Here is a 57,671-nt window from a genome sequence, read left to right as displayed (position 1 = left end):
CTGTTGCCCACCCAGGCGACGGCCATCGAGCGGCCGCGGTGGTAGACGACGTAGTAGTCGCCGCTGAGGACGTTCTCCGAGAGCTCGATGAAGCCGGTGAACCCCCCATCGGAGAGCGTGTCGTCGATTTCGGAGAGCGGCGTATCCTCCGAGTAGTACTTCCCCCGTACCTCCTCGTTCTGTTCCTGCATGAGCGCGAGCAGGGGGAGCGCAGGCGAGGGCGCCTCGTACGCCGCTGTCTCTTATACACATCTCTGATGNGTGTATAAGAGACAGCCCTCGAAGTCACCGATGTCCCCCTCGAGGATGCCGACGGCCGTCCCGTTGAGCATACAGAGCTTGGCGATGCCGGCCTCCACGATACCGGAAAAGCCCGAATCGGCCAGGTCGTGCAGGCCGCGATAGCCGTCGCGGAACGGCGACGACTCCCACTCGTCGAACTGCTCCACAGCGCGCGTAGTCATTGTGTTGGACAAGCCCCATGCGAACCAAATACTTTGCGCCCACGTCCGACCGGCCGACGCCCGGACCCGCGACGACCACGAGCCCGAATCGGCGACCGGCCGTCCGTGAGTTCCCCGGGGCCGTCGATCATCTTCGGGTCGTCGCGCGCGGGAGTTCGGTGTACCTATGACGGACCGGTTCCAATGCGGGGACATGGAAGAGCAACCGGGACTGTCGGACCAGTATCGGACGGCCAGCCCGTGGCCGCTCCTCGTGGCGGTGGGGTTCGCCCTGGCGGAGATCGGCGTCTTCCTCGGAGTGTTCCCGCTCGCCGTCGGCGGGGTCCTCCTGCTCGGCGGAAGCGTCGCGGGCATCCTCGGCGAGTCGGGGTACGCCAGCCGCCCCTGGCGGGCGCTCGCCCTGCTCGGGGCCGGGTTCGCCGCGCTCGGCGGCCTCCTCGTGGCGACCCAGGTCCCCGGCTCCTCGGTGGGCCTCCTCGAGATCGTCACGGACCCCAACGGCGTCGTCGGCCGCGGCCTCGCCGTCGCCGTCGCCGGCGTGATGCTCGTCGCCGCCGCCGTCGCCAGCCAGGCCGCCGGGCGGACCCAGCAGGGGATCTGAACGGGTCGTCGGGCGGACGCGATGTCTCACCGCCCGTCGGTCCGAACGGATTCGCCGTCCAGTCGCGCGCTCGCCGGTCCGAACCGACAGTATATTTAGCCGCCTGACCGAACTCCGTGGTATGTCAGAGAAGATCTTCGACCGCGAGACGATGCTTGACCTGACGGTCAACTTCATCCCCCTCGGCATTCTGGTCTTCTTCATCGGCGCGTTCGTGCTGTTCCCGACGTGGGGCGTCGACCCGCTCGTCACCGGCCTGCAGTTCGCCATCGTCGGCGTCACGGCGATCCTGCTGACGATCCTCACGTACTACGCCGGCAAGGCCATCTCGACGGCGGAGAAAGAGATGGAACGCGAACACGAGTGAGGCTGTCGTAGACCGCGGTCGACGCGTCAGACCTGCACGACCGCCGTCGGATCGCCACCGAACGACCGACCGTTCTCGCGTCGGACGCTCGCCCCGAGCGGTCCCGCCCGCCCGACCCCACCCCTCCCCCTCCGGTCGATCCCGACGCCCCGGTTCCCCTGTAACACCCGGACACGCGAACGGGTTCCGCGGGAAGGTTTCCTAACCATTCATATGGTACCAGTCCCGAGGTTCCCTCATGGTATCAGCGCAGCTCACGCTGACGGTGCTGATGGGGGTTTTCCTCGTCGGCGTCGCAGCGTTTCTCTCACGGGTCGAGGACTGGCGCTCGTATACACCGCTCGTGAGCGGTGGGGGCGGCGGCTACGGTGACGCCGGGGCCGTCGTCAATCGCGAGAAGCCGGCCGGCATCACTCGCTGGCTGACGACGGTCGACCACAAGGACATCGGCATCCTCTACGGGACGTACGCCGTCATCGCGTTCGCGGTCGGCGGCCTGATGGCCTTCGGCATCCGGATGCAACTGATCGCGCCGACGGGCGCGCTCTTCGAGAACGGCTTCTACAACGCCATCCTGACGAGCCACGGGATCACCATGCTGTTCCTGTTCGGGACGCCCATTATCGCGGCGTTCGCGAACTACTTCGTCCCGCTGCTCATCGGGGCCGACGACATGGCGTTCCCGCGGATCAACGCCATCGCCTTCTGGCTGCTCCCGCCGGGCGCCCTCCTCATCTGGGCCGGCTTTTTCCTCCCCGGGATGACCGGCGCCCAGACGGCCTGGACGATGTACACGCCGCTGTCGGCCGAACAGGCCAACGCCGGCGTCGACCTCATGCTGCTCGGGTTGCACCTCACGGGGGTCTCGGCGACGATGGGCGCGATCAACTTCATCGCGACCATCTTCACCGAACGCGACGACGACGTCAACTGGGCGAACCTCGACATCTTCTCGTGGACCATCCTCACCCAGTCGGCGCTCATCCTCTTCGCGTTCCCGCTGCTGGGCAGCGCGCTGATCATGCTGCTGCTCGACCGCAACCTCGCGACGACGTTCTTCGCCGTCGAGGGCGGCGGCCCCATCCTCTGGCAACACCTCTTCTGGTTCTTCGGCCATCCGGAGGTGTACATCCTCGTCCTCCCGCCGATGGGGATCGTCAGCTACGTCATCCCGAAGTTCTCCGGCCGGAAGCTGTTCGGCTTCAAGTTCGTCGTCTACTCCACGCTCGCGATCGGCGTGCTGAGCTTCGGCGTCTGGGCCCACCACATGTTCACGACGGGCATCGACCCGCGGCTGCGGGCCTCGTTCATGGCCGTCTCGCTGGCTATCGCGATACCCTCCGCGGTCAAGACGTTCAACTGGATCACGACGATGTGGAACGGCCGCATCCGGCTGACGACGCCGATGCTGTTCTGTATCGGCTTCGTCTCGAACTTCATCATCGGCGGCGTGACCGGCGTCTTCCTCGCGTCGGTCCCCGTCGACCAGATCCTCCACGACACCTACTACGTGGTCGGTCACTTCCACTACGTCGTGATGGGCGCCATCGCGTTCGCCGGGTTCGCCGGTATCTACTACTGGTTCCCCATCTTCACCGGGCGGATGTACCAGCGCACGCTCGGCAAGGCCCACTTCTGGCTGTCGATGATCGGGACCAACATCACGTTCTTCGCGATGCTGTTCCTGGGGTACCTCGGCATGCCCCGCCGCTACGCGACCTACGACTTCAACAGCGCCATCGCGCCGTTGAACATGGTGACGCTGATGCACCAGGCCGCCTCGGTCGGCGCGGTCATCCTGCTGCTGGGCCAGATCATCTTCGTCTGGAACCTGCTGCAGTCCTGGCTGGAGGGTCCGAAGCTCGAGGACCCCGACCCGTGGGACCTCAAGGAGACCGACCAGCACGGCCGCGAGTTCCAGTGGCACGAGCGCCGCATCACCACGGCTCTCGCCGACGGCGGTGAGGAGGAGAAGGCCGTGACCGACGGCGGTGTCGTGAGTGACGCGAACGACACCTCGTCGGAGCCTGGCTCCGACGGCGGCGAGACCGTCGACGGCGGCGACTCCGACCCGGACGACGCGACCGACGACTGACGACCCCGTCCTCGGCTCGTTTTTCCGAAGCGCTCTCGACGTGTTGCCCGGTTCCACGCCACTCCGAGTTACGCCACCGCGAGCGGTCGGAGCCGCCGCTGTCGGTCGGTGTGCGATCCGAGGTCGCGCGTGGCGGGCCGATGGGCCGCGTTACCCGCCGATGACGAGGACGAACGTGGAGGCGCCCATCAGCAGTGCGATGGCGGTGAGGACGAACAGCAGGAGTTCTTTCTCCGAGAACCCGGAGTCGTCGTCGAGGTCGCTCATACCCCAGCTAGCGGCCGCGATGTGAAAAGGCTAACCACCCGCAGTCCCAACCGCCGGTCGTGACAGCCAACACCGATCGACTGGCGCTCGGCGGGCGGGTCGCGGGCTCGCGCGTCGTCCTGGCGGTGTACCTGGCCGTGCTGGGCGTCGCGGGCACCATGGGCGCTCTGCTGGGCTACGTCAACCCCGAGGGCATGGACCCGACCCTGTTCTTCCTCGTCGACCTGCCGGCGTCGCCGCTCGGGATGGCGACGTTCGGGGTCGTCACCGTGGGGTCGGGCCTGGGCGTGCTCCTGCTGGCGGTCCGATACGTCTCCCGATACGACGAGAGCCGGATCGAGTAAGCAGACGCGGGCCGGCGTCGCACGTCGCCCGAACCGGGGTCCGAGCGCGCGCGAGCGGCGCGGCGCGCGGCTCGGGCGGGCGACGGGGTCGAGAGCGACGCGTCCCGAACACGTCAGGCGTCGATACGGGTGTCGACGCCGGGTCGACCGGTGGTTTGCGTCGAATCGTTAACGGTTTCGGGCGCGTGAGCGGCCACGCGCGGGACGATACAGAAATCTTCAAAGGGCGTCCGGTAGGAGGTTCGAGACAACGATGGCATTGCTCGAGTCAATCGCGTTTGCGCTGTTCGCCATAGTCACACTGGGGAGCAGCCTCGGCGTCGTGTTAGCGCGCGACGTCTGGCACTCGGCGCTGATGCTCGGCGTGGCGCTGCTGTCGGTGGCAGTGTACTACGTCATGCTCCGTGCCGAGTTCATCGCCGCGATGCAGATACTGGTGTACGTCGGTGGGGTCCTCATCCTCATCACGTTCGCCATCATGCTCACGGAGAAAGACACCCAGTCCGACGAGGTGGCGACATGACCTCCCGTCCGCGGCTGGCGACCGACGTGAACTACGTCAACGGGCTGGCCGCCCTGGCCCTGTTCGCCGTCATGGCCTACGTGTTCTTCATGTCGGAGCTGGGACAGCCCACCGGCTTCCCCGACGGCAGCATCGTCGCGAGTATCGGCTACGCGATGTTCAACATGGCCGACCAGGCCGCGATCCCGGCCGAGAGCTTCCTGGTCGCCTTTATCATCATCGCGCTGGTCCTCGACGCGGCGCTGGACGGCGCCGTCACGCTCGCGCGTCGCGAAGGCGACGAGAGCGTCGTCACCGCGTTGACCGACGGCGGTCGTCGGCTCGCGGGCCGCGGGGACGACACCGACCGAACCGACGGGGCGACCGGCTCCGACGGGGGTGAGGACTGATGGCTATCGCGACCCAGTACTACCTGCTGCTGTCGGCGGCGGTGTTCTGCATCGGCGTCTACGGCATTCTCACGCGGAGCAACGCCCTGATCTTCCTGATGTCCGTCGAGCTGATGCTCAACGCGGCGAACATCAACCTCGTCGCGTTCTCGTTCCACTACGGGAACCTCACGGGGCAGGTGTTCTCGCTGTTCGTGATGGCGCTGGCCGCCGCGGAAGTGGCGGTCGGTATCGGTATCATCCTCGTCCTGTATCGCAACTTCGAGGGCGTGGACGTGACTAAAGCGGCTACGATGAGGTGGTAAGCATGGCAGGTGCATTCGACTTCGTTCCCGCGATCGCAGCGCTCCCGTTCCTGGCGTTCGTCGTCTCGTTGTTCGCCGGGCAGTACATGCCGAAGCGCGGCGCCGAGGCCGGCATCATCGCGACCGCCGGCTCGCTCGTCCTCTCGATCTGGACGGCGCTGACCGTCGCCGGGATCACCGGCACGGCGACCTACTACAACGAGAACCTCTACACGTGGGTCGCCGGCGTCGCCGACGGCGCGCTCACGCTCCGGTTCGGTATCCTGGTCGACCCGCTGACGGCGCTGATGCTCGTCATCGTCTCGCTCATCGCCCTGCTGGTCCACGTCTTCTCGCTGGGCTACATGAACGACGAGGGCGAGACGGGCCTGCCCCGGTACTACGCCGGACTCGGCCTGTTCACGGCGAGCATGCTCGCGTTCGTCTTCTCGAACAACATCCTGATGGCGTTCATGTTCTTCGAGCTGGTCGGGCTCTGTTCGTATCTCCTGATCGGCTTCTGGTTCCGCGAGGACGGCCCGCCGTCGGCCGCGAAGAAGGCGTTCCTGGTCACCCGCTTCGGTGACTACTTCTTCCTCGTCGGCGTGGTCGGCATCTTCGCCACCTTCGGAACCGGCCTGTTCGCGCCCGTCGAGACCGCCTCGGGCACGATGGCGAGCTTCCCGCAGCTGGCCGAACAGGCGCTCGCAGAGGGCGCCGAGGGGATCTACACCGCCGGCTACAGCGCCCAGACCTGGTTCACGGTCCTCGGGCTGCTCGTGCTCGGCGGCGTCGTCGGCAAGTCCGCCCAGTTCCCGCTGCACACCTGGCTCCCCGACGCGATGGAGGGCCCGACGCCGGTCTCGGCGCTCATCCACGCGGCGACGATGGTCGCGGCCGGCGTCTTCCTCGTCGCCCGGATGTACGGCTTCTACGCGATCTCGCCGACGGCGCTGGCGGTCATCGCGCTGATCGGCGGCTTCACGGCGCTGTTCGCGGCGACGATGGGCATCGTCAAGCAGGAACTCAAGCAGGTGCTCGCCTACTCGACCATCAGCCAGTACGGCTACATGATGCTCGCGCTGGGCTCCGGTGGGTACGTCGCCGCCGTCTTCCACCTGACCACTCACGCGATCTTCAAGGCGCTCCTGTTCCTCGGCGCCGGGTCGGTCATCATCGCCATGCACCACAACGAGAACATGTGGGACATGGGCGGGCTGAAAGAGAAGATGCCCGTCACCTACTGGACGTTCCTCTCGGGATCGCTCGCGCTCGCGGGCATCGTCCCGTTCGCGGGCTTCTGGTCGAAAGACGAGGTGCTGTTCGAGGCGCTCATCCACGGATTCGGGACCGACGGGATGCTCGGGACGATGTATCTCCTCGCGTACGCGATGGGGCTGATCGCCGTGTTCTTCACGGGCGTCTACACGTTCCGGATGGTCTACCTGACCTTCCACGGCGACGCGCGCTCCGAGACGGCTCGGGACCCCGAACCGGTGCGCTGGAACGTCAAAGGGCCGCTGGCGGTTCTGGGTATCGGCGCCGCGACGGTCGGATTCATCAACATGGCGCCGGTCAAAAAGCTGGCCGGCCTGGAAATCGACTTCCTCCACAAGTGGGTCAACGGACCCGAAGAGGGCGGCTGGCCCGAGGCGCTGTCGACGGACCTGCACCACTACGAGGAACTGCTGCACAACGTGCCCCACGTCGACCCGGCCTACCCCATCGGCGGAGAGTCGACGACGCTGATCGTGTCGGCGGCGCTGTCGCTGGGGCTGGCCGTCGCGGGCGTGCTCGTCGCCCGGAGCCTCTACGGCGCGGCCGAGCCGGCCGAGCACACGGACAAGCTGGGAGGTGCGAAGACGCTGCTCATGCACAACTACTACCAGGACGAATATCAGGTGTGGCTGGCACAGGGCGTGACGGTCCCGATCGCGCGGGCCGCGGACAAGTTCGACCAGGGCGTCGTCGACGGCGTCGTCAACGGCGTCAGTAGCGTGAGCCTCTTTACCGGTTCGCGCTTCCGTCGCATCCAGTCGGGCGTCGTCTCGAACTACGCGGCGCTGATGACCCTGTCGCTCGCACTGTTGCTGGTCGTCTTCGTCGTCCTCGGGGGTGGTGCCTGATGCCGATCGCCGGGCCCGTCGAGGCCCTGCTGGGCGCCACGCTGCTGGGTGCGCTGGCCGTCTTCCTCGCGCCCGACGAGTGGGCGGGCAAGCTCGCCGCCGCGGTGAGCCTCGTCCCCGTCGGTATCTCGCTGTGGATGTACACCGCCTTCGACGGCGTCGGTAACGCGCTGATGGCCGACGGCGACATCGCCTTCGAGTCGACGATCGGCTGGCTGAGCCTCGGCCGCTACGATCTGGCCTGGCACGTCGGCCTCGACGGTATCAGCCTACCGCTGCTCGTGCTTGCGACCGTGCTGACGACGCTCGCGCTGGTCAGCTCGTGGACGCCGATCGACGAGCGCCAGTCGCAGTTCTACGGCCTCATGCTGCTGATGGAGGCCAGCCTCATCGGCGTGTTCACCGCGCTGGACTTCATGCTGTGGCTGGTGTTCTGGGAGGCCGTGCTCGTCCCGATGTACTTCCTCATCGGCGTCTGGGGCGGCCCGCGCCGGAAGTACGCCGCCATCAAGTTCTTCGTCTACACGAACGTGGCGACGCTGGTCATGTTCGTCGGCTTCATGGCGCTCGTGTTCGGGCTGGGCGACTCCATCTCCACCTTCGACCTGCCCGCCATCGCGCAGGCGCTCGGTGAAGACGGCGCCCTCGGGAGCGTCGCGGGCATCGCCCCCGACACGCTCCGCGTGGTCGCGTTCGCGCTGATGTTCGCCGGGTTCGCGGTGAAGGTGCCCGTCTTCCCGGTCCACACGTGGCTGCCGGACGCCCACGTCGAGGCCCCGACGCCCGTCTCCGTGATGCTGGCGGGCGTCCTCCTGAAGATGGGGACCTACGCGCTGTTGCGGTTCAACTTCACGATGCTCCAGGGGGTCGCCCAGGACTACGCGGCGATCATCGTCGCCTTCGGCGTCCTCAGCATCATCTACGGTGCGATGCTCGCGCTGGCCCAGCAGGACCTCAAACGCATCGTCGCCTACTCGTCGATCTCGTCGATGGGGTACGTCATCCTGGGCCTGGTCGCGTTCACGCCGTACGGCTTCGGCGGCGCGACGTTCCAGATGGTCGCCCACGGCCTCATCTCGGGGCTGATGTTCATGACCGTCGGCGTCATCTACAACGAGACCCACACGCGCATGGTGGGCGACATCTCCGGGATCGCCGACCGGATGCCCTGGACCGTCGGCATCTTCGTCGCCGCGGCGTTCGGGTACATGGGCCTGCCGCTGATGGCCGGCTTCGCCGCCGAGTACCTCATCTTCCAGGGCGCCTTTGCCTCGCCGTACATCCCCGCGGCGCCGCTGGTGACCGCCGCCGGCATGTTCGGCATCGTCATCGTGGCGGGCTACCTGCTGTGGGCGATGCAGCGGACGCTGTTCGGCGAGTACAGTCTCGCCACGGATTACGACGTGTCGCGTGCGCCCGTCCACGACGTGGCGCCGCTGGTCGTACTCCTGGTGCTGGTCATCGCCCTGGGCGTCGACCCCGGGCTGGTGTATCAGGACATCCAGAACGCGGTCAACCCGCTGCTCCCGCCAGGAGCGGTCTCTCTCGCGGTTCCGTACGAGGCGATCGCTGACGCTGCCGGCGCGCTGTTCCAGGGAGGTGTCGCGCCGTGGTAGTCGACATCGCGGGCTTCCAGGTGGCCGACTGGGTCGCGCTGGCGCCGGCGATCGCGCTGGGCGTGACGGCCATGTTGCTGTTCGTCTTGGACAGCATCGAGCCACAGCCGGGGACGAGTTCCAACGCCGTCCTCGCGGGAGTCTCGACGGTCGGCGCGCTCGTGTCGTTCCTCGTCGCCGGCTACTTCCTCGTGCTCGGCGTCGGTCAACCGCGCGGGACGGGCGCGATCGACCTGTACGGCGGTGCGCTGATCGTCGACGGGATGAGCCTGTTCTTCATCGTCATCGTCGGCAGCGTGACCGCGCTGGTGACGCTCGCGAGCTACGACTACCTCCAAGGACAGGAGTACCAGGCCGAGTACTACGGCCTGGTCATCATGGCCGCGACGGGCATGTCGCTGATGGCCTCGGCTAACAGCCTCGCGACCGTGTTCGTCAGCCTCGAACTCGCCAGCCTGCCGTCGTTCGCGCTGGTCGCGTTCCTCAAGAAGAACCGCGGCAGCGTCGAGGGCGGCCTGAAGTACTTCCTCGTCGGCGCGCTGTCGTCGTCCGTGCTCGCCTACGGGATCAGCCTCGTCTACGCCGCGACGGGCAGCCTCCAGCTGGAGGCCGTCGCCGAGGCACTGACCACCGGGTCCGCGATCCCGGCCGGCGTCCTCGGCGTCGGCGTCATCATGATGCTGCTCGGGTTCGCCTACAAGACCGCGAGCGTCCCGTTCCACTTCTGGGCGCCCGAGGCGTACGAGGGCGCGCCCGCGCCGGTGTCGGCGTTCCTCTCGTCGGCCTCGAAGGCCGCCGGGTTCGTCGTCGCCTTCCGCGTGTTCCTCACGGCGTTCCCGGAGGTCGGCGGCCTGGCGGGCGGCGACCCGATGGTCGACTGGGTCACCGCCGTCACCGTCCTCGCGGTCGTCACGATGACCGTCGGCAACTTCGCCGCCGCCACCCAGGAGAAAGTCAAGCGGATGCTCGCCTACTCCTCGGTCGGCCACGCCGGCTACGTCCTCATTGGCCTCGCGGCGCTGTCGGGTCCCGACCAGGGGCTCGTCCTCGGCGCGAGCATGATGCACCTGCTCGTCTACGGCTTCATGAACACCGGCGCGTTCCTGTTCCTCGCGCTCACCGAGTACTGGGGGGTCGGCCGCACCTTCCAGGACTTCAACGGCCTCTCGAAGCAGGCGCCGCTGGCCTGCGCCGCGATGACCATCTTCCTGTTCAGTCTCGCCGGCCTCCCGGTCGGCGGTGGCTTCATCTCGAAGCTCTACCTGCTGCTGGGGACCGTCAACGCCGGCGCGTGGCTGCTGGCCGCCTCGCTCATCGTCAACAGCGCCCTGTCGCTGTTCTACTACAGCCGGGTCGTCAAGGCGATGTGGATCGAGGAGCCCGAGGGCGACTTCGACCTCGGCGGCTACCCGAGTTCGCTGTACGCCGCCGTCGTCATCGCCGCGTTCGTCACGTTCGCCCTGCTGCCCGCGTTCGGCCTCCTCTCGCCGAGCGCCTTCGACGCCGCGAGCGTCCTGTTCGGCTGACCGCCGACACGACGCTCGACCCGTTTCCGCCGGTCGTCGACCGCCGACACGTGAATTTTTCTCCCGCCCGATCCAACGAACGGACAGTGACCCACCGACACAGTTGCGAGGTGCCGACCGATGGGTGAGCCGGCCGGCCGCCGGCTGTGGAACAGGCGGACGCTGGCGGCGCTGTCGTATCTCGCGATGCCGGTGAGCGGGCTCGTGATCCGGTACGTCACCGAACCGGCCGAGCGCGACGCGTTCCACACGCTCCAGAGTGTCTACCTCGGGGCGGCGCTGGTCGCCCTGTTCCCGACGGCGGCGTTTCTGCCGTTCCTGTATTTCAACGTGGTGCCCGTCGTCTGGGTCGTCGCGATGCTCACGGCGTACAACGGGATGGCGTTCGAGTTTCCGGTGGTCGGTCCGTTGGCTCGCGAGCGGCTCTGAGGGTGGAACAGCGTCCTCGGAAACGACGGCGGTGAAAACGGGTGTCGCCCTCAGGCCGATTCGACGGCGTCGAGCAGTTCGTCGTAGTCGGGCTCGTTGCCCGGGTCGTCGGCCACCCAGTCGTAGACGACGGTGCCCTCGTCGTCGACGACGAAGACGGCGCGGTTAGCGTTGCCGTAGAGGCCCAGGTCGGGGATATCCATCGTCAGGCCGTAGGCCTCGATGGTGTCGCCGTCCATGTCGCTGAGCAGATCGAACTCGATGCCGTGTTCCTCGCGGAAGGCGCCCTGTGAGAACGGCGAGTCGGCGCTGATGCCGAAGATGGTGGCGCCGGCGTCCTCGAAGTCGCCGAGCCGCTCCTGGAAGGCGACCATCTCGTTGGTACACGGCGGTGTGAACGCGCCGGGGAAGAAGGCGAGGACGATCGGCCCGTCGCCGATGTGGTCGGCCAGGTCGAAGTCCTCGTGGTCGCTCGTGCCGAGCGTCGCGGTGAACGTCGGTGCGGAATCGCCTGTGGATACCATCGCTCGACGGTTGGGACGCCCGGCAGATAAAACACGTACCGAACGGGGTAGCGGCGGCTCGCTGTGGGCCGCGGCGACCGCGTAGTCGCGCGGTCGACCCCGTGGAACTTTGTGGCGGGGCCGCGAGCGGACTGGCAGATGCGACGGGTCGGGTACGTCTCGCTGGGCGTGGCGGCGGTCGCGGCGGTAGCGAGTCGGTTCGTGGCGGCCGCGACGTTCGGGTTCGGCAGCGTCTGGGGCGTGTCGGTCGAACGGGCCGCGGTGACTGCGCTTCTGGTGGCCGCGGTCGTCCTCGCGACGTACGGTGCCTACCGCGTGGTCGGCGGCTGGCTCACCGAGCGAGCGGCCAGCAAGCGCCGGCGCCACGACCTGCGCAACGTCCTCCGGCTCGCCTTCGGACTGGTCGGGACCGTCGGGCTGGCCGGCGTCGTCACCGAGCAGTGGCTCGGCGTCCTGTTCTCGCTGGGCGTCGTCGGCTTCGGGATCACGTTCGCGCTCCAGCAACCCCTCTTCTCGCTCATCGGCTGGGTGTACATCATGGTCAACCGACCGTACCAGGTGGGCGACCGGGTCGCCATCGACGACTCCAAGGGCGACGTGGTGGAGGTGAACTTCCTCGTGACGACGCTGTGGGAGATCAACGGCGAGTTGGTCTCCTCGAACCAGCCCTCGGGGCGGACGATCACCGTCCCGAACTCCGTGGTGCTGTCCTCCCACGTCAAGAACTTCACCCAGGAGGACTTCCCGTACGTCTGGAACGAGATAGACGTCGAGGTGGCCTACGAGACGGACCTGGCGTTCGCCCGGGAGACGATGATCCGGGTCGCGAACGACGTCGTCGGGGAGGAGATGGAACGCAACGTCGAGCGCTACCGGAGACGCCTCGCCGAGACGCCCGTCGAACTCGAAGTGCAGTCCCGGCCGACGGTCAACGTCGAACAGGAGACCTCGTGGGTCAAACTGAAGGTCAGATACATCGTCCACCCGCGGCGCGGCCAGCGGACGAAGAACGAACTCTACGAGAAGATTCTCGCCGAGTTCAACGAGTACCCCGACCGCGTGAAGTTCCCGGTGAGCCGCAACCGGTGACACCCGAAGCCGCCGCGAGCGCACCGTAGAGTTAGGTGGTCGGCCCGCGCACGCGACGGTATGCCGAACACGCCGCCCGACTACTGTCCGGACTGCGGCGGCCCGCTCGAAGCCGTCGACCCGCCGGCGGTCCAGCGCTGTGGCGACTGCGGCGAGTACGAGTTCTTCAACCCGATCCCGACGGCGCGGCTGGCGGTCCTCGACAGCGGGGGACGGAGTCCCCCGGGCAGTGCGGCGAAGCCCCAGGACGGCGAGGGCGTCCTGCTCGTGAACGTCGACGCGTCGGACCGAGACCTGTGGGGAACGCCCGGCGGGATGGTCGAGGCGGGCGAGGACCCCGACGAAGCGGGCGCGCGGGAACTCCAAGAGGAGACGACGCTGACCGTCGACCCCGACGACCTGGCGCTGTTCGACGCGCGGACGTTCGCGAAGTTCGGCGACGTGCAGAAGACGTATCTCTGCTACGCCGCCGACTACGCGGACGTGTCGGGAACTCCCGAGGCCGACGACGAGGTGGTCGACGTGCGGTTCTGGACGGCCGAGGAACTGGCGAGCGCGGACGGACATCGGCTGTTGACCAGCTGGCCCGAAGCCTACAGCGATCTGGAGTGGTGGATCGACGAGGGGCGGGCGGCGCTGGATGCTCGCTGATCAGGAAACGTCGATGATGTCGAGTTCCAGAAGCTCGTGTAGCGGTGCTTTGTCGAAATCACGTTTGTCTGCAGTGACGAACGTCGCACCTGCTTCTCTGGCAGTCGCTGCGCTCAAGAGGTCCGCAGTCCCGAGAGAGCGATTTTGCTTCTGGAGACTTCCCTCCAGTACAGCAGCCTCGACTGCGACGTCGTCGGTGAACGGACGTATCTCGTCGATAGCTTCGCGAAGAAGCAACTGCAGTCGCTGCACGGCGGTTCGGTCGGACTCCACGCTGTAGAATTCATAGGCGATGATAGCGGGGACGATCCAAACTTCGGAAGCGTGACTGTCGAGATACGTGACGACCTGTGGGTCGGGATCTGGGTCCGCGAATTTTCGGAGGACGCTGTTGTCGAGACAGATCATTCCTCGTCGGACCGGTCCCGCGGTTCACCGGGGCTCTCCCGACCCTCGAAGGATTCGTTCAGTTCCGCCCGTTTCGATCGCATGTGCTCGTCGGTACCGTCCGGACCGAACCCGGCCATCTCCGCCACGTCGCGGTCCGACCGCGCCAGTCGGTCGAGCAAGTCGTCGTAGGACTCCCCCTCACGCTTGAGCGCTTCGAGTTTCCGCTTCGTCGCGTCCGAGATCCGAATCGAGGTGCTCATATCTAATACGTCGTATTCGATCCAAAGTAGAAGTTTCGGCGACGGGAACGGTGCCGTCCGTCTACCGCTCCTCGACTCGGAACTCCATCGTCTGACGGGGGTGCATCGTCAGCGACGGCATGAGTTCCAGTGGCCCCTCGCCCTGGAAGTCGAGTTCGTACTCGGAGACGACGGTGGCGACGATGAGTTTCGCCTCCAGCAGGGAGAGGTGCTTGCCGATGCAGTGGCGCGGCCCGCCGCCGAACGGGAAGAAGGCGAACCGCGGCCGGTCGTCGCGGCGGTCGGGGCTGAACCGCTCGGGGTCGAACGTCTCGGGGTCGTCCCAGTAGCGGGCCGACCGGTGGACGCCCCATTGGGGGAGCATGAGCGTCGAGCCCGCGTCCACGCGATAGCCGCCCAGTTCGACGGGCTCGGTGGGTTCGCGGAAGATGGTGAACACCGGCGGGTACAGCCGCATCGCCTCGTTGATCACCCAGTCGAGGTACTCGAACTCCCGGACGTGGTCCATGTTCGGGCGCTCGTCCCCGACCACGTCGTCGACCTCTTCCTGGACACGCCGCTCGGCTTCCGGGTGTTCCGAGAGCAGGTACCACGTGTAGGTGAGCGTCAGCGCGGTGGTGTCGTGGCCGGCCAACAGCATCGTCATCATCTCGTCGCGGAGCATCTCCGCGGACTGTTCACCGCGGTCTTGCGCCCGCAGGAGCAGCGACAGGAAGTCCATCGGCGGACCGTCGCCCTCGGTGGGGGAGTCGAGCACCGTCGAGACGCCGCGGACCCCTTCGCGCCCGCGGCGGGCCGCGACGATGTCGTCCAGTACGTCGTCGAGAGTGGCGACGGCGGATTCGAACTCCTCGTCGCCGGGCATCGGCACCCAGTCCGGCATCGCGAAGCGCAACGGGTCGGGCTCGAAGCGGCGGCCGAGCGGGTCGAGTTGGTCCTGCACCGTCCGGACTCGTGAGTCGGAGAGCTCGACGCCCATCATCAAATCGAGGATGACGTGTAGCGTGACCCGTGCCATCGCCCCCTCGGAGTCGACCGTCTGTCCCGCGGTCCACCCGCCGACCATCGACTCGGCGTGGCCGGTGACCCGGTCGGCCATCCCCATCAGCCGCGACATGCGGAAGGCGGGATTGGCCAGTTCGCGCTGTCGTTCCCACGTCTCGCCCTCGCTCAGTAGCAGGCCGTCGCCGAGCAGGTCGCCCAGCGCGTCGTTCTGGAACTCCGGTTTGCGGTAGGAGTCGGCCTCCGAGACGAGGATCCGCTCGATGTCCGTGGGGCCGGTGACCATGTACGTCTCCATGGGCCCCATGTCGAAGTTGGCCACGTCGTCGTAGGTCTCTTCGAGCGCCGAGATGAACGAGAAGGGGTCCCGCGCGTAGCGCCGACTGCTCCCGAACAGCGGCTCGCCTTTGGGCCCCGGAGGGGTCTCTGACATGTTCGAAGTTACGGTCGGATCGGTATGAATCTCTCGACGGCTCGGAGTTCGAGTTGCTGGTGAGTCGGGTGATGGAACGAGTGCGAGGGACTCCGGAGCGACTATCGCGACCACTAACATCACCGCGGACAGCGTGAAAGCCCCCGACCGTTCCGGTCGAGGGTCTCGCTGCGCGCTTCGCTCACTGCGTTCGCTGCAGTGCTTGCGTCGCCCGTCTTCCCGGAACGGTCGGCCCCTTTCATTCCCACCCACGTAGACTGTTCAGCAGCCGACACGGGTGGGAATGAAAGGGTTCTACGCTCGGTGTTTGTCCCCTCCCCAGATCCCGGAACGCCTGGCCGGGGCGGGGGCGCTTATCCGGGCGGCGGTCGAACCCCGGGTATGGCCGACTACGAGATCGCCGAGTTCCTCGAATCGTACGCGACCGCGCTGGGTCCCGAAGCCGACGGAGTTATCGCGGAGATGGGAGAGCAGGCGCGCGACGAAGGGTTTCCGTACGTCGGACCGGCGGTCGGCGGGTGGCTGGCGATGCTGGCCCGCTTTGCCGACGCCGAGCGCGTCTTCGAGTTCGGGTCGGGCTTTGGCTACTCGGCGTACTGGTTCGCGCGGGAGCTTCCCGCGGACGGGCAGGTCGTCCTCACCGAGATCGACGCGGACGAACTCGACCAGGCCCGCGAGTACCTCGCTCGTGGAGATCTCGCCGACCGCGCCGCGTTCGAACACGGCGACGCCATCGAGACGGTCGACGACTACGAGGGGCCGTTCGACGTGGTCCTGATCGACTGCCAGAAGGAGCGCTACGCCGAGGCGTTCGAGGCCGTCCGGGAGAAGGTCGCGCCCGGTGGGATCGTCGCCGCCGACAACACCGTCGCCGGCGGGTCCATCGACGCCGGTGACCTCCGGGCGTACTTCGAGGACGGCGGCGCCGCGGGCGGTGCGGACCGCTCGGGGATGAACGGGATGACCGAGGGGATCGCCGACTACCTCGACGCGGTCGGGGCCGCCGACGGCTTCGAGACGACGCTGTTGCCGCTCGGCGAGGGCGTGTCGGTCAGTCAGCGGGAGTGGTAGGCGGCCTGCGAGAGAGTGGGGACGGCCGGACCGCCGGCCGCTCGTCCGACGCCGAGTCTCGCTCGCGAAAATCGGGGGGGACCGCTTATGTGGGTCGGGTCGAAACGCCTGCCCACCTCGCAGGGTCGCCAATGAGTCTGAAGATAGATATCCGGAAACTCGGGTTGTTCAACAAGATGGCCAAGGAGGGCGGGAACACGGTCGCGGACCACCTCAGCCAGATGACGGGGATGGAGACGGAGATGGAGATCACCAAGATCAATTTCATCGACATCCCCGACATCAAAACTCACGTCGGCCACGCCGAGCAGATCGGCATCAGCATCGAGATGGTCGAGCCGCCCCACGGCCACATCCTCTTTCTGCTCGAAGCCGGGAGCGCGAAGGAACTCTCCCACGGGATGATCGGTGACATGGGCGAGACGGACCCGAACGCGAGCGGGTTCACCGACATGGAACGGTCGGCGATCCAGGAGATCGGCAACATCATGACGAGCGGCTTTATCGACGGGTGGGCGAACGTCCTCGACACCACCATCGACATCGGCCCGCCGTCCTTTATCTTCGGCCCGGGAAGCGGGATGGTCGACGACCTCGTCGGCGACCGCGAGAGCGACATGGCCCTGATGTTCGACTCGCACGTCCAGGCGCCCGACTCCAACGTCGACGTGAAGGTCTACACGTTCCCACAACTCGACGAACTCGTCGCGCTGATGCAGCAGATCGAAGTCTAGCGGCGGGACCGTCCGGCGGACCGACCGTGCCGAACGCGGATCTGACCCGATCGTTCATGCACGTTTCTTGTACCAGCGGTGCGTGTGCTAAGGCATGCCAGGCGGAACCGACCAGACATTGGCGCCGTTCCTGTGGCGAGCCGAACAGCTGTATCCGGAGACGGAGGTTGTCTCGCGGACGCACGAGGGGGTCGTCCGGTACGACTACGACGAGTACGGCGACCGGACGGCGCAGTTGGCCGGCGCGCTCGACGACGCCGGCTACGGGGAGGGCGACCGTATCGGGACGTTCTGCTGGAACCACCACCGGCACTTCGAGACGTACTTCGGTGTGCCCGGGATGGGTGCGCAACTGCACACCATCAACCCGCTTCTACCCGACAAACACGTCCAGTACATCGTCGAGAACGCGGAGGACCGGACGCTGTTCGTCGACCGGTCGTTCCTCCCCAAGCTGGAGGGCGCGTACGCCGACGACCCCTCGTCGTTCGAGTCGGTCGAGCGCTACGTCGTGATGGGCGAGTCGGTCCCCGACACGGACCTGGAGGCGGTGGCCTACGAGTCGTTCATCGACGGCCACCCCACCGAGTACGACTGGCCCGACAACGACGCCGACCAGCCCGCCGGGATGTGTTACACGTCGGGGACGACGGGCCGTCCGAAGGGCGTCGAGTACACCCAGTCGATGCTGTGGAGTCACACGATGGCGCTCCAGCAGCCACAGGGGATCCCGTTGGACGACGACGACGTGGTGATGCCCGTCGTCCCGATGTTCCACGTCAACGCGTGGGGGCTGCCGTTCTCGGCGACGGCGGGCGCGGCCAAACACGTCTACCCTGGCCCCCAGCCCGAGCCGGCGGACCTCGCGCGACTCATCGAAGAAGAGGGCGTGACCGTCACCGCTGGCGTCCCGACGGTGTGGCTCGGACTGATGGAGTACGTGAAGGACAACGACGTGGACCTCTCGGCGCTGGACCGGCTGGTCGTCGGCGGCAGCGCCGCGCCCGAGGCGATGATCCGCTTTTTCGACGACCGCGACGTGGAACTGCTCCACGCCTGGGGCATGACCGAGACCTCGCCGGTCGGCGCGGCCGCCCACGTCAAGCGCGACCTCCGGGACGCCGACTACGAGACGCGACTCGAAAAGCGGTCCAAGCAGGGCCTGATCACGCCCGGGCTGGCGTTCCGGGTCGTCGACGACGACGGCGGCGAGGTGCCGTGGAACGGCGAAGACTTCGGCGAGCTGTGGGTGAAAGGGCCGTGGGTCACGACGGAGTACTTCGGGCGGCCGGACGCGAACCAGGCGGAGTTCGAGGACGGCTACCTCAAGACCGGCGACGTGGTCTCGGTCGACGAAGACGGCTACCTCAAGATCGTCGACCGCGCGAAAGACGTGATCAAGAGCGGCGGCGAGTGGATCTCCTCGCAGGAACTGGAGAACGAACTGATGGCCCACGAGGACGTGAGCGAGGCCGCGGTCGTCGGCGTCCCCCACGACCGCTGGCAGGAGCGCCCGCTCGCGCTCGTCGTGCCCGTCGAGGGCGCCGACACCGGCGCGCTGGAGTCGTCGCTGCGCGACCACGTTCTCGAATCGTATCCGAAGTGGTGGGTGCCGGACACCGTCGTCTTCATCGACGAGGTCCCCAAGACCGCGACGGGGAAGTTCAACAAACAGGCCCTGCGCGAGGAGTACGGCGACGAGTCGCTCGTCGAGGGACGCGTTCCCGACGACGCCGCGCCCGGGTCCTGACGGCGCACCCTCGGAGACGCCACACTCGCCGGACACGAATAAATTATAAACCCTTCACGAGTTTGCTACCGTGCCGAGATTTATTTGGTACTGCCGGCCTTTGAGAGGGTATGGAACTACTGGACGAGCGGCCGGTCCCGGAGGAAGCACACGACGTAAAGCGACAGGCCCGTGAGTTCGCGGCCGAACATATCGCCCCGAACGCCCAGGCGTACTTCGAGTCCGGCGAGTACCCGACGGAGGTGCTGGAGGCGGGGATGGACGCGGGACTGGTCGCCCAGGACATCGGCGAGGAGTACGGCGGCAAGGGCTTCTCGCTGGAGCAGGTGCTGGCCATCGCCGAGGAGTTCTACCGCGCGGACGCCGGCATCGCGCTGACCCTGCAACTGGCGAGTTTCGGCGCGGAGATCCTGGAGGAACACGGCGACGAGGAGCTGAAAGAGGAGTTCCTCCGTCCGGTCGCCGAGAACGAGCAGATCACCGGGCTCGCCGTCTCCGAGCCCGAGACCGGGAGCGACCTCGCCGGGATGGCCACCACGGCCGAGAAGGACGGCGACGAGTACGTCCTGAACGGCGAGAAGTACTGGATCGGCAACGGCGTCGAGGCCGACTGGGTGACGGTGTACGCCAAGACCGGCGACGACGAGAACAACCGCTACGGCAACTACTCGCTGTTCGTCGTGCCGACGGACACTGACGGCTACAACGCCGAGCACATCCCGGAGAAGATGGCCTTCCGGGCGTCGAAGCAGGCCCATCTCACCCTGGAGGACTGCCGCGTGCCCGAGGACCACCTGATCGGTGTCGAGGGCGCTGGCTTCTACATGCTCGCCGACTTCTTCAACCACGGCCGCGTCATCGTCGGCGGTCACGGCATCGGGATGGCGGCGGCGGCCATCGAGGAGGCGTGGGAGTTCGTCCACGACCGCGAGGCCTTCGGCCGCTCGGTCGACGAGTTCCAGGCGGTCCAGCACAAGCTGGCCGACATGCGGACGGAGTTCGAGGCCGCCCGCGCGCTGACCTGGCGCGCGGCCGACCAGGTCGCGGGGAGCGACGACGCCGGTTTCTGGGCGGCGATGGCGAAGCTCAAGGCGACGGAGACGGCTAACGACTGCGCGCAGAAGGCGATGCAACTGCACGGCGGCCGGTCCGTGCTGACCGAACGACGGGTGGCGCGGGTCTACCGCGACGTGCGCGTCCCGGTCATCTACGAGGGGGCCAACGACATCCAGCGCAACCTCGTGTACAACCAGGCGCCGAAGTAGCGGCCGCGACGGCGGCGGGGTCCGTCACTCGGACGGCTCCGGGCGGTCGCCCCCGCTACCCAGGTCGGACAGCAGCGTCAGACCGGCCAGCAGCGCGACCGCGCCGCCGGCGACACCGCCGACCGCGAACACGAGTTCGTCCTGATAGTTAGACACGATGTACCCGGCGTCGGCGATAGCGACCACACCGACTCCGATCGCGAACGTCGCGAGGATCAGCCAGCGTCGTATCGAGCGAAGCAACGCGTCCGTTTCGGAGGGCATCGTCGCGTCCAAGAACGGCCCCGTGTTAGTTCGTTCCGATCCGCGGCCCGTACGCCGACGTGGGCAGGCAGACACCCTCGCCTTCAGGCCGCAGGGACGCCGACCGACACCGTGGCGCCGTCCTCGTCGTTCTCGACGGCCAGGTCGCCGCCGTAGCGTTCGGCGACGGTCTTGACGACCCACAGACCGAGCCCGCTCCCGTGTTCGAGCTGGCTGATCTCGCGTCGCTCGGTGAGCACCGCGACCTCGTCGTCGGGCACGCCGGGGCCGCGGTCGGTCACGTCGACGGTGACCAGGCCCCCGTCGGTCTCGGCCGAGACGCGGACGTACGGGTCACCGCTGCTGCCGTGTTCGACGGCGTCGTCGGCCCCTGGCCGACTGCTCGTGGAACCGTGTTCCACGGCGTTCTCGACGAGGTGGTCGAGCGCGGTGACCAGCTGGTCGTCGCCGTGAACCGCGAGCCCCTCGGGGACGTCGACCGCGAACTCGCCGTCCGGGTAGCGGTCGCGGTACGGGGCGATCACGTCCTCGGTTAGGTCGGCGAGGTCGACCGTGTCGGTCGGGGCGTCTCCGTTGAGCGCCGTCTGGATGGCGGCGAGTTCGCCGTCCACGTCGGCGAGTTCCCCGGCCGTGGCGCGGATAGTCTCGGCGGCGGCCCGCTGGTCGTCGTCCAGTTCCTCGGCGAGCATCGCGGCGTGACCGGTGAGGATCTGAGTGCGGTTGCGGAGGTTGTGCCGGGTGAGCCGGTTGACGACGGCGAGGGTCCGGCGCTGGCGAGCGAGTTCCTCCGCGCGGATGCGGCGCACGTCGTTGTACCCGATGAGCAGGTGGGCGACGGAGCTGACTCCCAGCACGTCGACGACGACGTAGGCGGGGATCTCGACGCCGGGCGCCAGCCGAGCGAGCGCGAGGATCACTCCCAGCAGCGCGACCCCGAGGAGGTTCCAGCCGGCGATCCGCCCCGTGTGGGCGGTGGCCACGTCGCTACGGTAGAGGTACGCCGCCCCGGCGACGATGGCGGTGCCCAGCACCGCTCCGAGCGCCACGAGCGCGAGCGCGACGCCGTCGCCTTCCGCCCCGGCGACGTTCGACGCGGCCCCGACGACCAGTGCCACGCCGGTCAGCGCGACGCTCCCGACCGCGAGCGTTCGTCGAATCATACGTCCCGATTCGTCGACTCCCGGAAAAACCTGGTCGCCCGAGAATCGACGCTGAAAGTGCCACCAAAGTAACGGAGATTCGACAACTTTGCCCGATTGGGACATAGAGAACGTACTTCACTCTGAAACAACGAACTCCGAGAGATACGGAAGACACTCGATGTGCATGCTGTTGTCACCCTCTGCCGAGTTCAGGCGCGAGACGGCCCGTACCCAACCTTCACGATTATTCGGCGGTGACGGAGTGAAAACGCTTTAGTCGGGTCCAGTCCTCGTTTCGTTCACGGCACCCGAATCGGGGCCGATCGATGTATCCATGACAGATCAGGAACTAATATGGCGGATTGCGGGTGGTTCCGGCGACGGTATCGACAGCAACAGTCGATACTTCGCCAAGGCCCTCATGCGCTCGGGGCTCGACGTATTCACACACCGACACTACCCGTCCCGGATTCGGGGCGGCCACACGTACGTGGAGGTACGGGCGACCCCCGACGGGGCGGCCTCGCGCGGGGACGGCTACAACTTCCTCCTCGCGCTCGGTGACAGTTTCGCGCGGAACCCCTCGGAAGACGCCTACTACGGCAACGAGGAACTGAAACCGCTCTCGGAGAACCTCGACGACCTCCGCGAGGGCGGCATCATCGTCTACGACTCGGGGCTCATCGACGACGAGCAGGTCGAGGAGATCGATCTCCACGAGCGCGCCGAGGAGAACGGCTGGCACGTCTACCCGGTCGACCTGCGCGGCATCGCGAAGGAACACGGCCGCGAGATCATGCGGAACAACGCCGGTATCGGCGTGACCGCGGCGCTGCTCGACATGGACACCTCCGAGTACGAGGGGATCATGGACGAGATGTGGAACGACGACATCCTCGAGGCCAACCTCGCCGTCATTCAGGACGGCTTCGAGCGGGCCCAGGAGTTCGAGCAGACCCACGACCTGGAGATGCCCGACCACGACGAACCCGAGGAGGAGCAGGCGCTCGTCTCCGGGTCGGACGCCATCGCGTACGGAGCGCTCGACGCCGGCTGTCGGTTCATCGCCGGCTACCCGATGACGCCGTGGACCGACGTGTTCACGATCATGTCCCAGAACCTCCCGCAGTTCGGGGGGATCTCCGAGCAGGTCGAAGACGAGATCGCCGCGGCGGCGCTGGCGCTCGGTGCCAGCCACGCCGGCGTCAAGTCGATGTCCGGGTCGTCCGGTGGCGGGTTCGCACTGATGAGCGAACCGCTCGGCCTCGCGGAGATGTCCGAGACGCCGGTCGTGCTCGTCGAGGCGATGCGCGCCGGCCCCTCGACCGGGATGCCGACCAAGCCCGAGCAGGCCGACCTCGAACACGTCCTCTACACCAGCCAGGGCGACTCCGCGCGAGTCGTCCTCGCGCCGGGCGACCAGCAGGAGTGTTACGAGCAGATCCGCACGGCCTTCGAGCTGGCCTACGACTACCAGATCCCGTCGATCCTCATCTACGACCAGAAGCTCCAGGGCGAGCTGCGCAACGTCGACGCGAGCTTCTTCGACCGCGAGCCCGACGGGGACGCCGGCTCGGTCGTCACCGAGGAGCAGATCGCCGAGGCCGCCGAACACCACGCTGGCAAGTTCAAACGCTTCCAGTACGACGCCGACGAGGGCAAGGAGGGCGTCAGCCCGCGCTCGGTGCCCGGCCAGAAGGGCGGGCGCTTCCTCGCGACCGGCAACGAGCACAACGAGGCCGGCCACATCAGCGAGGACCCGACCAACCGCGTCCTGCAGATGGACCGCCGCCTGGGCAAGCTCGAGAGCATCCGAGAGGAGCTCGACGAGAAGGGCAACCAGACCCATCACGGTCCCGACGAAGCGGAGTACGGGATCATGTGCTGGGGGAGCCACCAGGGGACGGTCTTCGAGGCCGTCGACCGGCTCAACGACGCGGGCCACTCGGTCAAGGCCATCGGCGTCAGCGACATGATGCCCTACCCCGAGGCGGAGGTCAGCGAGTTCCTCGAATCGGTCGAGGAGTGTCTCGTCGTCGAGATGAACGCGACCGCGCAGTTCCGCGGGCTCACCCAGAAGGAACTCGGTCGCTTCGGGCCGAAGCTCTCCAGCCTGCTGAAGTACAACGGGAACCCGTTCGAGCCGGCCGAGATCGTCGAGGGCTTCGAGTCCAGCATCGACGGCGAGGAACTGGCCGTGAACAACATGAAGTACGTCCCAGCGGCAGGTGACTAACCAATGAGTGCATTCAGCGCGATCGGCGATCCGGAAGAAGCGGAGGAAGACGAGTTCACACCCGGGATCGAGCCCCAGCCGACGTGGTGTCCGGGCTGTGGCGACTTCGCGGTGAACAACGCCCTGAAGAAGGCGATGGCCAACCTCGGGAAGAACCCCGACGAGGTCCTGCTCTGTACGGGGATCGGCTGTTCGGGCAAGCTGAACAGCTACTTCGAGAGCTACGGCTTCCACACCATCCACGGGCGCTCGCTGCCCGTGGCGCGGGCTGCGAAGCTGGCCAACCCCGGCGTCGAGGTCGTCGCAGCGGGCGGCGACGGCGACGGCTACGGGATCGGCGGGAACCACTTCATGCACACCGCCCGCGAGAACCACGACATGACCTACATCGTGTTCAACAACGAGATCTTCGGCCTCACGAAGGGCCAGACCTCGCCGACGAGCCCGAAGGGTCACAAGTCCAAGACCCAGCCCAGCGGGTCGGCCAAGGACCCCGTCCGACCGCTCTCGCTGTCGCTGGCGTCGGGTGCCTCCTACGTCGCCCGCACGGCGGCGGTCAACCCCAACCAGGCCGCCGAGATCATCGCCGAGGCCGTCGAACACGACGGGTTCGCCCACGTCGACTTCCTCACGCAGTGTCCGACCTGGAACAAGGACGCTCGCCAGTACGTCCCGTACACGGACGTGCAGGACTCCGAGGACTACGACTTCGACGTGACGAACCGCCAGGAAGCCGGCGAGATGATGTACGAGGTCGAGTCGAAGCTCTACGAGGGCGAGGTGCTGACCGGTCGCTTCTACAAGGACGACCGCCCCTCCTACGGGCAGGAGAAGCGTTCGACCGGCGAGATGCCCGAGGAGCCGCTGGCCGAGCGCTACTACGACGAGGACGCCGAGTGGGAGCGCTGCGCCGAGCAGCTCATCGACAAGCACACGTAAACCACTCAGAGGGACCTGTGGTCCTTCTCGACTCGAGGCCGGCAGCACCACCGCGAAAATGCTGATCCGGGCACCCGGCCCGCTTCGACCGCTCACTCCGCCGCGAGGGGCCGCTCTTGGCGCCGACGACTCCCCGAAGACCCGCTCGACGACGGGCGGGACTGTTCTCGCCCGTCGGGCCGTCGCGCTCACGTTCGACCCCTCGACGTCGACGGCAGTGCCGGAGACGAGTAGAGACCCAGACGCACTCGTGACCACACCGTTCACAGGCCCGTGCGAAACGGTGGCGGGTCGCGTGACGAAACGGACACGGACGGGACCGCTCGAATCCGTTCACGCGTCGACGGAGCGAGCGGTCGAGGCGGTGACGACGCCGGGCGCCGACGGCGAATGCCCCCAGTGCGGCCTGGAAGTCCCCGAGCAGGGGCCGCCGATGTGCCCGCGCTGTGGCGCGCCGCGGTGAACTCCGGGGGCCTGGCCAGCCGAAAAATCAGAAGTGATTTATACTTTTTAGGCTAGCCTAAAACATGGGGAAAGACGTGAACGACGAGGACGCACAGCTGTTCGACTATCAACAATCCTCTAACAGCATCAACGGGGAGATCTGAGCCATGGCGGCTCCGATGGACGTAGTCGTCGTCGGCGGCGGCGTCGCCGGCCGCTCCGCGGCCGTGTTCACCGCCCGTCACGGATTCGACACGCTCGTCGTCGACTCGGGGGAGTCGATCCTCCGGCGCAACGCCCACCTGGAGAACTTCCCGGGCTTTCCGGCGGGCGTCAACGGCCGGCAGTTGCTCGACCTGCTCGAAGAACAGGCGTCGGACGCCGGCTGCGAGCAGGTGACCGCGACCGTCACGCGGGTCGAACGGACCGACGAGGGGTTCGCCGTCGAGACCGGGGACGGCGACCGCTATCACACGACGTACGTGGTCGCGGCGACGAAGAACGCGGTCGGCTATCTCGACGGGATCGACGGCGTCGGGATCATCGACCGCGGGAAGGCGTTCGTCGACACCGACGAGCGCGGTCGCACCGGCGTCGACGGCCTGTACGCGGCCGGCAGACTCGCCGAGAAGCCCCACCAGGCTATCGTCTGCGCCGGCCACGGCGCCGAGGTCGGTGTGACGATCCTCGAAGACGACGACCGGCCGTTCTACCACGACTGGGTCGCGCCCGATGGCTACTTCACCGAGCGTGGCCGTGACCTGCCGCCCGGCTGTGAGGAGATCGACGAGGCCGAGCGAACGGACCGCGAAGCGCGGTCGCTCGACGTGATGGGCGAGCGCTTCGCCGAGCCCCACCCGGACGAACAGGTCACGCACCCGAGTCTGGCGGACGAGTAGCGACCGAGATATCGACGACAGACCACACGTGCTCGGAACGGGCTCGAAGAGAGACGGTCACACATCGAGGAACTGGCGAGTAATTGTCCCGAACTGGTTCGACGACCGCGCGACGAAGCGGCCCCAGAGAGGGTGGGCCCTCGAGGCGATGACGACGCCGGACGCCGACGGCGAATACCCTCGCTGCGGACAGACACTCCCGAACAGGGCCCGCCGGTGTGCCCGTGTAGCGGCGTACCCGCGGTGACCTCTCAGATTTTTCGGCCAGCCAAAAAATCAGAAGTAATTTATACCTTTTAGGCTAGCCTAAAAACATGGCAGACGAGGCGAACGAGGAGCGTGGACCGACGCGGCGGAAATACCTGACCTATGGCGGCGCGGTCATCGGCGGCGGTCTGCTCGGGGGCTGTTCGAGCGACGGTGCGACGGGCGATGGGTCCGGCTCGACGGACGCGGACACGCCGCCGCCGACGGCGGAACCGACCGGGACGGCGACTCCGACGGCGACCGCGTCGGCGACCGAGACGCCGACAGAAGCGCCCACGCAACCGGAGTCCTACGCGGCGACCATGCCACCGGTGGGCGAGCTCACGCTCGAGGAACCGCCGTCCTCGTGGGTGGGCGGCCTCGGGTTCACCGCGGACGTGTTGACAGCGCTCGGACAGGCCGACGGCGCCGTCGGGATGGCCGACCCGGGGTTCTGGTACACCGGGTTCTACGACTTCCTCGACGGTGTCTCGGCGCCCGCGACCGACGAGCTCACCCAGTTCACGACCGAGGAGCGCGACACCGACCTCGAGGTGTTGTACGAACTCGACCCGGACCTGCTGGCGGTCGACCCGAACCCTCTCATCGCGATCTACGGGCTCGACCGGTCGGAAGCCCGAGAGATCCGGGAGAACGTCGCCCCCTGGTTCGGCAACGAGAGCCGGCGCAAGCGCTTCGAGGGATGGACCCACTGGCCCGTCGGCGAGCCCTATCCCTACCTCTCGCTTCCCGAGTACATCCCGAGATACGCCGCCCTGTTCGGCGAGGAAGCACGCGGCGAGGCACTGCTGGACCTCTACGAACCGTTCGTCGACGACGTTCGCTCGCGGGTGCCCCCCGAGAGCCAGCGCCGGTCGCTGGCGCTGGTGAACGGCCGGTACAACCCGGAGAACCGCGACGGGTGGGTCGTGTACAACCCGAAATCGGCGGTCGGGAAGACCTGGGGGAAGAAACAGTACCGCGACCTGAACGTCGTCGACGCGTTCGACGGCGCCTACGACGGCCAGTCGTCCGTGATCGTGGATTACGAGGGGCTCCTGGAGTACGACCCGGACGTCATCATCTTCAACTTCGGCGTCACGTACCGCGATTTCCAGGGTGAGAACTACATTCGACAGCAGCGGGAGGTGCTGTCGGACCACCCCGTCGGGAGCAAGGTGACCGCCGTCGAGAACGACGACCTGTACGTCGGCGGCACTCCCTACCAGGGCCCGATCATCAACATGTTCCAGACGGAGATGGCTGCCAAGCAGCTCTACCCCGACGAGTTCGGCGGCTATCCTGGATACGGGCAGCTCTCGGAGGACGAACAGCTGTTCGACCGCGGACGGCTCGCTGACATCGTCAACGGAGATTTCTGAGCATGAGCGACGACGAGACCGACACGACCGAGGCACGGACCCGACGCGACTACCTGAAGTACGGCGCTGCCCTCGCGGCGGCCGGCTTGGTCGCCGGCTGTGCCGGTGGAGGGTCGGAGCCGACCGACGGGGCGAGCGACGACGCCGGGACTGCGACGGACGCGCCGGGAGACACACCGCCCGACGGCGAATCCACCGCGACCGCGGCGGCGACGGAGTCCTATTCGGTGAGGATGGCGCCGGTCGGCGAGGTCACCTTCGACGCGGTGCCCGAGCGGTGGATCGCCTACTGCGGGGAGTACGCCGACATGGGCGTCGCGCTCGGACAGGCCGACGGGATGGCCGGGATCGGCGGCGCGGACCGGTACTATACGGCCGTCTACGACGAGCTACCCGGGGTGAGTGTCGATTCGACTCCGCTGGAGCAGTACCCGACTGTGCGAACCAGGGAGGCCTTCTACGAACTGGACTGCGACGTGCACCTCTACGACCCGGGGATGCTGAAAAACTGGTTCGACTGGGACCAGGGAGACGTCGAGGAAGTCGCCGACAACGTCGCGCCGTTCGTCGGCAACCTGATCTTCCGCCGCTCGGACGGCTGGCACGACTACCGCTACTACTCGCTGTACGAGGCCTTCGAGACGGTCGCGGCCGTCTTCCAGGAACGCGAACGCTTCGAGGCGTTCCAGTCGCTCCACGACGACTTCCTCGCCCGGATCCAGACCCGCCTTCCCCCCGCGGGCGAGCGCCCGAGTGTGATGCTCACCTTCGAGGGCACGAGCGAACCGGAGACGTTCTCGCCCTACCGGCTGACGGACAAGGGGACGAGCAAGAAGCAGTGGCGCGACCTGGGCGTCGGCGACGCCCTCGCCGGCACCGGCATCGAGAACCTCAGCACGGAGAACCGGGGGGAACTCGACTACGAGAACCTGCTGTCGGTCGACCCGGACGTGCTCCTGGTCCGCGGCCACGAGCGCAAGTCCGCCGCGGAGTTCCGCGACACCGTCCTGGCGTACATGGAGGACCACCCCGTCGGGAGCGAACTGACCGCCGTCCAGAGCGGTCGCGTCTACCGCGGCGGCTACCTCCACCAGGGACCGATCCACAACCTGTTCCTGACCGAACGGGCCGCGAAACAGCTGTTTCCCGAGGAGTTCGGCGACGTGACCGGTGGTGAGGAGCTGTTCGACCGCCAGCGCGTCGCGGACATCGTGAACGGAGACCTCTGAGTATGAGTGACGACATCAGCAACACGACCGAGGCGCCCACGCGGAGAGACTACCTGCGGTACAGCGCCGTCCTCGGCGGTGGCCTCCTCGCGGGCTGTTCGGGCGGCGGTGAGGAAACGGAGACGCCGGACAGCGACGGTACCGGCCCGAGCGAACCGCCCGAGACTGCCACGGCGACACCGACGGCGACGGCCACGGTGGCATCGGGGACGGCAACGCCGACCGGAGAACCGACGGCGACGCCCGGCTCGTACTCGGTGACGATGGCGCCGGTCGGCGAGGTGACCTTCGAGTCGCCGCCCGAGACCTGGGTCGCCGAGAACGCCAGCTGGGCGGACATGGGCGTCGCGCTCGGGTTGGACAAGCCCGCTGCCGTCGTCCTCACGGGCGAGTATCGGACGTGGCACTACGATGATATTCCGGGCCTGTCGCCGAGCAAGACGGAGATGACCTCGCTCTGGCAGGACGGCATCTCGAAGGAGTTACTCTACGACATCGACGCCGGGGTCCACTTCGTCGACCCGAATTACATGATCAACCTCATCCCGAACTGGGAGCGAAGTGACGTGGAGGGGATCGCCGAGAGCGTGGGCCCGTTCTGCGGCAACACGAGCTTCTCGACGTACCCCTGGCATGAGGGGTATCCGTACTTCGACCTCTACGAGGCCACCGAGAAGGTCGCTCAGGTGTTCCGGCGCACCGACCGCTTCGAGGCCCTGCAGTCGCTCCACGACGAGACGATTTCCGGGATTCAGGACCGACTACCGCCCGAGAGCGAACGGCCGGCGATCGGGCTCCTGTCCCCGGGGTCGACCGAGCCCGAAAAGTTCTATCCCTACCGGCTGGGCGACACCACCGCCTACAAGCACTGGCACGACCTCGGCGTCGAGGATGCTTTCGAGGGAAGCGACGTTCAGAGCTTTACGTCAGACCGCGGGTCGATCGACTTCGAACCGTTGCTGGAGATCAACCCCGAAGTCCTGCTGTTCTACACGGACACGCACCGAACGCGCGAGGCGTTCCGGGAGACGTACCTCTCGTTCCTACGGGACCACGATACCGCGAGCCAGCTGACGGCGGTCCAGAACGGCGACGTGTATCCCGCGGGCGGGATGTATCAGGGACCGATCAGCAACCTCTCGAAGACCGAACGGGCCGCGAAACAGCTGTTTCCCGACGAGTTCGACGCGGACGAACGGCTGTTCGACCGGCAGCGGATCGCCGATATCAGACACGGAGAGCTCTGACCATGAGCGACGACACCACCGATCCGACCGAGGCGCCGACGCGGAGAGACTACCTGCGGTACAGCGCCGTCCTCGGCGGTGGCCTCCTCGCGGGCTGTTCGGGCGGTGACGCGACGCTGACAGACGGCCAGGAGAGCGACCCCACCGCGACGGCGACCGACACGCTGACGGTCACGCCGAGCGCGGCACCGACCGGTGAGCGGACCGCGACGCCGAGGTCGGGGCCGAGAGACCGTCGGCCGCGCCCGGAGTCGCGGTCTCCGGTGGCCCACAGCTGGTCGGCGGCGCCGCGACGCCGGACCGCTGTCGCCGGCCCGCCTTCGCGGAGACGGTCCGACCCCACAGCGTCGCGGACGTCGACGACCCGGAACCGCTGACGGAGACACTCCGCGCCGAACTGCCCGAGACGGTCGCGGCGGCGCTCGCGCCGGCGACGGAGACGACCTTCTCGCCGGCGGTCAAACGAGGTGTCCTCGGTGCGGTCGAGACGCGGACGGCGGAGGCCGAGACCGTGCTGGCGGCGCTCGACCGTGAAGCCGACGGCCTCTCGTCGGCGGTCGCGCTCGTCGAGGAGACGACCGCGTGGATCGCCGAGGCCGACGAGACGCCGCTGAGCGAGGTCGGGTTCGACCCGCTGGCCCGGCGCCACCGTCGGCTGGCGCGGTTCGAGGAGCAGTGTGACCAACTCGTCCGGGAGCGCCAGTCGCTGCTGGGTGCGACGACGAACCAGACGCCTGACGCCGGCGTGCGCCACCGCGACCTCGTCGCGTTCTGATACGACGGACTGCCGGTCGGCTCCCCGGTCCCGTCGACGGTCGCTCGGCTGGTCGAGACGTGTCGGACCTGTCGGCGGGCGGTCCGGAACCAGCTCGTTCGGAGAGCGTGACGGGCGATCCCCGGTCTCGCGCGCTTCGAGGGGCCGAGGCCACACCGCTGGTCGTCGATCCTCGTCCCGCGAGCCGACCCTGTCGCGTCGCGACGGGGGAGCGTCGGCGTCGCGTCGGCCCCACCTCGGTGACGGTTCGGCGCTCGGGCCCCCGGATCTATCTATCTAGCCCGGGTCGAGCGCGGTGTCGACGAACGTAGTGACACCGTTTCTGTGGGTATGGGGTGTTGTATCGGGTATGAGCCACCTACTGCCGCGAACGCCGCGGGTCGAACGGCCGGACGCCGAGCCCGAAGTCGTCGGGCTCGACGGCGTCGAATCCGGTGCCGTCTTTTCGGTCCTCTCGTCGGAGCGCGCCCGGTCGATCCTCTCGGAGCTGTACCGCGAACCGGCGACCCAGTCGGAACTGGCCGACCGGGTCGACACCTCGCTCCAGAACGCCGACTACCACCTCGACAACCTCGTCGAGGCCGGCCTCGTCACCGTCGTCGACCAGTGGTACTCCGAGAAGGGCACGGAGATGGACGTGTACGCTCCCGCGAGCGGCCCGCTAGTGGTGGTCGCCGGCGGAGGCGGGCTGCTCGACGACGCGCGCCGGGCCGTCGCGGACGCCGACGCCGTCGAGGCGGCTAGCGACCGGGCGGAGTGACGGTCGACGGGGGCGCGCGAGGATCGTAACGACGGAACCGGCGTTCCGAACTCGGACACTCGGGTCACCGACCCTTCGCGTCTCCCCTCCGGTCGGCGGGCACCGGAGCCCGTCGGCTCGGAGTCGAGTCGGTGGCGGCAGAAGACCGTACTGCGTCGTGGGGCCGAAGCGAGCGGGGACCTGTCTCGAAGCGGCCGCGGGGGGCCGGGCGACGGCGGACGTAGCCCGACAGGGTGGGTGGTGGAGTGGGAACCGGTGGTGGTGTGGGGCGGCCCGGGTGGAGGGGGATGGGCCGCCCCCGGTGGTGGGTGCGTCCGGCGGAAGGGAACCGGACGGTTCGGCGGGTGGGACCGGGTACGTTCGGCGTCACTGGGGCGCGACAGCGGCCGGATACTGCGCCCGCCTCCGACCGGGGCGGGTGATCGATCGTACCACCCGGGACATAATCAAACGGCGTCCAGTGTTTCAGCCCCTGAAACACGCGGGTCGGGACGGAGCCATCCCGGGAGCGGGGCGTCGACGAGGAACGGTGTGCGTCCGCCGGCGAGGGCGGTCCGGACCGGAACGACCCCTCATACCGGGGATCAATGCGAGCGGGCCGACGGCGGCTCGCGGTCCTCGGTGGCGGGTTCGAGGCCCGCATCGGACCCTGTGGCCGTCACCGAGAGGCCGGCGTCGGTGAACCCGATGGTCAGCGACTCGAACGCGGCCTCGAACACCGTTCGGTGGTGCCCGTCGGTGTCGCATGCGAGGTCGGTGTCGACGAGGCCGGCCTCCTGCAGTCGGTTCAGTCGCCGGTACACCGTCGGTCGGGACGCCCCACAGGTGTCCGCGATCGCCCGGGCGGGTTTCGGCTCCGTCCGGATCGCTTCGAGGATCGATCGCGTGTACGCCGCGTCCAGCAGTTCTAGGAGTTCGTCGGTCGAGAGGGCCCCCGACGCGTCGTCAGGCGTCTGGGCGGACCCCGACCGCACGGATTCGGTGAGTGACATCGGTCCGTCTCGTCCGTACTGTCCCACCGGACCCCCCTCGGTGTACTGGCAACTGGCGTTGTCCCGACCCGTTCGCGGAGGCTACACACGTTGTGTTGAGAGTCAGTCGCACGGCGACCGCGTCGACCGCGCGGCTACGGCGACAGCGACGGCTTCCCGGGTTCCCCGCGCTGTTTCCCGGTCTGAAACACGGTTCGACCCCTTAGGTACGCCGGCCGCGAACGGCCACCGAATGCAGGACCGTCGACCGTCGCAGCCGAGTGGCCGTTTCGCGTCGGAGAGACGGCGTTCGACCGACCGTCCGCTCGAACGCTGGCGGACCGACCCCGGTCGCGCCGCCGGGGCGCCTCCCGACGTCCCGATCGACGGGGGGCCGTCGGCCGGTTCGGATCGGCCGACCGATGGTGACCCGCAGTCCGAGGGGGATTCGGGGGCCGACGACGGCCCCGCCGAGCCGACCGTTCGGATCGGGCGAGCGGGCGGCGCCGGCCGGTCCAGTGACCGGGCGCTCCGGGTGCCGACCGACGACGCCATCGGCGGCCACCCCGACAGACAGGTCCTGGTCGTCGGGACCACCGTGGTCGGCGCCGCGCTCGCGCTGTTGCTCCGGCGGGCGGGCTACGACCCGCTGGTCGTAGCGGGCGGCGACACGCCCAGCGGGTCGCGGGTGACACCCCTGTCACCGTGGGCACTGGCGGCGCTCGACGCCGTCGATGTCGGCGCGACGGTGCGAAGCCGCGCTGTCGCCGTCCGTGGCGTCTCCGTTCAGGGGACCGACTCGACTGCCCCGACCGACGCCGCGGCCGTCGGGGACCTGCCGGCGGGCGAGGCGTCGCCGGCCCTCGTCCGGACTCGCGGGCTCCGTCGCGCGCTCGAAGCGCGCCTCGACGGCCGACGGTGTCGACGCGACACGCCCGTCGCCGAGCTCTCCGCCCGCGAAGACGGTGTCGCCGTCGAGTTCACCGACGGCGTCCGCGAGTGGTTCGACGTGGTCGTCGACGCCGGTGGACTGAGTCCCCCGCTTCACCCGGGCGGCCGACGTCGAGCCGAGCCGGCGACGCTGGTCCAGTACGAGACCGGAACCGACGACGGCCGGGGCGGGGACCGGATACGCGAGCGGTGGCACGACGCGGCGCTCGTGCAGCGGCTCCCCGACCCCGGCGACGCCCGCGAGTGGGTCCGGGTAACGGCGCCGGCCCCGGACCGCGACTCGGCGGCGGACGACCCGCTCCCCGAAACGGTGGTGCCTGACGACGTCGCGGTCCCGACGGGACTCGACGGCGCCGAGTCGACGACCGTCCGACAGGTTCGAGTGTTCGACCGGTCGCCCTCGCCCGGGTCGTGGGGACGCGGGCGCGTGGCTGCCTGCGGGCCCGCCGCCTGTCCGGTCGCGCCGGCGACGGGGTTCCGGACCGCGCTCGGGTTCGAGGACGCCCTCGCGTTCGTCAGGGCGCTCACGCGCTCGGACCGGTCGGCGTCGGCGGTCGTCGACGCCTACGCGTCGGGTCGCGCTCGCCGGCTCGCGACGCTCTCCCGGAGGGCCGGGGCCGCTCGGTCCGACCACGACTACCCGGTCCCCGACGCTGCCGCGTCGCCGCTGGCGGCGGTCGGCCTCCTGCGGACGGTCGCGCTCGGCCCCGCGCTCTGCGAGCGGCTGGCCGCGCTCGGACGCGACGGCGTCCGTTGAGGCCGAGCGACTGTCCGCCGTCGCCCCTCTGGGCACCCCCGTTCTTTCGGCCGCCCGCCCGGCCACGCGGCGACCGCCGGTCAGCTATCGGCGCCGAACAGCAGCCCGAAGACCTCCCGCTCGGCGATCCGGAGGTGTTTGTTGAACGTCGGCTGCGTGATGTCGAGGCGGTCGGCGACCTCGCTGCCGTCGTTCTCGCGGGGCCACTGGAAGTACCCCGCCGAGAGGGCGGTCCGCAGCACTTCGAACTGCCGGTCGGTGAGGTCCTCGCGGGCCCGATCGGCCAGCTCCGCCGGGGTCCGGTCACGCTGACGGTGCTGGCGCCTGGCGGTCAGTTCGAGCGACGGCGCGATCTCGGCCAGCCGCTCGACGAACGACCGCACGTCGGCCTGGCGGGGCACCTCGACGACGACCGTCGCCTCGTCGGGGTCGGCCGTCGCCGCCCGCAGGACGCCGCCGTACTCCGCCAGCGGCGCGCCGAACCACTCCTCGGCCCGCGTCTCGACCAGCGTCGACGAGGCCTCCTCGGCCACCACGTCGACGGACCCGGGTAACGTCCGGCGTGCGATGGCCGGGGCGTCGTCGGGCACGTCGCCCTCGAACCCGTAGTAGACGCTGACCGAGCCGTCCCCGCGGGAGACGGTCCGTTCGAGGGACACCGGACAGTCGGCCGCTCCGGCCGCCCGGGCAAACGGGAGCGCGTCGCCCGGGCCGGCGAACTCCAGTTCGACCGTCTCGTCGGACTCCAGGGCCCGCCGGCGCTCGATGGCCGCGAGCGCGTTCGCGATCGAGGTGCCGAGCTGCGCGAGCACCTCGCGCTCGCGCTCGCCGAAGGCGTTCGGCGAGTCCGTGCCGACGGTCAACACGCCGTGGGTGATGCCGTCGTAGGTCAGCGGGACGGCACACAACGACTGGAACCCCTCCGAGAGCCCGTGGCGCCGCCAGTCGTCGGTCGGCCCGTCGCCGACGAGCGAGTCGGCGACCCGAACCTCGTCGCGCCGCCAGGCCGTGACCGCCGGGTGGGGGTCGGCCGTGTCGGCGGTCGTCGTCAGATCGAGTCTCTCGACGTATCCCTCCGGAGCGCCGACGACCGCCCGGGCGGCCAGCCGGTCCGCGCCCACCTCGACGCCGCCGACCCACGCCAGGTCGTAGGGGCCGGAACTGGCGAGGCGCTCGCAGACCGCCCGCTCGACCTCGCCGGGGTCGGTCGCGTTCGTGATGGCCGCCTCGACGCGCTGGGTGAGCCGCGCGATCCGGTCGAGGCGCTCGGCCCGTTCGGTCTGGGTGCGGAGCTGTTCCTCGCGGGCTTCGAGCCGCTTGCGCCCTTCGAGGTGGTTGAGCGCGGCCTCCAGCGTCGCGGCCAGCACGTGCGCCCCCTGTATCGCCTCCGACCCGAGTTCCTCGTCGGGCGCGCCGACCAGCAGGACCCCGTGGTTGCCGAGCGCGAGCGCCCGCCAGGTCGATAGCGCCGCCAGCACGGCGGGGTCGTCTCCGCCGCCGTCGGCCCCGTCGCCGCCGACGAAGCCGGTTTCCTCGCGGCCGCCGTCCGGGGCGACGACCGTTCCGGTGGCGAACCCCTCCCAGAGGCGACCGCCACCCGGGCCGACCGGGTCGACCCCCTCGGCGTCGGGGAGCGGGCCGGTCAGGACCTCCGGGCGGAGTACGCCGTCGTCGGCGTCGTAGAGGAACGCGCCGACCGCGGAGAGATCGAGCGTCTCGGCGGCCGCCTCGACGGCCGACCGGGTCGCCTCCTCGGGGGTGTCGGCGGTCGCGAGGTCGTCGGTCGCGTCCTCGAACGACGCCATGCGGCGCTCGCGAGCCTTCCGGTCGGTTACGTCGCGGCTCACGATCACGATCCGGTCGTCGCCGGTGTCCCAGTCGGCCGGGTAGAAGTCCGACTGCACCCACCGCCGGTCCCCGTCGGGCCGCTCGATGCGGTACTCGTGGGAGTAGCTGTCGGCCGCCGTTCCGTCCTCGACGTCGTCGACGATCCCCGCCACGAACGAGCGATACTCCCCCTCGTCGTCGGGGTGGAGCGTCCCGAAGAAACCGTCCTCGTGCGTCTCGCGGAGCGTCTCCAGCGACTGGCCCCAGATACGCTCGTAGCCCGCACTCACGTAGTCGGGCGCCTGCGAGGCGGCGGTTATCTCCCGGGCGCGGGTCATGAAGATGGCCTCGTCGATGCGGTCGAGGATCGCGCCGAGGCGCCGCTCGGTGCGGCGGCGCTCGGTGATGTCGCGCATGATCGCCAGGTACCGGCGCTGGCCGTTGATCGTCGCCGGCGTGTTGTTCACCTCGATCCGCCGGCGCTCCCCGTCCGCGCGTTCTATCAGCCACTCGTGGCTCTCCGGTTCGTCGGCGTCCATCACGTCCCGGATGATCCCCCGGGCGCGCTCGCTGGAGTACCCCTCCTCGGGGACGTTGATCGCGTCCATCCCACCTGCGAGCAGTGCCTCGCGGTCGTACCCGGTCAGCTCGCACATCCGTTCGTTGCAGTCGAGTATCTCACCGGTCTCGGGGTCGTGGACCGTGATCGCGTCGGTGACGCCGTCGAAGATCTGCTCGTACTCCCGCTGGCGGCGCTTGCGCTCGGTCACGTCCCGCTGTATCGAGAGGACCCGCAACTCGCCGCCGATCTCCGCGGGCGCCAGCGTGGCTTCGAGCCAGACCCGCTCGCCCGAGCGGGTCAGACCGCACCACTCGACGGTCTCGGGCTCGCCCGTCTCGGCGACCTCGCGGATGAGGTCCCACCCCCGCTCGCCGGTGTAGCCCTCGTCGGTGGCGCTGAGCCCCTCGATCCCCAGCTCCCGGATCGCTTCGAGGTCGTAGCCCAGCATCTCCCGGTAGGTTTCGTTCACGTCGGTTACCTCGCCGGCCGCGGGGTCGAACACCGTGATCGCGTCGGTGACGCCGTCGAAGATCTGCTCGTACTCCCGCTGGCGGCGCTTGCGCTCGGTCACGTCCTGGACGCGGCCGACGATCCGGTCGACGGTCCCGTCGTCGCCCTCGACCGGGAACCGGGTGACCGACACCCAGCGGGTCTCCCCGTCGCGCTCGATGCGGTACTGCCCCTCGTAGGCGTCCTCGGGGTCGCCAGCCTCGACGTCCGCGATCACCCGCTCGACGTCGGCCTCGTAGCGCCCCCGGTCGTCGGGGTGGGCCGCCTCGACGAACGCGGTCGGGTCCTCGTCGAGTTCCGCGACCGGACGGCCGTAGATATCCTCGTACGCGTCGTTGATGTACCGTATCTCGGAGAAGTCGGCCGTCGCCAGGTAGACGATATCGTCGATGTGATCGGCGATGAGCCGGAACCGACGCTCGCTCTCGCGGAGTCTGCGGGCGCGCTCGACGCGGTCCAGCGCGGTGGTGACGTGCCGGGCGAGGATCCCCGCGGCGTCGAGCGTGACGTCGTCGAACCCGTCGCCGTCCCGGTCGACCGCGCCCAGCAGGCCGTGCTCGCCCAGCGGGACCAACAGCGCGTCGCCGGGCGGCGTTCCGCCGTCGAGGTCCGCCGGGTCGTAGACGCCGCCCTCGCCGGTCTCGTAGGCCTCGTACTCCAGGTCGTCGGGGTCGAGCGCCCGCGGGCGCTGGTCCGGGGGGAGCCGATCGGCCGCGTCGCCGGCCGCGACCGGCACGAGCGCGTCCGAGTCACCGCCTCCGGCCTCCGCGTCGACGCCGTCGCGGAGCCAGCAGGTCGGCAGCCACAGGTCCAGCACCTCGGTCGCGGCCTCGACGGCCGCTTCGCAGACCGCCCGCGGGGTCTCCGTGTCCTGCAGGTCGTCGGTCGACTCGTGAAGCGCGCGGACCATCCGCTCGCGGCGCTTGCGCTCGGTGACGTCGCGCACGCTGCCGAGCACGCGCTCCTCGCCGCGGACGTCGACGACGCTGAGGTGGACCTCGACGGGGAACGTCTCGCCGTCCTCGCGTCGGTTGCGCCACTCGAACAGCTGGGGCCCCTCTTCGCGGGCCGCCCTGATCCGTTCGCGAGCGTCCTCGTAGCCGTGGTCCCCCGCCGCCACCACGTCGATCGTCTCCCCGACCAGTTCCTCGCGCTCGTAGCCGTTCATCGCGCAAAAGCGGTCGTTGGCGTCGGTGATTTCGCCCGTGTCGGGGTCGTGGAGTAACAGCCCGTCCGAGACGCTCTCGAACACGTTGCGGTAGGTCCGCTCGAGTTCCCGCCGTTCGGTGACGTCGGTGTACCAGACGTAGGCGTCGCTCGCCGCGTCGAGGTCGGCGACCCCGTCGGCGTCGGTCGCCGGGTCCGCATCGAAGTGGATGACTCTGACGAGAAACTCCCGGGTCCCGTCGGCCGTCTGGCGGGTGATCTCGCGTTCGACGGGCTCGCCGCGCGCGACCTTCGCCCGGAGGCGCTCGAACTCCGCGCGCTCGCTCGCCGGGACGACCGCCTCGCCGACGCCCGAGCCGACGACCTCGGCGGCCGAATAGCCGAACACCGTCTCGAAGGCGGGGTTTATCTCCCGGATGATCGGGGTTTCGTCCTCGAAGCGGACCCTGAGCATCGGGTCCGGGTTGTTCTCGAACAGGGCCGACCGCCGGTCGCGCTCCCGTTCGAGCCGCCGCTGGGACTCGCGGCGCTCGGTCACGTCCCGCGCCAGCGCGAGGACCCGGTCCTCCCCGGCGATGGTCGCCGGCGCGAGGTTCGCTTCCAGCAGGCGCCGCTCGCCCGCGGCCGTCTCGACCACCCACTCGACGGTCTCGGCCTCGCCCGTCGCGGCGACCCGCTGTTGGGTCTCGTAGACGGCGTCGCTCCCCTCGGCGTCGTCGTCAGTGAAGCCCTCGACGTCCATCTCGACGAGCGCCTCCCGGCTGTATCCGGTCAGGTCGGCCATCGTCTCGTTGACTTCGACGAGTCGCTCGGCCCACGGGTCGTGGACCGTGATCACGTCGTTGACGTTGTCGAACACCTGTTCGTAGGCGCGCTCCCGGCGACGGCGCTCGGTGACGTCGACCGACGCGCCGAGGACGACCGTCCGCCCGCCCAGCGCGACCGGTCGCAGCCGGGACTCGACCCACCGAACCGACCCGTCGGCCGTCTCGACCGGCCACTCCAGTTCGATCGGGTCTGCCCCCTCGGGCCCCCCCTCCGTCCGGTCGGCCACGCTGGTGACCGCGTTGGCCAACCGCTCGCGGTCGTACCCCGGGACCTCGGCCGTGAGTTCGGCCAGCGCCATCGACCGCACCGTCTCGCGGTCGGCTCCCACCAGCTCACAGAACGCCCGGTTGGCGTCGATCAGGGCGCCGGTCTCGGGGTCGTGGACCGCGGCCACGCCGGCGACGGTCTCGTACAGCGCGCGGACCGCGTCGCTCGCGTGCTCGCGGTCGACCGCCGAACGGACCCGCTCGCCGAGTAGCGCCGGGTTGGTCTCGGCGAGCCGCCGGGGCAGCGTCTCGGTCGCCCCCGCCGACAGCGCCGCCGCTTCCCGGGTGTCGTCCCACTCCTCTGTCAGTACGACGACCGGACTGTCGGGCCGCTCGGCCCGCCAGCGTTCGAGGACCGCCTCCGCGTCGACGCCGGCCGCGCCGCCGTCGACGACCAGACAGTCCGCTTCACGTTCGGTGACCCGCCCGTCCGCGGCCGCTCCCGGGTCGACGGTCTCGACCGAGAGCGACCGCTCGCCGCCCACCGTCGCACCCGAGAGCGCCGCCGCGACCGCATCGGTAGCGACGACCGCACACCGCAGGGAGTCGGTCCCCACCGGAAACATGGCTATCATGTTCGTCTGCATACCCGTAAATCGTTCGCGGGAGGGCGAAACCGATCGGGTCAGGCCGACGAGACCCGGAACAGCTGTGCCCATCCATCGTCGACGAGAACCGTATCCTGCAGTGTGTAGAGCGAACGGAATCCGTTGGCTGCGTCCACGGCGTTTGAGACGGTGCTATCGTGGCGTATCGACCCGTCGTCCGCGCGCACCGCCTGGAGCGTGCCGCTTTCCCCGAGGATCCACACGAGTCCGGCGCCGTACCCAAGCTCCAACACCGGCTCGGAGGCGGTGACTCGCCACGCCGCTCGCCCGTCGTCCGTTCGCAGTCCGGCGACAGTCCCGTCCTCCGTCGCGACGAACAGATGCCGCGTTCCGACCTGCATCGCGCCCGTTGGCATCGCCGAACGGTCCGTTTCCCAGCGAACCGATCCGGTGACCATATTGTACGCCTGGACGGTCTCCCCGGTGAGATACAGGAGTTCACCGTGACGGACACCGCCGCTGAAATCCCGACTGCCCGGGGCTACGACGTGCCGGCTCCTGCCCGCTTCGGCGTCGATCTTGTAGAGGTGATTGTAGAGCACGTACGGTTCGTTCCGGAAGGCGAAGATTCCGCCGAACGTCGCTTTTCCGGCGAAGTCCGTCATCGTCCACAGCCCGTCACCGGTCTCGGCATCGATGGCGTAGAGCCGCTCGGGGCGGTCGTCCTCGGTGGACTCGTCGCCGCCGTCGGACTCGTAGCCACCGTCGGTTCCCGCGAATATCAGCTCAGGGGAGACCTGTCCGACGGCGTCCAGTCGGCTCTCCCCGTGCTGCGTCTGCGTCCGGAACTCCCAGCGCTTCGCGCCGGTTTCCCGGTCCAATGCGACGAGGCGTGCGTGGGTGGCCTCGTCGCCGTAGGTTTCGACGGCACAGAGGACGAGGGAGTCCCCGACCGTCACCGTCGCCACGTGGTCGTTGTCGTCGACGTCGAGGTCCGTCGCCCAGACCAGCCCTCCGTCCGGCGTGAGCCGGCGAACGGCGTCCGGACCGCCCAGGTAGTACGTCGTGTCGCCCGCGGCGACCGTGTTGATCCGGCCGAACTCGCCGACCAGCGACCGGGTGACCTCGCCGGTGAACGGGGTCACAGTACGGGTGTCGCCCCGGGGCGGCGTGACGGTCTCGGGGTTCGAGTCCGCCTCCGGCGTCGATCGGGAACCCACACCGGTACACCCGCTGCTCGCGAGCACACCGGCCGTGGCGAGACTCGCAAGCACCGCTCGGCGTGTGTGAGCGACCGGGCGAGCGGGTTCCGCGTCTCGGCTGTCGTCACCGTCGCTACCGGTCGAGGGGTCCGGCGTCATCGTTCGAACTCCAAGGAGAGGTCCCTGATGGTCTGGTGATCCTCGTGATACGTGAGCGCGTTCTGGATATTCTCGTCCGGGGAGCTGATCGTTCCCTCGCCGTCCGGTTCGAATCGGTCGTTGGTGGGGACGTGCGAGTTCAGGACTGGCTCCGAGACGTAGCCCGAGATCTCGATCCTGGGCGTGTCGTACTTCCAGCCGATCGAGGCTGCCGTGCTGAGCGGCTCGATAACCTGGAGATCCCCGAACCGGGTGTCGTACGCGCCGCGTTCGGTGGCGTACGACGCCGCGGGGTCGACCTCCGCGAGCGATGCCGGCGTCGTCAGATCGTACACGCCGGCGATGGCGTGTGCCGGCTCCTCCATCGTCACGCTGGCGAACGGTTTGTCGAGGAGATGGGACGCGACGCTGACGTACAGTGTCGTAGCAGTCTGACAGTCGCCGGCGCCGGTCCCGTCCGAGGACAGGCCGGCCTCGACCCAGTCGTTGATCGTCTCCTCGGGCGTCCGGATGTACGACCCGACCTCGAAGGTGTACGGCATACACCCCGTGAACGCTTTCAGCGCGGTCAGCGCGTAGTACGGTCGCAGTTGCTGGTACACGCGGTCGAAGCTCGGATTGTCCAGCGCGGTCTCGATACGCCGGGCCATCCGCTTCGCGAACGGGCGCCCCGTCCCGATCTTGAACGCGTGCGTCGGCCGCCGTATGCTCCCCGGCGCTCTGTTGTGTCGCCATTGCTCGTACGGCGTTCGCACGTCGGCGATGTCGGTGCGACCCGATGTACCCAGTGCTCCGAGACTGCCCTGGTTCCGCAACGAGGTCGGGGGGTTCTCCATCCTGTCACGTTTGTCCGGGTGGACCTCCAGTTCCGCGAGCGCGTGGGAGTTCCACCGCGCCGCCTCCAGCAGTTCCCACTCGCTGAGGTGGACGTTCAGGACCAGCCACTCGTAGCGGATGTCGTGGGGGCCCTGCCACGCGTGGTCGTAGGAGGCGAACTGGACCAGCGCGGTGACGGTGAGGTCCCGATAGGGGTAGACGTCCGGGTCGTACTCGGATTCCGGGACCGGCGACACGTCGAAGGGGCTCTCCGCTCGCTCGTCGTACCAGAACTCCGAGAGGATCTCGATGGCGTCGCCCGAATCGGGATACGGACTCTCGACGACGCGAAGCATCTCCGTGTCCCGGGCCGCGTTGTAGAACGGGATCGCGATGCGCGACCCGATCCCGGTCTCGGGGAGGCGAACGTCCCCGGTGATCTCGAGGGTGTAGTGGACTTCCTGTGCGTACCCCGACTCCAGCGAGAGCGGGAGTTCGACGCGCATCGGGCGGTCCGGGTCGCGGTCCCCCAGCGTGACGACCGTCTCACCGGTCTTGGTCCGCGACTCCAGTTCGAGGTTCGGGCTCGTGTAGACGCGGAACGTGCACTCCGACCCAGAGAGCGACGTCTCTCCCCCGAGGAACGTGGGCCGAGCGTCGAATTCGAACGCCGTCGCAGTCCGGGAGAGCGACGAGACACGGAACGAGTAGGTTTCGCTGTCGGAGATGCGACGGGCGCGCTGTCGTTCGGTTGCCCCTGCCTCGCTGTCACCCGTGTCGGCACAGCCAGCGAGCGAAGCCGCGGCGCCACCCAGACACATCGAGAGGACCTCTCGCCGACCGAGTTCGACGCTTCGAACGTGATCCGGCCCGTCAGCAGTCACACTGTGCCGATCGGAGAAGGCCGTAATAAATCGACGGGTTGGAACGGCGGTCGTGTTTAGTTAGTGGCATTGTGCCAGCATGTGACGGTTTGATGCTATAATTCGGCTGTTTCGGGTTCAGCGTGACTGACGCAATTCGAGAGCGACGAGGTTTGGCGCTTCAGCCCTCGAGAGATCCGTTCGACAGCGTTGTGATTTCCGTGGCGACACATCCGAAATCGGAGTCCAGCTCGTTGCAGTGCGGTTTGAAGGTGTTGAGCGCCTTCGACGAGAAAGACGGTGTTTTCGACATCGTGTTTTTGCCATAGTTCGCGGCGGAAGACCCCGGTGAGAGCGGTCGTAGTCGTTGAAAAAAGCTGGACGTGAAGCAGGTCGTTCGTTTCGGGGTCTACAGCGGCGTACAGCCATAATCACTGATCGTTGATCCGAATCACTGTTTCGTCGAGAGCGACTCGATCCGGTGCTCGGCCAGATTCAGGCTGTAGATCGACTTTCTGGACCCAATCGTGGACCGCTTTGAGACTCCGTTCGACACCCAGATCTTCGAGTAGACCGGTGGTATTCGACAGCGAGAGCCCCGAAACGTGCGATTGAATACCTTGCGCCATCGCGGGCCCGGGTGTCCGCTCCACAAAATCCGAATCGATTCAGTCTCTATGACCACTGAAGCGGGCAATTTGTGCCATAGACCAGCAAGAAATTCGCCTGCCTCACTTTTCACGCGTAACTAAACACGACCCTCTCCGGATCCACCAGAGTATAATACGGCCGAATCAGTACGCTAGAGCACTCATGAGTGGAATTTCGGTACGGAGGAGAACATCTGGGATGAAAACGCATACGGCCGTGAAAGGAATGGATCGATGATAAACACTGACGGACGTATCGACCGTATCGAGTCCATCGCCAACGAGGGTGCCGAGATAGCGTTCGAAGGATTTCGATCCGACATCGACCCGGAAACGAAAGGTGGGGCCGACCGCGTCGTCAATGCCGGTGACGTCGTGACCGAGTTAGACAGAGACGCTCAGAGAGCGATGCGAACCGCGATACGGGACCGCTACCCGGAAGACGCGTTCGTCGGCGAAGAGGGAGATGTCAGGAAATCCGTCCCGGAAGATGGGTTCGCGTGGGTCGTGGATCCGATCGACGGAACCTACAACTTCGTCCGCGGGCTCCCGACGTGGTCGACTGCCGTCGCACTCGTCTCGGACGGAGAACCGATCGCTGCGGCAACAGTTGCCCCCGCGATGGAGAACACGTACGTGGCCGAGACCGGTTCTGTCACTCGAAACGGACGCCCGATAACCGTAAGCGACCGAACTGACCCCGAGACGTTTGCAGTCGCGTACACTGTCGTCCCCGGTCTGGGTGAGAGAGAGGCGTACAGTGACGGCGTCGCGGCGATGCTCAGACGCTTCGGTGAAGTCCGACGGATCGGAAGCCTCCAGATCGTTCTCGGTCTGGTGGCGTCAGGCGCTCTCGACGGAGTCGTGACGCCGGCAGTGGTCTCCCCGTGGGACTCCGTCGGCGGTGTCCACCTCGTCAGAGAAGCCGGCGGCGTCGTGACGGACGTGTACGGCGAACCGTGGACGGAGGGGAGCACCGGCCTCGTCGCTTCGAACGGGGCCGCTCACGATCGGCTCCGAACGATCGGGCGGCGGATGGCCGAACCGAGCTGAGGGGACGGACGTTCCCGGCAGGCCGGGACGCGTGTCAGTTCGAACCGTTGGTGTCAGTCTCGACCTGCGTCCCCGAATAGAGCATGTCGTTCACGGACGACTCGATGGTCATATTGACGATGTTGAGGCCCAGTTGCGCTGTCCGGCGTGCGCTTTCGACCACCGTTGCGTACCAGTAAGCGTCCGGGTCGGAGCAGTCCGCGAGTTCGTCTTCCACCACGTCGAGACTGCGCATGAGGTCGTCGTACGCGTTCGAAGCACCGGACGAATCGTTCTTCAACGCCCGCTCCACGACAGTACACGCCTCCGAGACGAGTTGCTTGAACTCGGCACCGAGCTCTTCGTCGGGCGCAGCCGATTGCGTCTCCGTGACGCCGGCGATGCGTTCGGCCTTGTCGGCGATCTGCTCGAGTTCCCTCGCGATTTTGTAGTAGTAGAGAGCGGCCTTGCCGTCGACGTCGAACTCCGTAAGCTCGTTCATGTCGTTCAAGCCACAGTGGAGGCCTCGGGCGACGAACGCGAACAGCCGGTCGACGTGGTCGTCACGTTCGGAGACCCGTTGTGCGAGCATCTCGTCGTTCATCCGGACGGACTCCGCTGCGTCGCTTTGCATCCCCAATGCGAGTTGTCGGATCTGAACGATGGACTGTTCGAGCGAGACTGCACTGGCGTCGAGATGGTCGCGGATCACGATCTCGTCGGTCGCTTCGCTGACTTCCATGCCGATCAACGATCCCGCAGTTCGAACCACGTTCCGACGGATTTCGTCACCGACTGCACCGTCGTTACGGACTCTGATCTCGTTGTACCCCTCGATATACGCACTTTTGATGTGCCGCTGGACGATGTCTTCGGGCTTGTCGACCGTCTCGATCCGGGCGGCCCGTACTCCTTCCTCGAGCGTTGACGGGGCCACGATGAGGCGGTCTCGCTCCCGATACAGATAGAGCGAATCCCCTTTCGCGAGGTTCTGTGAAACCCCCCATTCTCTCGGCAAGGAGAGCGTGAACGTGGAACCGCCCGCGATCTGGACTTTGCGTTCGATCGGACCCGAATCGTCCCCCCTCATGAGTAGTTCGAGGGTCGCGACTTTCGGCACCGACACAACCGGGGGAACGGTCCGACCGACCCGCTACCGGGGCCCTCCGGCTGGCGGGAAGTTCGGTCGGTCGCGAGGTGCGGAAACTCGACCGGAGAGAACGACCGGGCTTCGCGCCCACGGGCAGACCTCTCTGACATTCTGGCATTCATCTCTCGGGTGCTACCGCGTTGACTCTCAGTCAAATTAGTACGTGCTATGAACCCCCAATACCCATCTTTTCAGAAATATGTACTATTGAGTGTGGCGAAAGATCTGAGTGGTACGGATTGCTAAATATCCTCTGAACGCTCTCAGGGCCGTTGAGACCCCTCATAGCAACGCTATTTTACTCACCTATCTCAGCACAGAGTGTACTCATGTCACGTGACGCTGACGAAAGTGATCGGAAATCGACACGGCGGAAATTCCTCGGCTTCGCTGGGGCTGCGGGAGCGACCGTGGTCGCGGGCTGCAGCGGGGACAGCGAGCCCGCAGACGCGGGCGGTGGTGGCGATGAGTCGACCGATGGCGGCGACGGGGCGACCGGGTCGGATGGGGACACGGCCGAGACCAGCGACACCGGCGCGGACGACCAGAGCGAGACGAGCGAGGGGACGACGAGCGGCGGGACGCTCCGTCTCGCCGACGAGCCGGTCGGAGTAATGGACCCGCCGGCAGGGAAAGGCGGTGGCGGCGACGCGACACAGATATTCGAGACACTGCTCGGTTTCGTCGACGGTGATCTCCCCCCCGAGGGACGCCTCGCGACCGGGTACGAGATGTCCTCCGACGGGACGACGTTCACGTTCACGCTCAAAGAGGATGTCACGTTCCACGACGGGTCCGAGTTTACTGCCCACGACGTCGTCTACTCCTGGCGTCGGCTGGCCGAGTCACCGGAGACGCGAAACTCCGACGACATCACCGGCGATACGTTCAACATCGAACACGAAACCGACGGCGAGGGGAACGTCGTCCCGGATAGCCTCGCTGTCCGGGCGGTCGACGACTACACGTTCGAGTTCGAACTTTCGCGACCGTTCCACAGCGCCATGGTCCAGATCGCCGGACAGGCTTTCTCCGTGATCCCCGAGGGAGTCGTGGGGGACATCGAGGGATACGACGGCGAGCTCGAGTACGAAGAGTGGGCCAACGAGGCGCTCTACGGAACCGGCCCGTTCCAGTTCGACAGTCTCAATCGGGGGTCGTCGTACACGTTGACCCGATTCGACGAGTATCACGGAGACGTCGCCAACGTCGATTCGATCGAGTACACGATCATCGAGGACGCATCGGCGAAGTACAATCGGGCGATGAACGGAAACCTCGATATCTTCGAGATCCCAATCTCGGAGTTCGACCCCTCGAAGGTCACGGTCGAATCGGACAACGGCGAGTATCAGGAGGGGACCTACGGCCCAACCCGGAGCGGCGACACGATCAATTACGGGCAGGTGACGCAGCTGAACACCCAGTATCTCGTCTTTCAGACGGCGCGCGTCGACCGGCCCGCCAGGCGTGCCATCGCCTACGCGATGAACCAACACACCATCGCGAACGATATCTTCAAAGGAGTCGGGACGCCGGCCTATCACGTCACGCCGCCGGCCGTCTACCCCGACGGGCCCGAGGCGTACGACGAACACGCACGGGCGAACTACCCGTGGGGATACGACGAGTCGCGTATCGACGCCGGCCGCGAACTCATGGAAAAGGCCGGCTACGGGCCGGACAACATGTACGAGATCGAGCTGCTTCACATGCAGACCAACGCCTACGAGCAGTTCGCCGAGCTGCTCCGCGACCAGGCGCGGTCGATGCACATCGACATGACCATCCAGAGTACGCCGTTCTCGACGATGATCAATCGTGCCGTCGAGGGCAACTTCGACATCTTCACCAACTCCGACGGGATGGAGTGGCCCGAGTCGGACAATTTCCTCCGGTATTTCCATTCGACGGCGTCGAAGGAGTCGTCGTTTGCTCGGTGGGGCCAGGAGGGACGACAGACCGAACCGACCCGAGCGTTCAACGAGGCCTGGCAGAAATATCTCGACAATCCCCGCCCCAACGAGAGTCACCAGGCCGCCCGTAACGAGGCCTACATCGAACTCGAAGAGGCCCACTGGCAGGGGATCGCACAGCTGCCGACGATCCACGGTCGGGGCCAGCAGTACTGGCGGAACGATGTCGAGGACCTCCGGATGTACGGTCCGATGGGCAACCAGCGGTACAACACGCTCTCTCTGAACCGGTGAGCGCACGTATGGTATCCGCACGCCACCGGCCGACGACACGCCGCGGGCCTCCCCGAGCATGACGAGTCGCCTGCGGTATTTTTTCCGGCGTCTCGGGCTGTCGATTCCGGTCCTGCTGTTCGGGACGACCGTCACGTTCGTCGCGATCCGCTTCGGCCCGGTCGACCCTGTCGCAGCGATCCTCGGGGATCCGACGAACGCGGCGGCGACCGAGGAGTACGAGCGGATCCGAGCGCAGCTCGGCCTCGACGAGCCGCTCTGGCAGCAATACGTCGAGTTTCTCGGCGGGCTGGTAACGCTTGATCTCGGTCAGTCGTGGGTCATCGCCCCCAATACCGGGACGGTGAGTCTCATCGCGACGTACGCTCCACGGACGATCTGGCTTGGCTTCTGGGCGGTCCTGATCGCGATCCTCGTCGGGGTTCCGCTCGGCTTTTTCGCGGGGACGCGTGCCAACACGGGATCCGACTACGTCGCCTCGATACTCGGCATCGTGTGGCGGGCGATGCCGAACTTCTGGCTCGCGGTCATCATCGTCTCGGTGTTGTCCCAGTCCGACGCCCTCCTGGGATTCAGCTGGCAGCAACTTGGCCCCGACGTGACCGTCACCGGAGCGCCAGACCTGACCGAGTTGGGTTCCCCGAACGGATTCCTCGCGGCGGTCAAGCAAGTGCTCCCCGCAGCGGTCGTCCTCGGCTCCGCGTCGATGGGCAACGAGATGCGGATCGGTCGAACGGCCGTCCTCGAGACGATCTCGGAGAAATATGTCGAAACGGCGCGAGCGAACGGCGTTCCGAACCACCGTGTGGTCTGGAAACATGTCTTCCGGAACGCGCTCATCCCACTCGTCCCGATCATCACCGGGGAAGCGTTCGTCCTTATCGGCGGGTCGGTGCTCGTCGAGACGGTGTTCGGAATTCACGGGATGGGGTGGCTATTCTATCGCGCGTCTATCCAGGGAGACCTCCCGCTCGTAGGGTCGCTCATGGTCGTCTTCATCGTCCTGATCGTCTCGGTCAACATCCTGCAGGACCTGCTCTACGTCTTCATCGACCCCAGAATCGGATACTCCGACTAGTATGCACTCGAACCATTCCAATCACGACGATAGCACCGACACGACTGGGGCCGCCGAGATGACGCTCCAGCGGATCCGGGAACAACCGCGTCCGGCCCTTGTGTGGGTCGGAGTCGCCACCGTTCTCTTCGCACTCGAGTTCGGCGCAGTCGCCTCGCTGGTGGCCGAACTCTGGCAGGCGCTCGGGGTCGGACGCCGACCGTCCTGGCTCGTGGAACGAGCGAACGCGATCCCGACACTCACGAGCCGTGACCTGATCACCAACGCCGGCTACTTCGACGGTGATCGGTGGGTCGGAACGTTCGCCGGCCTCGAACCGCGAACCGCCTGGTTGCTCAGGGTTGGGCTCGTGTACGCCTACGCGGTCGCGGTGGTCGGCTGGTGCTGGGTCGGATACAGGCGATACCGCCGTCACTATCGGCCGGCCGAGTGGACGCCGCTTGACGACGTCGTCGACCGCCTCCGCCGTCACCGGTGGGGGCAGTTCGGGATGGTCGTCGTCTTTCTGTTCCTCGTCCTCGCGGTCTTCGCGCCCACGCTCGGAACGACCACCGTCGACCAGAACATCAACAACCCGTTCGGCCACCAGATCGAGTACTACGACGCTGAGACCGGGAGCATCGAATCGATCACGGTCGGCACCGCGAACCGTCAGACCCAGTCTCGGGGGATCCCGGACCGGAACGTCGGGCCGTTCACCTACGACCAGTACGGCCGATATCATCCGTTCGGGACGCTTCCGAGCGGCAAGGACCTGTTCACGTTCCTGGCTGCCGGTGCTCGCGTTTCACTGGTTATCAGTTTGCTCGCCGTCGGGTTGGCGAGCGTGATCGCGGTCTCGTTTGCGCTGCTCTCTGCCTACTACAAGGGGCTGATCGACCTCGTCTTCGTCATCGGCAGTGACTCGGTCATGTCGCTGCCGCAACTGCTGTTGCTGATGTTGCTCTCGGTGCTGTTCTCCGACACCTGGATCGGCCAGTTGTACAGCGGCGGGATCCTCCTCGCGCTGATCTACGGGGCGACGTCGTGGCCGTTCCTCTGGCGGGCGCTCCGCGGCCCCGCCCTCCAGGTCGGCGACGAGGAGTGGATAGACGCCGCTCGGAGCTACGGTCAGCGACCGATCACGACGATGCGCCGTCACATGTTCCCCTACGTCACCGGCTACCTGCTCGTCTACGGGTCGATGTCGCTCGGTGGTGCGATCATCGCGATCGCCGGGCTCTCGTTTCTCGGACTCGGTATCAGTCCGCCCACGCCCGAGTGGGGCCGAGCGGTCGACGCCGGACAGCAGTACGTCGCCTCCCACTCCTGGCACATCTCCCTGATCCCCGGGCTCCTGATCACGCTCGTGGTAACCGGGTTCAACGCGCTCGGTGACGGGATCCGGGACGCCATCGATCCACAAACCGAATCGGGAAGCACCGACTCACAGGGTGCTGCGGTCGGAGGTGGAGCGTGACCGACGGGTCGTCGGATCGACCGGTACTCTCCGTGGAGGGACTCAGTACCGCGTATTTCACCGACAAAGAGACGGTCCACGCGATATCCGATATCGACCTCTCGGTGCGTCGCGGCGAGACGCTCGGGATCGTCGGCGAGAGCGGCTCCGGCAAGAGCGTGACCGCGCGGTCGCTGACCGGGATGGTGAAGTCGCCGGGCCGTCTCCTGGACGGCCAGATCAAGTACAGACACCCCGAAACAGTCACTGCGCTCGCGGAGCGCTATCCCGACCGTGTCGAGACCCCGTCCGCACACACGGAGTCCGACGCGTTCGTCTTCGATGGCCCGACGGACCGATATGTCGACCTCGCGGCGGCGCCCGAAACGGCGCTCCGCTCGGTCCGAGGCGACGATATCGCGATGGTCTTCCAGGACCCGCTGGCCAGTCTGAACCCGGTGTACACGGTCGGGAACCAGATCAAGGAGTTGCTCAAGATCCACCGCGATTTCGGTGACAGCGCCGCGACCGAACGCGCCGTCGATCTCCTCGATAGCGTCGGTATCCCCGATCCCGCACGGCGGCTCAGGGAGTACCCCCACCAGTTCTCGGGAGGGATGCAACAGCGGGCACTCATCGCGATGGCGCTGGCCTGTGACCCGGAGGTGCTGGTCTGCGACGAACCGACGACGGCCCTCGACGTGACGATCCAGGCCCAGATCCTGGAGTTGCTCGACGACCTCCAGGCCGAGCGCGACCTCGCACTCCTGTTCATCACTCACGACATGGGGGTCATCGCCGAGATCGCCGACCGAGTGAGCGTGATGTACGCCGGGGAGGTCGTCGAACACGCGCCCGTCGAGGCGCTGTTCGAGACGCCTGCCCACCCCTACTCTCGGGGGTTGCTGGCGAGCATCCCCAGCCAGAATCCGGATACGGAACACTTGCCGACCATCGATGGCGATGTCCCGACACCGACAAGCGAACCGACACAGTGCCGATTCGCACCCCGCTGCCCGGACGCCTTCGACGCGTGTCGCGACGTTCACCCACGCCACGTCGATGTCGGCGAAGATCGGACCGCATCCTGTCTCCTGTATCCGGAGGACCAGCCCCGTGAACGGGCCCTCCGGACCCACTCCAAAACCACCACCGAGGAGAATCGATGACTATCCAACGTCACCACAAGAGCGAATCGACCGCCGAGTCGACGGCGGAGGCGCTCGTAGCGGTATCGGGGCTGAAAAAGCACTACGCCGACGACGGGTTCTTCCGCGGGTCACCGGTCAAAGCAGTCGACGGCGTCGACCTGACGATCCGACGCGGCGAGACACTCGGTCTCGTCGGTGAGTCGGGGTGTGGGAAGACAACACTCGGACGCACGCTCGTCGGCCTCGAAACCCCGACTGCGGGGACGGTTCGGTACGACGGACAGGCGATCGACGAACTCAGCGGCGAGTCACGAGAGCAGTGGCGATGGAACGCGCAGATGGTCTTCCAGGACCCCGAATCGAGTCTCAATGCCAGGCTGACCGTCGGGGAGGTCGTCGCGGAACCGCTCGAAGTCCGCGACTGGAAGACCGAACGCGACCGTCGGGAGCGGGTGTTCCACCTGCTCGACACGGTCGGACTGCGGCGGGAACACTTCTACCGGTATCCCCACCAGTTCTCCGGCGGGCAGCAACAGCGAATCGCCATCGCACGTGCGCTCGCACCCGAACCGGACTTCCTCGTCCTCGACGAACCGGTGTCGGCGCTCGACGCCTCGGTCCAGGCGAAAGTACTCAACCTGCTCGCCGACCTGCAGGCGGAGTTCGGTCTCACCTACGTCTTCATCGCACACGACCTCGGCGTCGTGCGTCATCTCTGTGACCGTGTCGCCGTGATGTACCTCGGCGCGATCATGGAGCGAGGCCCGACCGACGAACTGTTCGCCGCTCCAGCGAATCCGTACACGAAGGCGCTCGTCTCGGCGATCCCCGACCCCGACCCGACGGCCAGCCGAGACCGGATCACCCTTCGGAATAGTCCGCCGAGCCCTCGGGATCCTCCGTCGGGTTGCCCGTTCAGCACGCGGTGTCCGATGAAGATCCGTCCAGCTGAATACGACCACCTCGATGAAGCGGCGTGGCGTGCGATCGATATCCTGACCGAGGTCGTCCGCGAGCGCGGACGAACTGACCCCAGCCTCCGGGACAGGGTCCGGTCGCTCGTCGGTCGATCACCTCGGTTCGAATCCATCGACGAGTTCGCGGCGGATCTACTCAGTGAGATTTCACTTCCCGAGGGCGCCCGGACCCACGTGTCGGAAGCGGTCCGACTCGCCACCGACGGCCGGGAGGAAGCGGCGCTCAAACGGCTCTCTGACGAGTTCGGTGGCGTCTGTGACGACGAGTTCCCCGAGAGCCACTCCGTGACGGACGGGCATCGTCGCAGCCGCTGTCACCGCCATCGACCGGAGTATGCGAATCCGCCAGACTTGACTGACGAGTGAACCGGTCGTGGCCCGCCGGGAGCGTTTCCCGGTCGGGGATTCCCCGGAAATAGGGATTGCCACGGACCAGCCGATTCGACTCCTGATGGCTCCGACACACGGCCAGTTGGCCCTCGAACTAGCGCTCGTCGACGAGCGGAAGCGTCGCGAGTCGGATCGACGCGAAGGACGTGTACGCCATTGAGGTGACACCGTCGGACCGTCTGGCCTGGTGCGCTTCGGTCATGCCCTCGGTGTCTGCGACGGGAACGTACCTGACCGTAGTCCCGTCCGAATCGATTTCAAAGATGAGGTAGGCCTGTGGGAACGACCCCGTCGCCGGTGTCGTGACTTCCCACGTCGAGCCAGTTTTCGCCACTCCGAGATTGTGAAGGTGGCCGGAGATGACTAACGGCACCTCCGCATCGGTCAACACGTCCACGAGCGGTCCGGGGTCCCGCATCACTGGCGGGAGCCCCATCTCCGGGTGCGCCGTGTCCCTGAGGGTACGGAACTGGTCATACATCGCCGGCGTGTTGTGATGCATCAGCACGACCGGTGTCTCGACCGTTGCCAGCGTGTCCTCGAGCCACGCGACGTCGTCGGCCGATACGGCCCCGTCGTGTGTCTCCGTGAGTGACCCATCAGGCTGTGTCGCCGTGTTGAGACCGATGATGTCTAGCGGCCCGACCCGTTCGACGAATGGAATGGTCCCGTCGGGGGCGTACTCGCGTTCGAACCGGTCGACTGGTGGCGTCTCGTGCGAGTCGCCGTATTTGTACGTCTCGGTGGACGCCTTCGGGACGTCGTGATTTCCGGGGACGCTGAAAAACGGCGTCTCGACCCCGGCAAGGATGTCGTCGAGCTGCTCGTATTCCCACGGAGCGCCGTCTTTGGTCAGGTCTCCCGGAGAGACGATCGCGTCGACACCGCGCGCTTCCGCATCGTCGAGCGCCGTCCGGAGCCGGTCGGCCGCTCGGTGGTACACCATCGCTGTTCCCTCTGCACGGGGAGAGACGTGTGAATCAGAGACGACAGCGATACGACTCGGGTCGTCGGCCGCTGGTGCATCCAGACGAGCGACGACTGCTTCGGACTGAGCGGATACCATCGTCAGTACTGTGACGGTCGGCTGGGTTAGAACTATCGGAAAATATACAAAAATACGATAGTATATCCATGCATATTTCCGATTCGGATTTACGAGGGCTACGTAGACTAACGATCGCCTCTGAACGATCGGGTGTCGTCGGAACTATTAGAAAACCCGTAATTTCGTGGGTCGTCGGTACACATCTATCTCCATCGCTCCGGGGAAAGCGCGAACACACCGCCAGGTCGTGTGACCGTGCCGGGCGGCGAGCAGCCCCCAAACGAACGGGGTCTTCGGCGTCGAGTCCGAGCGTCACGGCGCCGAGCGCTCCGACCGATGGCTCGAGCGCGACAGCGTTCGAGCGGCCGCCCCGTCGCGACCGCGGCGACGGCGGCGGTCGCCGTCACTCTCGCCGTCTCCGGTCGGCGAACTTGCGGGGATCGAGGTCCCAGTCGTACCCCTGGAATCGGATCGATGGGGTCGCACCGTCCGGGATCTGTTCGAACTCCCGGAGAAACGCGTGGAGCCCGGAACGGCCGCCGAAGTCGCCAACGAACCACAGGCAGACTCGCGGCAGTCGCACGCGGTCGCGGTCCGGGTCGTACTCGACGGTGTCGGCCAGGCACAGCGCGGTCGCGTCGTCGAGCGCGTCGTCGACGGTCGCCGGATCGTAGGCCAGGATCGCCGGACAGCTCGCCGCGCCGCAGTTCAGCGCGAAGTGGATGCGGGGGTCGGGATCGAGACCGTACGACCTGGGGAGGCCGGTCCGGCCGAGCCGCGGGAGGTAGCCGAGCCCGTACTTCGAGCGGCCGCCCCGGAGGATGCCGTGTTCGATGTCGTCGAGGCTCAACTCGACACCCGCCACCGTGACCGCAGTGGCCCGGAAGAACCGCCACCGGGAGTCGAACAGGCCCGGCCGGCGGTCGAGCAGGCGCTGGGCCGCCGCGTTGTACACGTCGAGCCAGAAGGCCAGCGCCGTCCGGCGGTCGTCCCCGACCGCGGCGAGCGCCGATTCGTCGAGGTCGGCGAGCGCTCCCAGTAAGAGGTCGGTCGGCTCTCGCCGCCGCACTCGTTCGAGCAGGTCGCGAGCCAGCGCCGCCGGGTCCGACGGGACCGGCCCGTCACCGTTCGCGGGGTCGGCGGGCGGCTTCCGGTCCGCGTCGGGCCCGTCGCTGGCCGGTCGCTCGTCCTCGCCGGAGGCGTCTCCCATCGTTCGTCCTCACGGGACCCGGCGACAAAAACCGCCCGCGGTCGGGAGCGACTCGCGCGGAGCCGGGCTCACGAGATGACGCCGAGCCCGACCGCCCACCAGGCGACCGTCGCCGCGAGCGCGGTCACCACCATCGCGAGTACCGACGGGAGCGGGCCGGGATGTCGCGTGAGTACCGCCCACCCTCGCAGTAGCAACGGCACCGCGAGCAGGTGAGCGACGGCGACGGGGGTCGGGAAGACGCCGCCCCACCACAGCGCCGCGGTGGTCGCCACGGCGGTGACGGCGAGCGCGGCATAGGCCCGTCGGATCCGGCCGGGCGACCAGCGGACGGCGAGCGTCCGCTTGCCGACGGCCTCGTCGGCCCGCCGGTCGGGCCAGTGGGTCGCCAGGAGGTTACAGCCGACCACCGACGCGAACGGGAGGGCCGCGACCGCAGCGGTCGCAGTCGGCGTCGCCACGACCGCGACCCCGTAGACGGGGAGGAGGAGACCCCCGAGCGTCGCGTTGACGAGTTCGCCGACGCCGCGACGAACCAGCGCGAGCGGCGGCAACGAGTACGCTAGCCCGGCCAGTAGCGCCGCGCCGAGCAGGGCCGTCGCGACGGGCGAGACGAGACCGCTGGCGGCGACGGCGAGGGTCGCCAGCGCGGCGACGCCGCAGGCGCCGCGCGTCGCTCGGAGGAGCAGCGACGGCGCCAGTCCGGTGCGGACGAGCGCCCCGCTGCCCCCGGAGAAAGGCGTGCGGTCGGTCAGCGCGTCGGTGTCGGCGTCGGCGTACTCGTTCGCGTAGTGGACGGCCACCGTGACCGGGAACAGCGCGAGCGCGCCGGCGAGCACGCGCGAGGCGAACCCGGGCGCCAGGGCGTCCGCCGCGGTCGACGCCGTCGCCGACCCCGCGACCAGCGGCGCCCCGGCGGTCGACATCCCGACGCCCAGGAGGTAGACGAGACCGACGAGCGCGACCTGGCTCGGCCGGCTCGCCGCCCACAGCGCCCACAGCCGCGGGACTCGCTCGACGACGCGCGAGCGGTCGGACGGGGAGGACACGACGGCGGGTAGGGTCCAGGCCCCGGTGTGTCTGTCGGTCACCGAAGGGTGGATGTCGGTTGCGCCCGAACCGGCGATAGATGACACGGGCGGCCGCACTGGAGGGGTTCGAGACGTTCGTCGACCGGACGGCCGAGGCGACCCGCCGGGAGTTCAGCGTCGCGCGTGCGCTCCGGGGGACCGGACTTGGTCCCGGGGGCGTTCTCGTCGACCGGTTGCGCCGCAACACCGACGCGCTGGAGCGCCGCGTCCTCGAACCGGAGTTGGCGGCCTACCGCGAGCGCGCGGTCGAGCAGTTCCGCGTCGTCCTCGACTACGTCGAGAGCGACGACCCGATCGAGGCGTTCGAGGCCGACCTCCTCGAACACGACAGCGCGGTCGCGGCGCTGTCCCCGACCGTCGGTCCCGACGAGCGCCGCACCGTAGTCGAAGACATCCTCGCTCGGCTCCAGCGGCTCGGCGACGGCGTCGCTCCGATCGTCGAGCGACCCGAGACGGAGTTCTGGCCCGCGGTCCGCGCCGCGTTCGACCGTGAGCAGGCGCTCTCGCTCGTCGAGACGGTCGTCCCGTTCACCGGCCCGCTCCGGCGCCACCGCGAGGCGCTGGCGTTCGAAGTGCGGATCAACCCTGACGACGTGCTCGGCGGCCCGCTGACGGGGACGCTCCCGTCGGTGTCGCTCGACTACACCGACGAGGCCCTCCGAGCGATGCACCACGCCGAACGGCGAGTCGTCCACGAGGCCAGGGCCGACGTGACCGAGCGATTCGGCTGACGTCCCGTCCGACCGAGGACCGGTCGGCCCAACTCCCGTGGTCTCCCCGGCCATGGCAGCACCCAAGCGGCTGGGGCCCGAACGCTCGGACGATGGAGTCAGCCCCCCTGGAGTTCTCGCTGCCGAACGCGGCCGCGGGACCGGACCCGTTCTCGCTCGCGGCGCTGCCGTCGGACGTGCGGTTCGTCGTCCTGTTCTTCCAGCGCGACCACTACTGCACGAACTGTCGCAGCCAGGTGCAGGCGGTCGCCGACCGCGTCGAGGCGTTTCGAGCGCGCGACGCGGAGCCGGTGTCGGTCGTCCCGGAGCCTGTCTCTTATACACA

General features: G+C 67.7%; 52 protein-coding genes and 1 pseudogene (1 of these 53 running past the window's edge). 37 read left to right on the top strand and 16 right to left on the bottom strand.

Translation table 11 applies throughout. From position 1 onward, the window contains the following. Positions 1 to 191 carry the beginning of a DUF7527 domain-containing protein gene (locus C475_RS19735; protein ID WP_006885667.1) on the bottom strand. 2,437 nt of this gene lie to the left of the window's left edge, so the window shows 191 of its 2,628 coding nt (coding positions 1-191); it begins with the start codon at positions 189 to 191; the stop codon falls past the left edge of the window. A 466-nt stretch (positions 192 to 657) separates the two neighbouring features. Here C475_RS19735 and C475_RS24080 point away from each other — a divergent pair, with 466 nt between their 5' ends. The 11 genes from C475_RS24080 to C475_RS19675 all read left to right on the top strand — a co-directional run bounded on the left by C475_RS24080 (position 658) and on the right by C475_RS19675 (position 11,031). Continuing rightward, a complete protein-coding gene (locus tag C475_RS24080; protein WP_006885665.1) occupies positions 658 to 1,065 on the top strand; it encodes a DUF7541 family protein in 408 nt (135 codons plus the stop codon). Between the two features lie 121 nt (positions 1,066 to 1,186). Then, a complete protein-coding gene (locus tag C475_RS19720) occupies positions 1,187 to 1,432 on the top strand; it encodes a DUF6684 family protein (RefSeq protein WP_006885664.1) in 246 nt (81 codons plus the stop codon). A 271-nt stretch (positions 1,433 to 1,703) separates the two neighbouring features. Beyond that, positions 1,704 to 3,527, top strand: coding sequence for a cytochrome c oxidase subunit I (gene ctaD, locus C475_RS19715; protein ID WP_193366328.1), 1,824 nt, complete (start codon positions 1,704 to 1,706; stop codon positions 3,525 to 3,527). A 326-nt stretch (positions 3,528 to 3,853) separates the two neighbouring features. Beyond that, positions 3,854 to 4,138 carry a DUF7520 family protein gene (locus tag C475_RS19710; protein ID WP_006885662.1) on the top strand — a complete coding sequence of 95 codons (285 nt, stop codon included), beginning with the start codon at positions 3,854 to 3,856 and terminating at the stop codon, positions 4,136 to 4,138. Positions 4,139 to 4,391: 253 nt separating this feature from the next. Then, positions 4,392 to 4,661 carry an NADH-quinone oxidoreductase subunit J gene (locus C475_RS19705; protein ID WP_006885661.1) on the top strand — a complete coding sequence of 90 codons (270 nt, stop codon included), beginning with the start codon at positions 4,392 to 4,394 and terminating at the stop codon, positions 4,659 to 4,661. Beyond that, positions 4,658 to 5,050: a hypothetical protein gene (locus C475_RS19700; protein WP_006885660.1), complete on the top strand. Its 393-nt coding sequence runs from the start codon at positions 4,658 to 4,660 to the stop codon at positions 5,048 to 5,050. Before C475_RS19705 ends, C475_RS19700 begins: the two co-directional genes overlap by 4 nt. After that, positions 5,050 to 5,355 carry an NADH-quinone oxidoreductase subunit NuoK gene (nuoK, locus tag C475_RS19695; RefSeq protein WP_006885659.1) on the top strand — a complete coding sequence of 102 codons (306 nt, stop codon included), beginning with the start codon at positions 5,050 to 5,052 and terminating at the stop codon, positions 5,353 to 5,355. The genes C475_RS19700 and nuoK overlap by 1 nt, the downstream gene beginning before the upstream one ends. Before the next feature lie 2 nt (positions 5,356 to 5,357). Further along, complete coding sequence (gene nuoL, locus C475_RS19690) at positions 5,358 to 7,460, top strand: NADH-quinone oxidoreductase subunit L (RefSeq protein ID WP_006885658.1); 2,103 nt, start codon at positions 5,358 to 5,360, stop codon at positions 7,458 to 7,460. Further along, a complete protein-coding gene (locus C475_RS19685; protein ID WP_006885657.1) occupies positions 7,460 to 9,076 on the top strand; it encodes a complex I subunit 4 family protein in 1,617 nt (538 codons plus the stop codon). Before nuoL ends, C475_RS19685 begins: the two co-directional genes overlap by 1 nt. 5 nt (positions 9,077 to 9,081) lie before the next feature. Then, complete coding sequence (locus C475_RS19680; RefSeq protein WP_049931065.1) at positions 9,082 to 10,602, top strand: NADH-quinone oxidoreductase subunit N; 1,521 nt, start codon at positions 9,082 to 9,084, stop codon at positions 10,600 to 10,602. A gap of 120 nt (positions 10,603 to 10,722) precedes the next feature. Continuing rightward, on the top strand, positions 10,723 to 11,031 hold the full coding sequence (locus C475_RS19675; RefSeq protein ID WP_006885655.1) for a hypothetical protein: 309 nt from the start codon (positions 10,723 to 10,725) through the stop codon (positions 11,029 to 11,031). A gap of 50 nt (positions 11,032 to 11,081) precedes the next feature. Here C475_RS19675 and C475_RS19670 read toward each other — a convergent pair whose 3' ends face one another. Continuing rightward, positions 11,082 to 11,555 carry a redoxin domain-containing protein gene (locus C475_RS19670; protein ID WP_006885654.1) on the bottom strand — a complete coding sequence of 158 codons (474 nt, stop codon included), beginning with the start codon at positions 11,553 to 11,555 and terminating at the stop codon, positions 11,082 to 11,084. Between the two features lie 138 nt (positions 11,556 to 11,693). On the opposite strand from C475_RS19670, the gene C475_RS19665 reads away from it, so the two are divergent. Both C475_RS19665 and C475_RS19660 read left to right on the top strand, forming a co-directional pair. Then, positions 11,694 to 12,644: a mechanosensitive ion channel family protein gene (locus C475_RS19665; RefSeq protein ID WP_049931045.1), complete on the top strand. Its 951-nt coding sequence runs from the start codon at positions 11,694 to 11,696 to the stop codon at positions 12,642 to 12,644. A gap of 60 nt (positions 12,645 to 12,704) precedes the next feature. After that, a complete protein-coding gene (locus tag C475_RS19660) occupies positions 12,705 to 13,295 on the top strand; it encodes an NUDIX hydrolase (protein ID WP_006885652.1) in 591 nt (196 codons plus the stop codon). Here the strand turns inward: C475_RS19660 and C475_RS19655 are convergent, their stop codons facing one another. The 3 genes from C475_RS19655 to C475_RS19645 form a co-directional block, all read right to left on the bottom strand. Continuing rightward, positions 13,296 to 13,703, bottom strand: a complete 408-nt coding sequence (locus tag C475_RS19655; protein ID WP_006885651.1) for a type II toxin-antitoxin system VapC family toxin — start codon at positions 13,701 to 13,703, stop codon at positions 13,296 to 13,298. Continuing rightward, positions 13,700 to 13,945, bottom strand: coding sequence for a DUF7557 family protein (locus C475_RS19650; RefSeq protein ID WP_006885650.1), 246 nt, complete (start codon positions 13,943 to 13,945; stop codon positions 13,700 to 13,702). Before C475_RS19650 ends, C475_RS19655 begins: the two co-directional genes overlap by 4 nt. Positions 13,946 to 14,006: 61 nt before the next feature. Next, positions 14,007 to 15,380, bottom strand: a complete 1,374-nt coding sequence (locus C475_RS19645) for a cytochrome P450 (protein ID WP_006885649.1) — start codon at positions 15,378 to 15,380, stop codon at positions 14,007 to 14,009. A 381-nt stretch (positions 15,381 to 15,761) separates the two neighbouring features. On the opposite strand from C475_RS19645, the gene C475_RS19640 reads away from it, so the two are divergent. From C475_RS19640 to C475_RS19625, 4 genes are all read left to right on the top strand, one after another. Next, entirely contained in the window at positions 15,762 to 16,451 is a 690-nt protein-coding gene (locus C475_RS19640; RefSeq protein WP_006885648.1) for an O-methyltransferase, read from the top strand. A gap of 131 nt (positions 16,452 to 16,582) precedes the next feature. Further along, a complete protein-coding gene (locus C475_RS19635) occupies positions 16,583 to 17,185 on the top strand; it encodes a chemotaxis protein CheC (RefSeq protein WP_006885647.1) in 603 nt (200 codons plus the stop codon). Between the two features lie 94 nt (positions 17,186 to 17,279). Next, positions 17,280 to 18,935 (top strand): long-chain fatty acid--CoA ligase, encoded by a 1,656-nt coding sequence (locus C475_RS19630; RefSeq protein WP_006885646.1) that lies wholly within the window; start codon positions 17,280 to 17,282, stop codon positions 18,933 to 18,935. A 110-nt stretch (positions 18,936 to 19,045) separates the two neighbouring features. Further along, complete coding sequence (locus C475_RS19625; protein ID WP_006885645.1) at positions 19,046 to 20,200, top strand: acyl-CoA dehydrogenase family protein; 1,155 nt, start codon at positions 19,046 to 19,048, stop codon at positions 20,198 to 20,200. A gap of 24 nt (positions 20,201 to 20,224) precedes the next feature. Here C475_RS19625 and C475_RS19620 read toward each other — a convergent pair whose 3' ends face one another. After that, entirely contained in the window at positions 20,225 to 20,464 is a 240-nt protein-coding gene (locus C475_RS19620) for a hypothetical protein (protein ID WP_049931042.1), read from the bottom strand. A gap of 83 nt (positions 20,465 to 20,547) precedes the next feature. Further along, the gene (locus C475_RS19615) at positions 20,548 to 21,624 is read right to left on the bottom strand and encodes a sensor histidine kinase (RefSeq protein WP_006885643.1); all 1,077 of its coding nucleotides are present in this window, start codon (positions 21,622 to 21,624) and stop codon (positions 20,548 to 20,550) included. Positions 21,625 to 21,940: 316 nt separating this feature from the next. Here C475_RS19615 and C475_RS19610 point away from each other — a divergent pair, with 316 nt between their 5' ends. The 10 genes from C475_RS19610 to C475_RS19570 all read left to right on the top strand — a co-directional run bounded on the left by C475_RS19610 (position 21,941) and on the right by C475_RS19570 (position 31,763). Beyond that, positions 21,941 to 23,842: a 2-oxoacid:acceptor oxidoreductase subunit alpha gene (locus C475_RS19610; RefSeq protein WP_006885642.1), complete on the top strand. Its 1,902-nt coding sequence runs from the start codon at positions 21,941 to 21,943 to the stop codon at positions 23,840 to 23,842. A gap of 3 nt (positions 23,843 to 23,845) precedes the next feature. Next, the gene (locus C475_RS19605; RefSeq protein ID WP_006885641.1) at positions 23,846 to 24,781 is read left to right on the top strand and encodes a thiamine pyrophosphate-dependent enzyme; all 936 of its coding nucleotides are present in this window, start codon (positions 23,846 to 23,848) and stop codon (positions 24,779 to 24,781) included. Positions 24,782 to 25,076: 295 nt separating this feature from the next. Continuing rightward, positions 25,077 to 25,244 carry a hydrogenase maturation nickel metallochaperone HypA gene (locus C475_RS24075; protein WP_161625229.1) on the top strand — a complete coding sequence of 56 codons (168 nt, stop codon included), beginning with the start codon at positions 25,077 to 25,079 and terminating at the stop codon, positions 25,242 to 25,244. 148 nt (positions 25,245 to 25,392) lie between these two features. Then, complete coding sequence (locus C475_RS19600; RefSeq protein ID WP_006885640.1) at positions 25,393 to 26,124, top strand: FAD-binding protein; 732 nt, start codon at positions 25,393 to 25,395, stop codon at positions 26,122 to 26,124. Between the two features lie 314 nt (positions 26,125 to 26,438). After that, positions 26,439 to 27,752 (top strand): ABC transporter substrate-binding protein, encoded by a 1,314-nt coding sequence (locus C475_RS19595; RefSeq protein WP_006885639.1) that lies wholly within the window; start codon positions 26,439 to 26,441, stop codon positions 27,750 to 27,752. 2 nt (positions 27,753 to 27,754) lie between these two features. Continuing rightward, entirely contained in the window at positions 27,755 to 28,981 is a 1,227-nt protein-coding gene (locus tag C475_RS19590; protein WP_006885638.1) for an ABC transporter substrate-binding protein, read from the top strand. 2 nt (positions 28,982 to 28,983) lie between these two features. After that, positions 28,984 to 30,228: an ABC transporter substrate-binding protein gene (locus C475_RS19585; RefSeq protein ID WP_006885637.1), complete on the top strand. Its 1,245-nt coding sequence runs from the start codon at positions 28,984 to 28,986 to the stop codon at positions 30,226 to 30,228. Between the two features lie 2 nt (positions 30,229 to 30,230). Beyond that, positions 30,231 to 30,605, top strand: a complete 375-nt coding sequence (locus tag C475_RS24520; RefSeq protein WP_006885636.1) for a hypothetical protein — start codon at positions 30,231 to 30,233, stop codon at positions 30,603 to 30,605. After that, positions 30,503 to 31,003 (top strand): DUF7260 family protein, encoded by a 501-nt coding sequence (locus tag C475_RS25465; RefSeq protein WP_449404421.1) that lies wholly within the window; start codon positions 30,503 to 30,505, stop codon positions 31,001 to 31,003. The genes C475_RS24520 and C475_RS25465 overlap by 103 nt, the downstream gene beginning before the upstream one ends. A 349-nt stretch (positions 31,004 to 31,352) precedes the next feature. After that, positions 31,353 to 31,763 (top strand): ArsR/SmtB family transcription factor, encoded by a 411-nt coding sequence (locus C475_RS19570; RefSeq protein ID WP_006885634.1) that lies wholly within the window; start codon positions 31,353 to 31,355, stop codon positions 31,761 to 31,763. 584 nt (positions 31,764 to 32,347) lie between these two features. Here the strand turns inward: C475_RS19570 and C475_RS19565 are convergent. After that, positions 32,348 to 32,755, bottom strand: coding sequence for an ArsR/SmtB family transcription factor (locus C475_RS19565; RefSeq protein ID WP_006885633.1), 408 nt, complete (start codon positions 32,753 to 32,755; stop codon positions 32,348 to 32,350). Positions 32,756 to 33,269: 514 nt separating this feature from the next. Between C475_RS19565 and C475_RS19560 the strand changes: the two genes are divergently transcribed. Beyond that, the gene (locus tag C475_RS19560; protein WP_152436548.1) at positions 33,270 to 34,442 is read left to right on the top strand and encodes an FAD-dependent oxidoreductase; all 1,173 of its coding nucleotides are present in this window, start codon (positions 33,270 to 33,272) and stop codon (positions 34,440 to 34,442) included. Positions 34,443 to 34,522: 80 nt separating this feature from the next. On the opposite strand, the gene C475_RS19555 is transcribed toward C475_RS19560, so the two are convergent. The 4 genes and pseudogenes from C475_RS19555 to C475_RS22620 all read right to left on the bottom strand — a co-directional run bounded on the left by C475_RS19555 (position 34,523) and on the right by C475_RS22620 (position 43,858). Next, positions 34,523 to 40,189: a PAS domain S-box protein gene (locus C475_RS19555; protein WP_006885631.1), complete on the bottom strand. Its 5,667-nt coding sequence runs from the start codon at positions 40,187 to 40,189 to the stop codon at positions 34,523 to 34,525. A gap of 38 nt (positions 40,190 to 40,227) precedes the next feature. Beyond that, entirely contained in the window at positions 40,228 to 41,370 is a 1,143-nt protein-coding gene (locus tag C475_RS24070) for an outer membrane protein assembly factor BamB family protein (protein WP_049931040.1), read from the bottom strand. A gap of 137 nt (positions 41,371 to 41,507) precedes the next feature. After that, positions 41,508 to 43,211, bottom strand: a complete 1,704-nt coding sequence (locus tag C475_RS24065) for a hypothetical protein (protein ID WP_006885629.1) — start codon at positions 43,209 to 43,211, stop codon at positions 41,508 to 41,510. A 95-nt stretch (positions 43,212 to 43,306) separates the two neighbouring features. Continuing rightward, a pseudogene (locus C475_RS22620) lies at positions 43,307 to 43,858 on the bottom strand (IS6 family transposase). A 216-nt stretch (positions 43,859 to 44,074) separates the two neighbouring features. Here C475_RS22620 and C475_RS19540 point away from each other — a divergent pair. Further along, complete coding sequence (locus C475_RS19540) at positions 44,075 to 44,893, top strand: inositol monophosphatase family protein (protein WP_006885628.1); 819 nt, start codon at positions 44,075 to 44,077, stop codon at positions 44,891 to 44,893. Positions 44,894 to 44,927: 34 nt separating this feature from the next. Here the strand turns inward: C475_RS19540 and C475_RS25035 are convergent, their stop codons facing one another. Next, positions 44,928 to 45,614, bottom strand: a complete 687-nt coding sequence (locus C475_RS25035) for a PhoU domain-containing protein (protein WP_268869923.1) — start codon at positions 45,612 to 45,614, stop codon at positions 44,928 to 44,930. On the opposite strand from C475_RS25035, the gene C475_RS25030 reads away from it, so the two are divergent. The 6 genes from C475_RS25030 (at position 45,570) to C475_RS19510 (ending at position 53,242) form a co-directional block, all read left to right on the top strand. Then, positions 45,570 to 45,800 carry a hypothetical protein gene (locus tag C475_RS25030; RefSeq protein ID WP_235728490.1) on the top strand — a complete coding sequence of 77 codons (231 nt, stop codon included), beginning with the start codon at positions 45,570 to 45,572 and terminating at the stop codon, positions 45,798 to 45,800. The two genes, C475_RS25035 and C475_RS25030, sit on opposite strands and share 45 nt — an antisense overlap. A gap of 551 nt (positions 45,801 to 46,351) precedes the next feature. Then, entirely contained in the window at positions 46,352 to 48,232 is a 1,881-nt protein-coding gene (locus C475_RS19530; RefSeq protein WP_082223377.1) for an ABC transporter substrate-binding protein, read from the top strand. Between the two features lie 58 nt (positions 48,233 to 48,290). Beyond that, positions 48,291 to 49,310 carry an ABC transporter permease gene (locus C475_RS19525; protein WP_006885625.1) on the top strand — a complete coding sequence of 340 codons (1,020 nt, stop codon included), beginning with the start codon at positions 48,291 to 48,293 and terminating at the stop codon, positions 49,308 to 49,310. Between the two features lies 1 nt (position 49,311). Next, positions 49,312 to 50,769, top strand: coding sequence for an ABC transporter permease (locus tag C475_RS19520; protein WP_006885624.1), 1,458 nt, complete (start codon positions 49,312 to 49,314; stop codon positions 50,767 to 50,769). A 32-nt stretch (positions 50,770 to 50,801) separates the two neighbouring features. After that, a complete protein-coding gene (locus C475_RS19515; protein ID WP_193366327.1) occupies positions 50,802 to 51,917 on the top strand; it encodes an ABC transporter ATP-binding protein in 1,116 nt (371 codons plus the stop codon). Further along, positions 51,914 to 53,242 carry an ABC transporter ATP-binding protein gene (locus tag C475_RS19510; protein WP_006885622.1) on the top strand — a complete coding sequence of 443 codons (1,329 nt, stop codon included), beginning with the start codon at positions 51,914 to 51,916 and terminating at the stop codon, positions 53,240 to 53,242. Before C475_RS19515 ends, C475_RS19510 begins: the two co-directional genes overlap by 4 nt. Before the next feature lie 118 nt (positions 53,243 to 53,360). Here C475_RS19510 and C475_RS19505 read toward each other — a convergent pair whose 3' ends face one another. The 3 genes from C475_RS19505 to C475_RS19495 all read right to left on the bottom strand — a co-directional run bounded on the left by C475_RS19505 (position 53,361) and on the right by C475_RS19495 (position 56,573). Further along, a complete protein-coding gene (locus tag C475_RS19505) occupies positions 53,361 to 54,332 on the bottom strand; it encodes a metallophosphoesterase family protein (RefSeq protein ID WP_082223376.1) in 972 nt (323 codons plus the stop codon). Positions 54,333 to 54,717: 385 nt separating this feature from the next. Next, on the bottom strand, positions 54,718 to 55,524 hold the full coding sequence (locus C475_RS19500) for a DUF547 domain-containing protein (protein ID WP_006885620.1): 807 nt from the start codon (positions 55,522 to 55,524) through the stop codon (positions 54,718 to 54,720). Between the two features lie 68 nt (positions 55,525 to 55,592). After that, positions 55,593 to 56,573, bottom strand: coding sequence for a prenyltransferase (locus C475_RS19495; RefSeq protein WP_049931059.1), 981 nt, complete (start codon positions 56,571 to 56,573; stop codon positions 55,593 to 55,595). 80 nt (positions 56,574 to 56,653) lie between these two features. Between C475_RS19495 and C475_RS19490 the strand changes: the two genes are divergently transcribed. After that, entirely contained in the window at positions 56,654 to 57,346 is a 693-nt protein-coding gene (locus C475_RS19490) for a hypothetical protein (RefSeq protein ID WP_006885618.1), read from the top strand. Positions 57,347 to 57,438: 92 nt separating this feature from the next. Then, positions 57,439 to 57,671, top strand: a 233-nt coding sequence (locus C475_RS19485; protein ID WP_006885617.1) for a redoxin domain-containing protein, incomplete at its 3' end; no start/stop codon positions are given.

It is taken from the genome of Halosimplex carlsbadense 2-9-1 (genome assembly GCF_000337455.1).
GTDB classification, from domain to species: Archaea; Halobacteriota; Halobacteria; order Halobacteriales; family Haloarculaceae; genus Halosimplex; species Halosimplex carlsbadense.
Note: the sequence above shows the minus strand (reverse complement) of the source record. Positions and strands in the feature narration are given on the sequence as shown.

Bases quoted from the DNA above. Each gene is read 5' to 3' on its own strand.
- C475_RS25035 (WP_268869923.1), bottom strand. From the start codon at position 45,614: ATGGAAGTCAGCGAAGCGACCGACGAGATCGTGATCCGCGACCATCTC.
- C475_RS19610 (WP_006885642.1), top strand. From the start codon at position 21,941: ATGACAGATCAGGAACTAATATGGCGGATTGCGGGTGGTTCCGGCGAC.
- C475_RS19595 (WP_006885639.1), top strand. From the start codon at position 26,439: ATGGCAGACGAGGCGAACGAGGAGCGTGGACCGACGCGGCGGAAATAC.
- C475_RS19635 (WP_006885647.1), top strand. From the start codon at position 16,583: ATGAGTCTGAAGATAGATATCCGGAAACTCGGGTTGTTCAACAAGATG.
- C475_RS19620 (WP_049931042.1), bottom strand. From the start codon at position 20,464: ATGCCCTCCGAAACGGACGCGTTGCTTCGCTCGATACGACGCTGGCTG.
- C475_RS19665 (WP_049931045.1), top strand. From the start codon at position 11,694: ATGCGACGGGTCGGGTACGTCTCGCTGGGCGTGGCGGCGGTCGCGGCG.
- C475_RS19565 (WP_006885633.1), bottom strand. From the start codon at position 32,755: ATGTCACTCACCGAATCCGTGCGGTCGGGGTCCGCCCAGACGCCTGAC.
- C475_RS24520 (WP_006885636.1), top strand. From the start codon at position 30,231: ATGAGCGACGACACCACCGATCCGACCGAGGCGCCGACGCGGAGAGAC.
- C475_RS19555 (WP_006885631.1), bottom strand. From the start codon at position 40,189: ATGCAGACGAACATGATAGCCATGTTTCCGGTGGGGACCGACTCCCTG.
- C475_RS19510 (WP_006885622.1), top strand. From the start codon at position 51,914: ATGACTATCCAACGTCACCACAAGAGCGAATCGACCGCCGAGTCGACG.
- C475_RS19660 (WP_006885652.1), top strand. From the start codon at position 12,705: ATGCCGAACACGCCGCCCGACTACTGTCCGGACTGCGGCGGCCCGCTC.
- ctaD (WP_193366328.1), top strand. From the start codon at position 1,704: ATGGGGGTTTTCCTCGTCGGCGTCGCAGCGTTTCTCTCACGGGTCGAG.
- C475_RS19590 (WP_006885638.1), top strand. From the start codon at position 27,755: ATGAGCGACGACGAGACCGACACGACCGAGGCACGGACCCGACGCGAC.
- C475_RS19490 (WP_006885618.1), top strand. From the start codon at position 56,654: ATGACACGGGCGGCCGCACTGGAGGGGTTCGAGACGTTCGTCGACCGG.
- C475_RS19520 (WP_006885624.1), top strand. From the start codon at position 49,312: ATGCACTCGAACCATTCCAATCACGACGATAGCACCGACACGACTGGG.
- C475_RS19605 (WP_006885641.1), top strand. From the start codon at position 23,846: ATGAGTGCATTCAGCGCGATCGGCGATCCGGAAGAAGCGGAGGAAGAC.
- C475_RS24080 (WP_006885665.1), top strand. From the start codon at position 658: ATGGAAGAGCAACCGGGACTGTCGGACCAGTATCGGACGGCCAGCCCG.
- C475_RS19615 (WP_006885643.1), bottom strand. From the start codon at position 21,624: ATGATTCGACGAACGCTCGCGGTCGGGAGCGTCGCGCTGACCGGCGTG.
- C475_RS19640 (WP_006885648.1), top strand. From the start codon at position 15,762: ATGGCCGACTACGAGATCGCCGAGTTCCTCGAATCGTACGCGACCGCG.
- C475_RS19540 (WP_006885628.1), top strand. From the start codon at position 44,075: ATGATAAACACTGACGGACGTATCGACCGTATCGAGTCCATCGCCAAC.
- C475_RS19530 (WP_082223377.1), top strand. From the start codon at position 46,352: ATGTCACGTGACGCTGACGAAAGTGATCGGAAATCGACACGGCGGAAA.
- C475_RS19570 (WP_006885634.1), top strand. From the start codon at position 31,353: ATGAGCCACCTACTGCCGCGAACGCCGCGGGTCGAACGGCCGGACGCC.
- C475_RS19525 (WP_006885625.1), top strand. From the start codon at position 48,291: ATGACGAGTCGCCTGCGGTATTTTTTCCGGCGTCTCGGGCTGTCGATT.
- C475_RS19625 (WP_006885645.1), top strand. From the start codon at position 19,046: ATGGAACTACTGGACGAGCGGCCGGTCCCGGAGGAAGCACACGACGTA.
- C475_RS19655 (WP_006885651.1), bottom strand. From the start codon at position 13,703: ATGATCTGTCTCGACAACAGCGTCCTCCGAAAATTCGCGGACCCAGAT.
- C475_RS19685 (WP_006885657.1), top strand. From the start codon at position 7,460: ATGCCGATCGCCGGGCCCGTCGAGGCCCTGCTGGGCGCCACGCTGCTG.
- nuoK (WP_006885659.1), top strand. From the start codon at position 5,050: ATGGCTATCGCGACCCAGTACTACCTGCTGCTGTCGGCGGCGGTGTTC.
- C475_RS19675 (WP_006885655.1), top strand. From the start codon at position 10,723: ATGGGTGAGCCGGCCGGCCGCCGGCTGTGGAACAGGCGGACGCTGGCG.
- C475_RS19630 (WP_006885646.1), top strand. From the start codon at position 17,280: ATGCCAGGCGGAACCGACCAGACATTGGCGCCGTTCCTGTGGCGAGCC.
- C475_RS19505 (WP_082223376.1), bottom strand. From the start codon at position 54,332: ATGGTATCCGCTCAGTCCGAAGCAGTCGTCGCTCGTCTGGATGCACCA.
- C475_RS19650 (WP_006885650.1), bottom strand. From the start codon at position 13,945: ATGAGCACCTCGATTCGGATCTCGGACGCGACGAAGCGGAAACTCGAA.
- C475_RS25030 (WP_235728490.1), top strand. From the start codon at position 45,570: ATGGTCGCGGATCACGATCTCGTCGGTCGCTTCGCTGACTTCCATGCC.
- C475_RS19720 (WP_006885664.1), top strand. From the start codon at position 1,187: ATGTCAGAGAAGATCTTCGACCGCGAGACGATGCTTGACCTGACGGTC.
- C475_RS19645 (WP_006885649.1), bottom strand. From the start codon at position 15,380: ATGTCAGAGACCCCTCCGGGGCCCAAAGGCGAGCCGCTGTTCGGGAGC.
- C475_RS19670 (WP_006885654.1), bottom strand. From the start codon at position 11,555: ATGGTATCCACAGGCGATTCCGCACCGACGTTCACCGCGACGCTCGGC.
- C475_RS19700 (WP_006885660.1), top strand. From the start codon at position 4,658: ATGACCTCCCGTCCGCGGCTGGCGACCGACGTGAACTACGTCAACGGG.
- C475_RS19500 (WP_006885620.1), bottom strand. From the start codon at position 55,524: ATGGGAGACGCCTCCGGCGAGGACGAGCGACCGGCCAGCGACGGGCCC.
- C475_RS19585 (WP_006885637.1), top strand. From the start codon at position 28,984: ATGAGTGACGACATCAGCAACACGACCGAGGCGCCCACGCGGAGAGAC.
- C475_RS19600 (WP_006885640.1), top strand. From the start codon at position 25,393: ATGGCGGCTCCGATGGACGTAGTCGTCGTCGGCGGCGGCGTCGCCGGC.
- C475_RS19705 (WP_006885661.1), top strand. From the start codon at position 4,392: ATGGCATTGCTCGAGTCAATCGCGTTTGCGCTGTTCGCCATAGTCACA.
- nuoL (WP_006885658.1), top strand. From the start codon at position 5,358: ATGGCAGGTGCATTCGACTTCGTTCCCGCGATCGCAGCGCTCCCGTTC.